Genomic DNA, 57,671 nt, shown 5'->3' with positions numbered 1-57,671 from the left:
ACACTTCATCAGTTTAATATTTACTCCATGAAAATGATTGTGACATTTTGCAATATCACTTTCAGTAATGCAACTTTCATCGGCTATAATGGATAAAACCGAATTTTTGAAAACTTCACGTTGTCCTTCCCAATCATTTGCTTTTAAAGGTTGTTCGATAAATTCAACATTCAAACTTTTTAAAATTTCAGCATTTGACAAAGTTTCATCGACTGTCCATGCGCAATTGGCATCAACCCTAAATATGGCATTACTGTGTTTTCGTAATTCGGTTACGATCGCAATATCATCAGGAGTGCCCAATTTTATTTTATAAATTGGCCACGGAAGTTCTTCCATTTTGGTAATCATATTTTCGATGCTTCCAATCCCAATTGTATAATTCGTTAACGGATTATGTGAAATATCATAATTCCATAATTCATATAATTTTTTGCCTTTTTTTCGGGCATATAAGTCATGATATGCATTATCTAAAGCGCATAAAGCAAAAGGATTATGGGCTAAATGGAGATTTATTTTATTCCAGAATTCATCAGGAGTTTCGTTTGATGTTGCTTCAATTAAAGTTCTGATCTGTTCAATATCATTTTGAAGAATTTCAATAGTAATATTATAGTACGGATTAGAAGTTGCTTCTCCAAAACCTGAAAAATTATCTTCTTGTAATTCAACAATAAGAGAAGGCTGGAAATCGATTGATTTTCTTGAAATCCTAAAAGTGTGTTTTAATTTAAGGTCGTAGGCTCTTATTATTAGTTTCATATATGACAGTAGATATATTTGAAGCGTACTATTTTTTGTGTTTTATGTTTAAAAACAATATTTTAGCTAAAAATAATAAATTTGATGAATACCGAAGAAGAAAAGAGAAGTTTACTTTTAGAAATGATTGCTTTTTCGACAGTCGATGGTGAGTTGCACAAACGCGAATTAGAATTCTTGTGGCTTGTTGCACAGGAATTAAATATTGACCAGAAGCTTTTCCAGGATTTATTTCATCAGGAAAATATTCCGCAAATTATAAAATCAGAATTTCAGCGTATTCAGCAGTTTTACAGATTGGCTTTGATCATGCATTGCGATGGAATTTTGCATGAAAAAGAAGCAAAAGCAATTCAGCAAATTGCCATTGAAATGGGACTAAACCCAACGGCTACAAAGCGTGTTTTAGATTTAATGAAAAATGCGCCAAACGCAATGATTGATCCTAAAAAGCTATTAAAAGTTTTTCAGGAACAACACAATTAAAGCAATTGTTCCTGTAGCTTTTTAATATCATCACGCAATTTTGCAGCCTGAAGAAAGTCTAATTCTTTTGCCGCTTTCTCCATTGATTTTCGTTTTTCGCGAATCATTTTTTCTAATTCTGCTTTAGACATATAAGCCGTTTCGGGTTCAGCAGCTGCAGAAAGTGTATGTCCTAATTCGTATTCTACTAATGGATTCTTGGTAAACGCACTTTCGATTTTTTTGTTTAAAGCCTGAGGCGTAACATTATTTTCGACGTTATAGTTTATTTGTTTCGTTCTTCGATAATTCGTTTCATCAATCGTTTTCTGCATACTTCCCGTAATTTTATCAGCATACATAATGGCTCTTCCATTTAAATTTCTTGCCGCACGACCAATTGTTTGGGTTAGCGATTTATGATTACGTAAAAAACCTTCTTTATCAGCATCAAGAATTGCCACCAGCGAAACTTCGGGTAAATCCAGACCTTCACGAAGTAAGTTTACTCCAATTAAAACATCAAAAATACCTTTACGTAAATCCTGCATGATTTCGATTCGTTCCAAAGTATCAACTTCTGAGTGAATATAACGACAGCGAATATTTACTTTGGTCAGATATTTGGCTAGTTCCTCGGCCATTCTTTTGGTTAAAGTAGTCACTAAAACTCTTTCGTCTAACTCGCAGCGTACCTGAATTTCTTCAATTAAATCATCAATCTGATTTAAACTAGGTCTAACTTCAATAATAGGATCTAATAATCCTGTCGGACGAATGATTTGCTCAACATAAATTCCGTCAGATTTTTGTAATTCATAATCCGCCGGAGTTGCCGATACATAAATAACCTGATTTTGCAAGGCTTCAAATTCTTCAAATTTCAAAGGTCTGTTGTCCATTGCGGCCGGTAAACGGAAACCATATTCAACCAGGTTTTCTTTACGGCTGCGGTCGCCTCCGTACATGGCATGAACTTGCGAAACGGTTACGTGACTTTCGTCAACCACCATCAAATAATCATTTGGAAAATAATCTAACAAACAAAAAGGCCTTGTTCCGGCTTGTCTCCCGTCAAGATAACGAGAGTAATTCTCAATTCCCGAGCAATAACCTAATTCCCGAATCATTTCTAAGTCGAAATTGGTTCGTTCTTCCAAACGTTTTGCTTCCAGGTGTTTTCCTATTTCCTTAAAATAATCAACCTGTTTTACCAAATCCTGCTGAATTTCCCAAATAGCACCTTGTAAAACTTCCGGAGAAGTCACAAACATATTGGCAGGGTAAATCGTCAGTCTTTTAAATTTTTCAATGACTTGTGAGGTCTTGGCATCAAAGGATTCTATTTCTTCAATTTCATCTCCAAAAAAATGAATTCTAAATGCATCATCAGCATAACTTGGATACACTTCAACAGTATCACCTTTAATTCTGAATGTTCCGGGATTAAAATCGGCTTCAGTTCTGGCATATAAACTTTGTACTAAACTGTGTAATAGTTTGGTTCTTGAAATAACCTGATCCCTGAAAATTTCGATTACGTTTTTCTTAAATTCAACAGGATTTCCAATACCGTACAAACAAGAAACCGAAGCTACAACCAAAATATCTCGACGCCCTGAAAGTAGGGAAGAAGTGGTGCTCAAACGCATTTTTTCAAGCTCTTCATTGATAGATAAATCTTTTTCGATGAAAACACCTGTTACAGGCATAAAAGCTTCCGGTTGATAATAATCGTAGTAAGAAACGAAATATTCAACCGCATTATTAGGGAAAAACTGTTTGAATTCTGAATACAGCTGTGCTGCCAAAGTCTTGTTATGTGCCAAAACTAAGGTAGGCCTTTGTACTTCCTGGATCACATTGGCAACGGTAAAAGTTTTACCGGAACCTGTAACTCCCAATAAAGTTTGATATTTATCACCATCGACAATACCTTGTGCCAATTTTTGTATGGCTTGTGGCTGATCGCCTTTCGGACTATATTCTGAGGAAACTTGAAACTTCATTTTTGGCGTATGAAAAATTTGGTTTTGTAAAGATACGAAGTTTGAAATCTATAAAAAAGATAAAAAAGGGTTGCCAGGAATTTCACGAATTTTCACGACTTACTATTATTATGTAATGAATTAGGGTTCTCTTACGAAATTATATAATTTGTAAAATGCGAAAATCAATTTTAAATTAATTCGCGGAAATTAGTGAAATTCGTGGCAAAAAATCGTTGCTATTTTAAAAAGTCAATCATGGCATCATTAACGATTTTCGACTGATCGATGCTTAAAAAATGCCCGGCATCTTTTATCGTTTTGGTTTTGCTGTGCGGTAAATATTCTTTTGCACGTTCTACACTATCATCACCATTTATAACATCACGATCGCCAATTAAAATTAAAACCGGATTTGATATTAATCTTAATTCTTCATTCGAAAAAGGTGTCATTTTAAGCATACTCGAATTTGATTTTGCATACTTATTTGCCAAATAAAATTGTCGTTTATATATCGGACTAATTTTTTCGGGATGTGTCGAGAATGTTTCTAATGTTTTGCCAAATTTCTTTTCACTCGGAAAAAGCTTTAACATTAAAGCTGAGGTAGTTTTGCCAACTTTATCGATAAATTTAAAAGTTTGCGCCGGGCTCAGTAAAACAATTTTATCTATTGAATTTGTTTTTTGAGTGGCTAATAATGTTGCAATCCAGCCTCCGCGAGAAGCGCCTACAATATCAAAATTCTTTAATTTATAATGATTGAAAATTTCGTTGTATAATGTAACTATATCTTCTGATGAAAGTGGTTTTGCGGTTAGTGTTGATTTCCCAGGTTCCATTATAAAATCAATGGCGTATATGCGATGATTTTTTGTTAAAGCTTTAATATTTGGATACCACATAGTTGAGCTGGCATCCATTCCGTGGAGTAAAACCAGCGGCTTATCGTTTTTAGAACCAGCCATAATAACGTGCACTGTTCCAAAACTCGTTTTTATATCTTCTTCGGTGTAAGGAACATCCCAAAGTTTGAGAGCCTTATTGTAAGATGTTGTATAAGTGGTTTTTTCTTTTTTTGTATGAAATATATAATCGTCAAATTTTACTTTTTTGGAAGAAGCACAACCAACGATTAGGAACAATAAGAGAAATTTAGGTAGTAATTTTGACATAATGGTGAAATTCAATTTACATTAAAGGTAACATTAATATAAATTTCACGAATATTATAATTTTGATTTAAAGTATCATAATTATAATGTTTTTGGATTTCGACTTGTATGTCTTATTCGTAAAATTTGAATTTTGTCTGTAGAAATTTTATAGGAAATTCGATAGCTGTAAACTTCGTAAGCACGATAATTTCCATTATTTGAAATTTTCATTTCATCTAGCTCGTAAATTTCCCAATTTGTTTTTAAGATGGTAACAGAACTAAAAATTTTGTCAATTATTTTATTAGTTGTGCTATTGTTCTTTGATTGTTTTACTAAATGGAAATAAATTTTTTCAAGCTGATTTTGAGCAGTATTCGACCAAATTATTTCTTTTTCCATTGCTCAATCTTATCTTTAACCTCATTATGAGAATAAAAATTTCCATTCTGAATTTCTTGTTCGGCTACTTTTAGTTCTTCATTATATTGTTCAGCATAATTTTTAGGAGTGGGTTTTCGGCTATCCAAAATTGTTTTCAAAGCTGATAAAAATGATTCATCATCAATTTTTGCTATTTCAGAAATCAAAATATTTTTAAGTTCAAGAGTATTCATAGCGTTATAATTTACACGAAGTTACAAAACAATAAATTAAAAGGTTATTTAATGAGTCTTAAATTTTCCACGCTTTTTGCTGCGCCTCGCTCAAAAAAGTCCACGCTACAATTCGGCTTGTTTTTTGGCCTTGAGCCATATCAATTGTTTTTATTGAAGCTGCGTTTACCTTGTTTAAGGTTCTATAAATGCTCGAAAGATTATCTCTTTTTGAAACCAAAGTTGTAAACCATAAGCATTGCATGGCATATTTGGCGCTTTCAAAAATCATTTGGGTTACAAAGCCAAGTTCTCCTCCGTCGCACCATAATTCGGCATTGTGACCGCCAAAGTTTAAAACCGGATTTGTATTTTTCTTTTCCTTCGGATTTAAATTCGAAACTTTTCTTACTGTACTCTGATTGGCATCTTCGGCAGAAGAATGAAAAGGAGGATTACAGATCGTAAAAGTAAATCGGTCTTCTGGAGTAATAATATTTTTAAAAATAAAACGGGATTCGGTTTGTTGCTGTAAACTTATTGCATCAATCAATTTTGGATTTGCTTCAATAATTTTGCTGCAATTTTGAATAGCGTTTAGATCTATATCTGTTCCTACAAAACTCCAGTCGTAAATGGCATTTCCTAAAATTGGATAAATGCAATTTGCTCCTGTACCTATATCTAAACCTAAAACAGAAGAACCTTGCGGAATAATTCCATTATTGGTTTCTGCTAGTAAATCGGCTAAATAATGAATATAATCGGCTCTTCCGGGAATGGGCGGACAAAGGTAATTTTTAGGAATACTCCAGTTTTGAATATCGTAATACGTTTGTAATAATGCTTTATTAAGTAATTTAACCGAAACAGGATTGCTGAAATCAATAGTCTCACTTCCGTGAATGTTGATCGCAACGTGACTTTTTAGTTCTGGACAATTGGAGATAAGAAGCTCAAAATCATAACGGGAACGATGAAGATTTCGAGGATGTAAAATATTTTTTTCAGAATTGTCTGTTGCTTTCATTTTGTGAATTTGGGTGCAAAGATAGTCATTCCTTTTGGAGGAAAGTGCTTCTGTAAATTCCAATTCTTTTAAATCACAAATTCCAATTTTAATTCTATGATTAATTTAGTTAATATTACACTTAGGATGGCAACTTAATCATTACATTCCATCAATAATAAATCGCCATTATTGTGTGTGATTGTTACAAGTCCGTCCTGAGCGACTGAATTGCTGCTGCCGGTTCTGTAACCCATTGTAAGGGTATCGTTTTCTAATTGATATTGTAAATTGGTTGAATTAATACCATTTACAACACCAATTGGAATTAAAGAAATTGGCGTTCTGGCAGTATACCATTTCTCGAATTTTCTGGGTAATAAAAATATTTTAGAATGATCGTCTAGAATTACAATTTTAAGTAAATCGCGATAACGAACGATATTGGTTAAGTTTGTAATGGTATGATCTGCGCGTTTTCCGGTTGCCCAAACAACATTTACAGCAGGAATTTTTCTTTCTATCAAATAATCAAAAGCTTTTTCAAGATCTGTTTTGTTTTGATCCGGTGCATATACAATTTCGATAGGATATTGCGAGGTTTTATAAATTTCGGGATCAAAACCACGATCGAAATCTCCTAAAAGTACATCGACTTTAATGTCTAGTTCGATAACTCTTTCAATAGCAGAATCAAGCACAACAACAAGCGGAGACCATTCCAGTAATTGTCCTAATAATTCGGGATTGCAAGCAGCTCCGTTGGCAATAATTAAAGCAGGTTCCTGATCGTCGCGAACTATATGGTGTGATGACATGCTGATTTTTTTTTGTGATGCAAAGGTACGGGTAGTATTTTAGATTTTAGAGTTCAGATTTTAGATTTTAGATTTTAGATTTTTTTGCCACAGATTAAAAGATTTAAAAGATTAATCTGTGGCAAATATTTTTTAGTATGTAATTTTCAATCTAAAATCTAAAATTAAACAAGACGCCTGTGATAATTTATCTGCCCTAAATGATACGCCAAATGTGTGGAAAGATGAACCAGAAAATATCCTGTAGTCATTTCTTTTTCGAAAACAATTTGTGGATAAATAGCTTCTAAATCGGCTTCGGTTACAGAATCAAAAACGTTATTGACTACCAGAATTGTAGCGTCAATTTTGCTGATTAATTCTGATTTAGGAATATCCTTTAATGAAAATTCCAAAGGTCTGTCGCGAATGTAGCCTGTTTTTCCAAGTTCGGCACCAATATAAGTATTGATATTGCCTATTAAATGCAAACAAAGATTTCCTGCCGAATTGGAAATGTTTTTATCGATTGCCCAAAGCTGATTTTCAGTTTGGTACGATTCAATTTCTATTTTCAGTTTGTTCAGGTCGCGGTTAAATAAAGATTTTAAAGTTTCGATGAGCATAATCTTATTATTTAGTTTTTATCGGAATCCAGATGTCTTCTTCAGAATTTGGATCTTCTTTTTTATATTTTTCACCCATAATTGCAAAATGAGGTCTTTCATCAACCGTATATGCTGAATTTGGAAGCCATTCAACAAAAATAGAATGATAGGTTTTGTGACCTTCACTTGCCGGGCCTTTGTGTGTAAAAACTGCATATAAACCAGACGGAATAATTAAGGTTTCCATTTCAGAAGGAATTTCTTCAAAGTCAGTAACTTCTATTGCAGCCCATTTTTGAAAGGAACTGCCAGGGTCAAAATTATCAAAATGCCCAACCGGAAATACTTCAAGAGAATATAAATTGGAGTCAATTGGGTTTTTGATTTCCTTTCGTCGTGGCATAAAACCATTCCATAACTGAAATGTTTTATTTTCGATAAAATTCATTTTGATGTAATTGCCGATTAATTTTTTTTCTGCTAAATTTTCAATTCTGGCTTCCATGTTTATTCTATAATAAATGTTTTTGAATCGGTTTCGCTAAGAGAAAAATAACCCAAAGGATAATTGCTTTTGTCTGTCGAGTTCATGATGTTTCCTTTTACAGTGGCAGGAGGAGACTGGAATGGTCCGCCCACATTACTGCCCGCAATACTAACCAGGATACTCATGTAATTATAATATTGTTTTGAAATACCATAATGTGTTATATTGATTTTGTCTCCGGGCTCTAATTCATCATCGTCTGAAAGGCTGAAAAATTCATTGCCCTGAAAGAATTTATCGTCATCAACATAGTAATTTGAGGTAATTTTATTTGAGTATTCGTAATTGTACAGATAAAAGTTGTCTACACCTGCAGGATCATTGTAAAAAGCTCTTACTTCAATGTCTTTTCCTGTAAATCCTCCTTCGTTATTTTGTTCCATTCGGGTTATTGGAGCAACAGATTTCATGATTTCGCTTGCGGTATAAGTATTTCCGTTGCTGATAACGGTTAAAGTATATTGCTCGTCGATTACAGGTTTGAAATTATTACAAACATATCGCCCTGAGTTAGGAACTTCAACAAAATCAAATTGTTCTCCTGCACTGTTTTTTACAAATACAGTTGCTCCCGAAACAGTTGGGATTACATTTTCAAAATAACCCGTAGTAGTGGTTAATTTTATTGTTTGTTGTGCGCCTGTGGTTCCTTTTTGCCAGTTTATGGCACCTTCGATTACTAATTTTGATGGAGCAGTATCTAAGTCAACATCAACAACTTCTTCACAGCTTGTGAAGAAAATCGATATGAAAAATACGATTAACAAGATTGCTTTTTTCATGATTTGTATTTTTAATTCTTTTGACAGAAATTGATTTTTAAAACTTGAAATTATAACTAACAGCAGGAACAATTCCGAAAATAGATGTTTTTACAGCCTCATTATAACCTGTATCGACATTTTGACGGAAGTTTATAGACGCTGCGTTTTGTCTATTGTATAAGTTGTAAATACTAAAAACCCATTCGCCTTTCCAGTTTCTGTCTTTATTGCTTCTTGGTGTTAAAGTAGCAGAAACATCAAGGTGATGATAAGCCGGTAAGCGATGTTCGTTTCGTAAACCATAGCTCGGAACAGTAATGCCGAGATACTGATATTGCCCGTTCGGATACGTAACCGGCTGCCCTGATTGTAAGGCAAAATTAGCCCCAAAAGACCATTTTTCGTTTAAATTATATGCAGAAGTAATGGCTAAATTATGCGTTTTGTCATAAGCAGAATTGTACCATTGTCCGTTATTTATTCCCGTTTCTTCAGGTGTTCTTCCTGGGGTTTGCTGTTCAGATTTTGACAATGTATAGGATATCCATCCATTAAATTTGCCTTCATTTTTCTTGAACATAATTTCTAAACCATAAGCGCGCATTTGCCCGTTTAAAATGACCTGCTCGATGGCATTATTAGCAATCAAATCAGCGCCATCAATATAATCCAGACGATTTTGAATTTCTTTATAATAAGTTTCGACTTCGAGAGAATATGCTCCATTATTTATATTTCTGAAATAACCTAAAGCTACCTGATCTGCAATTTGTGGTTTGATATAGGTGTCACTTGGCATCCAGACATCGAGCGGAGTAGGTGATGAGGTATTCGAAATTAACTGAAGATATTGTGCCATTCGGTTGTAACTCGCTTTTACCGCCTGATCGTCATTTAGCTGGTAAGAAATTGAAAATCTCGGTTCCAGATTATTATAGTTTTTTATGGATTTATTTTTTCCATAATATTCAGTTCCAATAGGCGTTCCTTTTTCGTAAATCTCCAAATCTGAATTGAAAACAACAGGATTGTTGTTTTCGTATAAATTGATTGTTGAAGTACCTAAACGATAAAATAAGCTATAACGCAATCCGTAAGCGACTGTGATTTTTTTTGAAAGCTGATTTTCGGCATCAATATAAATGGCGGGTTCAAAAGCGTATTTTTTATCTAACTGATCCGGATTAATTCCAGATTCGGCATTACTTGGTTTGATAGTTCCGGGATTGAATTCGTAATAGATTCCGTTTAAACCGTAGTTCAATTTGAATTTATCTGAAATATAGTTTTTGAAATCGTATTTGATATTGTAATTTTTGATTCCGGAATCCCATTTGAAACCAACGAAATCAAGATCCAAACCGTAATAATAATCGCTGTAAATCAAGGATAAATTCGAGAATAATTTATCAGAATACAAATGATTCCAACGAAGATTTAAAGTTGAATTTCCATAAATATTCGTAAAACTTTTGTTTAAACTAAACACATCGCGACCAAAATATCCCGATAAATACAAACTGTTATTGTCGTTTAATTTATAACTCAATTTGGTATTTAAATCATAAAAATACGCAGAGTTATCTTTATTTTCTTCGGATAGTTTTAAGAATAAGTGTGCGTAAGAAGCTCTTCCTCCAATTAAAAACGAACCTCTATCTTTTACTATCGGACCTTCTGCAAGAATTCTGCTCGAAATTAATCCTATTCCTCCATTTACATGGAAATCTTTACTGCTTCCGTCTTTTTGATAAATATCTAAAACAGAGGAAGCTCTTCCGCCATAGCGTGCGGGAATTCCACCTTTGTATAACTTTAAATCTTTTATGGCGTCAGGATTAAAAACGGAGAAAAACCCAAAGACGTGAGATGAATTAAATATCGTTGCTTCGTCTAATAAAATTAAATTTTGATCTGCACCTCCGCCACGAACGTTGAATCCGGATGCGCCTTCGCCTGCATTTGTAACGCCCGGAAGTAATAAAATAGATTTTAAAACATCGACTTCACCTAAAACTACCGGCATTTTTTTGATAGTGGCAATCGAAAGTTTATTGGCACTCATTTCCGGCGATTTGATGTTGATTTTTCCTTTATTGTCGGTAATAACAACTTCCTGAAGTTCTTCGCCACCGCCTTCGTTTAAAGCAAAATTATTTTTGGTATTTTGATTTAAAACAACTGTTTTTTGAATGGTTTGATAACCAACATAACTTATCTCGATTTGATGTTCACCTGATGGAATCGTAAGCGAATAAAAACCGTATTCATTAGTTGTGGTTCCAATTTTTAGTGCGGGAATGTAAATGTTGACGCCAATTAAGGTTTCATTATTTTTAAAGTCGGTTATGGTACCGCTTAAAGTAAATTTTTCCTGAGCAAATGAAGTAAAGATTGTAAAAATAATAATTAGAAACGTAGTAAACTTTTTTGTAATCATTGTTTTGATTTTGATTTACATAGATAATAATTCTTACTAAATATTATAGTGTATGGTTTGTTAAACATTAGTTAAGAAAAAAAAGACAACCGTTTCGGGTTGTCTTTTTTAATATTTAATGGGTAAGCATTTTATTTATTTAATTTCGGCAAGAATTGCATTGAATGTCGCACTTGGGCGCATTGCTTTGCTTACTAACTCCGGAGTTGGCTGGTAGTAACCGCCAAGAGTTTGAGGTTTTCCTTGAGCACCAATTAATTCAGCGTCGATTTTAGCTTCGTTAGCTTCAAACTGTGCTGCAATTGGAGTGAAAATAGCTTTTAATTCAGCATCTTTATTTTGTGCTGCCAAAGCCTGAGCCCAATAGAAAGCAAGGTAGAAATGAGAACCACGGTTATCAATCTGACCTACTTTACGAGCTGGAGATTTATCGTTTGCAAGGAATTTATCATTTGCTTCGTCAAGAGTTTCAGCTAAAACAATTGCTTTAGAATTATCTAAAGTTTGTCCTAAATGCTCTAATGAAGCACCAAGAGCTAAAAATTCTCCTAATGAATCCCAACGTAAATATCCTTCTTCTGTAAATTGCTCAACGTGTTTAGGAGCAGAACCACCTGCACCGGTTTCGAACAATCCACCACCATTCATTAACGGAACGATAGATAACATTTTTGCAGAAGTTCCTAATTCTAAAATTGGGAATAAATCTGTTAGGTAATCACGTAAAACGTTTCCTGTTACAGAGATAGTATCTAAACCTTTGATAATTCTGTCTAAAGTAAATTCAGTTGCAGCAACAGGATTTAAGATGCGAATATCTAAGTTTGTAGTGTTGTGATCTTTTAAATATTTTTGAACTTTCGCAATCAATTCTCTGTCATGCGCTCTGTTTTCGTCTAACCAGAAAACAGCAGGAGTATCAGATAAACGAGCTCTGTTTACAGCTAGTTTAACCCAGTCCTGAATAGGAGCGTCTTTTGCCTGACACATTCTGAAAATGTCATTTGTTTCAACGTTTTGCTCCATTAAAACAGTTCCTTTATTATCAACTACACGAACAACTCCGTCAGCTTGCAATTGGAAAGTTTTATCGTGAGATCCGTATTCTTCTGCTTTTTGAGCCATCAAACCTACGTTAGGAACACTTCCCATTGTTTTAGGATCAAAAGCACCGTGTTTTTTACAGAAATCTATGGTTGCAGTATAAATTCCAGCGTAAGAACGGTCTGGAATAACAGCGATTGTATCTTGTTGTTTTCCTTCTTTATTGTACATCTGTCCAGAAGTACGAATCATTGCCGGCATAGAAGCATCAACAATAACATCAGATGGAACGTGTAAGTTTGTAATTCCTTTGTCAGAATTAACCATTGCCAAAGCTGGTCCGTTTTCGATCGCTTTAGTAATGTCAGCTTCCACTGCAGCTTGTTCAGGTCTTCCTGCAATTTTTGCGTAGATATCACCTAAACCATTTCTGGTATCAATATTTAATTCAGCAAATAAAGTTTCATATTTTTTGAAAAGATCAGCAAAATAAACTTCAACGATAGCGCCAAAGATAATTGGATCTGAAACTTTCATCATTGTAGCTTTTAAATGCACAGAAAGTAAAACACCTTCTTTTTTTGCTTCAGCGATTGCTTCAGCAGCAAAAGATTTTAATTTTTTTACACTTAAAACAGAACTGTCGATTATTTCGCCAGCTTTTAATGGCGTACTTGCTTTAAGAACAGTAGTTGTACCGTCTTTTGCAACGAATTCAATTTTTACATCATTAGCGTCTGCAACAGTAAGTGATTTTTCACTTCCGTAAAAATCACCATTTGGCATTGAAGCTACTTTAGTTTTTGAGTCAGCAGACCACGCACCCATAGAGTGTGGATTTGCTTTTGCAAAATTCTTAACTGCTCTTGGTGCTCTACGATCAGAATTTCCTTCACGCAAAACAGGGTTTACAGCAGAACCTAATACTTTAGCGTATTTAGCTTTGATTTCTTTTTCAGCATCGTTTTGAGGCTCTTCAGGAAAATCAGGAATTTTGTAACCATGAGATTGTAATTCTGCAATAGCCGCTTTTAATTGCGGTACAGATGCAGATACGTTTGGTAATTTAATAATATTAGCTTCTGGTTGTGTAGCTAATTGACCTAATTCAGCTAAAGCATCTCCGGTTTTTTGAGCATCTGTTAAAACCTCAGGAAAATTTGATAAAATTCTACCTGCCAACGAGATGTCTCTGGTTTCGATTGCGATACCAGCCGTAGCTGTAAATGCCTGAACAATTGGTAAAAAAGAATAAGTCGCTAATAAAGGCGCCTCATCAGTTAAGGTGTAATAAATTTTAGAATTCTGTGTCATTTTTTTTTTTTTTTTTATAATCGTATCGCCAAGGGTAAGCGATGTAAAAGGTATAGTTGGCTCGAAATGAGCGGAGCAAATATAATAAAAACAGTCCGAAAACGGTGTAGTTTTCTGGATAAATACCGGAATTATCAAATTGTTATTTCGGCAACGTTAAATTGCTAATTCGATGATTTTGATATTAAAATATTGCTGTTTTGTTATTTTAAAAAAGTAAGCATAAAAAAAACTCGTTTCAAATAATATGAAACGAGTTTTTTATAACAAAGAGATAAATGATTATCTTCTTTTATCTTTAATCTTAGCTTTTTTACCAGTAAGTTCTCTGAAGTAGAAAATTCTAGCTCTACGTACAGCTCCTTTTTTGTTGATTTCAATTTTTTGTAAAGCTGGTAAGTTTACCGGGAAGATACGCTCAACACCAATAGCACCAGACATTTTACGAATAGTAAAAGTTTCTGTGTTACCAGAACCTCTTCTTTGAATAACAACTCCTTTAAAAAACTGAGTTCTTGTTTTTTCACCCTCTTTAATTTCGTAGAAAACTGTGATAGTATCTCCAGCTCCGAAAACAGGGAAATCTTTTTTAGCAACTAATTCGGTTTGAACGAATTTCATTAAATCTGCCATGATATCTTAAATTATGGTTTTTTATAATAGAGCAACATTCACGGATCTCGCCAGAGGTTAGTCTAATTCGGGTGCAAATGTAGAAAATAATTATAAATTATGAATTATAAATTGTAAATTATTTTAAGTGTCTGATAAAAAGTTATTTATAGTGTTTTTTTTTGTTTCAGGTTTCAAGTTTCAGGTTGGATTGCAAAGTTGGAACTTGAAACAAAAACAACCTGAAACCTGAAACAATTTAATGACCTTCAAGTAAATCCGGGCGTCTGTTCTTTGTATGTTCATACGCCATATCTTCACGCCATTTGTCGATTTTGGCAAAATGACCGCTGGTTAAAACTTCCGGAACTTTCCATCCTTTATAATCTGCAGGTCTTGTATATATAGGTCCTGAAAGTAAATTATCCTGAAAACTATCTGTTAATGCCGAAGTTTCATCACTTAATACCCCTGGAATTAATCGAATTAAAGCATCAGATAAAACCAAAGCGCCTAATTCTCCTCCTGATAAAACATAATCACCAATCGAAATTTCTTTGGTAATAAAATGATCACGAACACGTTGGTCTACACCTTTATAATGTCCGCATAAAATGATAATATTTTCATACATCGACATTGTATTCGCCATTTTTTGATTTAAAGTTTCTCCATCTGGCGACATATAAATGATTTCATCATACTCACGCTCACTTTTTAAATGAGTAATACAAGCATCAATAGGCTGAACGGTCATCACCATTCCGGCGCCACCCCCAAACGGATAATCGTCGACACTTTTTTGTTTGTTAGTTGTATAGTCTCGTAAATTATGAAAATGAACTTCAACCAAACCTTTGTCGATGGCACGTTTCATAATCGAAGCCTCAAACGGACTTTTTAATAATTCCGGCAAAATCGTAATAATATCAATTCGCATTTTCTTCAATATTTTCTAAGCGGCAAAGATACAAAGTAATATCTGAGAACTTTAAAAATAAAAATAAGAACGTTTAAGTTCTTTTTGGCTGTAATTTTTCATGCTTTTAAAGTTGTTAACTATTTAGCTTATAGATAAATAAGTGGTAATTCTGTAATGATGTATTTTTTATGTGTAATTTTTTTAAGACTGAATGTTACTACTATTAGATCACCAAATTTAAATCACTAAAAATAATTCGTCTTATGAAAAAAATTGTCCTAGTACTCGTCATCTTGATTTTGTACGCATGTTCAGGTTCTAAAAATACAGCAGATAATTGGCTTGGAAAATCTAAAAACAGCCTTATTAATACTTGGGGACCACCGGTTCGTATAATTCAGGATTCTGCAAATGGTAATGAAATACTCCTCTATGCAAACCAAATTTATGAAGACCAAAATACCACAAAACCTAGAATGGCTGGTGCTGCTTATTGGGATTATGTTTATGTCTATTTAAATAAGGAAGGAAAAATTTATTCCCTAAAAAATGAAAAGAAGCAATTACGACCTCAGGAAATTGCTGTGAAATAAAGTCTGCTTTAATTTTAAAGTTTAATTTCGACCATTTTGATTATATTTAGATTCTTAAAAATCAGAATCTAAAACCACTTTATGAGAAAAATTATACTCCTTTTTTATGCCTCTTTTTTAGCTATTTCCTGTAACAATCAAAACCAGTCGAAAATGATAAATATCTCTAATAATGAAAAGTTGATCAAACAATATTTTGAACTTTTTAATCAACATGACTGGAAGAAGATGTCGGAAATGTATACCGAAACGGCTGATTTTAAAGATCCGTCTTTAGGGAAAGGAATTGTAAAACAAAGCCGTAAACAAACCGAAGAGAAATACGCAGAATTGCATAAAATTTTTCCGGATTTGCATGATGAAGTCATTCAGATTTATCCTTCCGGAGAAAATCATATTATTGTAGAATTTGTTTCTACCGGAAATGCACCAGATAATTCAAAGTTTGAATTGCCAATTTGTACGATTTTCACGATTGACAACGGATTGATTACCAAAGATTTTACTTATTTTGATAATTTTGAGGAAGAGGGTGAGGAATAAAAATTGAGTTTGTTAGTTAATACAATCGTAATTGCAATATTTTCTTCTAAATTGAAATTTAAAAAAAAAGTTGAGAAGAAATCCAAATAGAAAAATAAGAATAGCTAATTTTTGAATATATTTAACGAAAAGTATATGAGAAAATTAGCTATTCTTATTTTTATAATATTTTGTTTCTGCGATAAAGAAAAAACAAATAAAACTCCGCAGCAAGCAACAAAAGAAGTTCCGAAAGAAGCCTCTTATTTTAAGCAAATTAAAAATAATGATCTTAAATTGCCTCAACCGGCTTATGGAGATTGGTTATTTTCTCATAAAGAAAAAGGACAAACTTTTGAGCAATACTTTATATCTAAACATATTGTGCCAACAAATGAGGCAAATATTATTTACATCTTACCAATTGGAAATTTTAATTCTTTACAAAACAAACAAATTAAGCTCGCTAATGAATATTTAGAAATTTTCTTTCAATTAAAAACAAAAACTTTAGCACCTATTTCTAATGATGTGGTTCCAAATTCTTCCAGAAGAATGATGTATGGTCATGAACAGTTATTGGCTGGTTATCTTTTAAATGATGTTTTGAAAGAAGAAAAACCTTTAAATAGAATTGCTTTAATGGGACTTTCAGAATTGGATTTATATCCTAAGCCTGAATGGAATTATGTTTTTGGTTTGGCTTCTTATCATGATAAAGTGGCTGTGAGCTCAATTTATAGATTGCAGGATGGAGAATTAACATCTGAAAACTTCAATTTATGTTTATCACGATTGCTTAAAATAAGTTCTCATGAAATTGGACATATGTTTGGTTTGCATCATTGTATCGCAGCTGATTGTGTAATGAATGGCACTAACAGTATGGAAGAAACCGACAGGCATTCAATAAGATTATGTTCTGTCTGCCAAAGAAAACTAAATTCGTGTATACAATATGATAATAAAAAGAGATTGAGTGATCTGGAAAAATATTTTAAAAAGAATGACTTAAACAACGAATTTGATTTGATGAAAAAAGATATTGGAATTATTCAATAAATGGAAATGAGAAAAATAAAAATATTTGCCATAACCGGCAGCACCAGAAAAAACTCTAGCAACTTCAAAATTTTAAAATATATTTCGGATAATATTAAATCTGGATTCGAAGTTGAAATATTTGAAGATCTGGCTGAAATACCACATTTCAATCCTGATTTGGATAATGAGAACCCACCAAATAAGGTTACCTTTTTTAGGAATAAAATAAATGAAGCAAATGGCGTGTTAATTTGTACTCCCGAATATGTTTTTAGTTTACCCGGAAGTTTGAAAAATGCTTTAGAATGGTGTGTTTCGACTACTATTTTTTCAAATAAAAATATTGGGTTAATAACCGCTTCTGCTTCTGGGGAGAAAGGTCACGAGCAATTATTACTTATAATGAAAACGCTGGAAGCTAAATTTCAGAACAATACACAACTTTTAATTCAGGGTATTCGTGGAAAAATTAATGAAGAAGGAAAAATTATAAACGAAGAAACAGAAGTTGCGCTTCAGGATTTTATAGGTAATTTTGAAAGTCAATTTAGTTAAAGAGTTGATTTAAAAGATTATTTTTACTTTTAAAAAAGATAAAATGATTTCCAGACGAACTTTTGTTATTAATTCCGGTTTAGCTACTGCAGCAGTTTTAGCGATGCCATCTTTTGCTTTTACTATGAACAAAAAAGAAATTGGTTTACAGTTATATACATTGCGAGATGAAATTTCGAAAGATGTAAAATCTACCTTGCAAAAAGTGGCCGCTGCGGGTTATACAAATGTGGAGACATATGGATTTTCTACAAAAGATCAGTTTTGGGGAATTTCGCCAATAGAATTGAAGAAAATTTTGGATGAAAACCAGCTTAAAGCAGTTAGCGGACATTATAATTTAGGAAGTTTTTTATATGATGGAAATACCACAGAGCTTATTGCGGCAATTGAAGCGGCAAAAGTTTTAAAAAGTGAGTATTTGACAATTCCCTGGGTTGATGAGCCATTTAGAAAAGATTTTAAAACAATAGCATCACGTTTAAATGAAGCTGCAAAAATGTGCAAAGCTTCAGGCTTAAAATTAGCGTATCATAATCATGATTTTGAATTTCAAAAACAAGATGGAATTACGGGATATGAAATTTTATTGAAAGAAACAGACAAAGATTTAGTTTATTTCGAGCTGGATTTATATTGGGTGGTTCGCTCAGGAAATGATCCGTTGAAATTGTTTAAGGAAAATCCCGGACGTTTTAAAATGTGGCATGTTAAAGATATGGACAAATTAAATCCAGCTTTAAATACTGAAGTTGGGTCAGGTTCAATTGAGTTTAAAACCATTTTTGCAGCAGCAAAACAATCAGAAATGAAGTATTTTTTTGTTGAACAGGAAAATAATTACAATCCAAATTCTTTTGAGTCTATTAAAACCAGCAGTGATTTTATTTCAAAAGAATTGCTTTAGAATAATTCATTTAGAAACCTTATTTTTGTAGGAATAAAATCAGAATAAATATGCAAAATTTCGGAACAAGTAAAGAATTTATAAAAGGTGATGATATTGAATGGGAAGTAGTTGGCGAAGGAATAAAACGCAAAATACTGGCTTATGATGATAAAGTAATGCTGGTAAATGTTCATTTTGAAAAAGGTGGAATAGGTGTTTTGCACGAACATTATCATTCTCAGGTGACTTATGTTTCGAGCGGTAAATTCGATGTTACAATTTCTGGTGTTACCCAAACATTAAAAGAAGGCGATAGCTTTTATATTCCGCCACACGCAATTCATGGTGTGGTTTGTTTAGAAAGCGGACTTTTAACAGATGTATTTAGTCCGATGCGAGAAGATTTTATGAAATCATAAAGCTTTAAAAATCAATATAATCTTTAAAATAACCGACCGATTTGATTTTAAGTTTGGAAAATTTATACATTTTTTAAAGTTTTGGTTAAAATTAGATTGGTATTTTTGCATTATGAATTTATCCAAAACGAATGTCTTATTTATGGCAGTTTGCACTGGACTTATAGTTGCAAATCTTTATTACTGCCAGCCTTTAATTGTTTTAATTGCCAACGAATTTAAAATTCCGGAAGCCAATGCAGGAACCATAACATATCTTACACAAGCAGGATATGCAATTGGTTTATTTTTCATGGTTCCGTTAGGTGATAAAATCGAGCGTAAAAAGCAAATTTTGATGACCACTTTTGCGTCGGTAATTGCATTGCTTATTGCGGCAACTGCAAAAAGTTTTTTTATTTTACAAATTGCTTCCTTGCTTATCGGAATCACTTCAATAGTTCCGCAGCTTATTTTGCCATTGGCGGCTTCATTAAGTGCGCAGGAACAACGAGGAAAAGTTGTTGGAACCATTATGAGCGGTTTATTGGTCGGAATTTTACTTTCCAGAACTTTAAGCGGATTCATAGGTCAGGTTTTAGGTTGGAGATCGATGTTTTATATTGCGGCCGGAATTTGTCTTTTGATCTTTTTTGTTATTCAGAATAAATTCCCCATAAATAAACCTCAGTTTCAGGGAACTTACGGTCAATTGATTCAGTCACTTTTTACCCTTATAAAAACACAGCCTGTTTTGCGCGAAGCGACAATGATCAATGTATTTAGTTTTGCACAATTTGGTGCATTCTGGACCACGATGGTACTATTGCTTTCCGGAGAACCTTTCCATTTTAATAGTGCAACAATTGGTTTATTCGGAATTGTGGGCGCTTCCGGGGCTTTGGCAGCACCATTAGTTGGAAAAATGGGTGATAAGGGCGGATCGAGAGTAGCGGTTGGTTACGGTTGTTTATTGATATTAATAAGTTTCTTGATTTTTTACTTTTCAGCAGAAAGTGTAATCGGAATTGCGATTGGAATTGTATTTATTGATATCGGAATTCAAGGCGTTCATATTTCTAACCAAACCCGTGTTTATTCTCTGCTTCCGGAAGCCAGAAACAGACTAAATACCGTATTTATGTCGTTTAGCTTTTTAGGAACAGCTGCAGGATCTGCCTACGGATTGTTATTATGGAAATTAGGCGGCTGGCATGCTGTAACTATTGGCTGTGTTGGTCTTTCAATATTGGCATTAACAGTTTACGGACTTACTTATAAATCAAAATCTAAAAAATAGAAAGCACAAATTGATAGAGAATTAATTTGTAAATTTGCAATCAAAATTAAAAATTACAACATGGAAAACGGAATATACGCTAAATTCAACACTAGCAAAGGTTCGATTTTAGTAAAACTTACACACGACTTAACACCAGGAACCGTAGGGAATTTTGTAGCTCTTGCAGAAGGAAATATGGAAAATAAAGTAAAACCTCAAGGACAAAAATTCTATGATGGATTGACATTTCATAGAGTAATTCCTGATTTTATGATTCAGGGTGGATGTCCTAAAGGAACAGGAACTGGAGATCCTGGTTATAAATTTGATGATGAATTTCACCCAAGTTTAAAACACGATCGTCCTGGAGTTTTAGCTATGGCAAACTCAGGTCCTGCAAGTAATGGTTCACAATTTTACATCACTCACGTTCCAACTTCTTGGTTAGACGAAAAACATACTGTTTTTGGTCACGTAATTGAAGGTCAGGACGTTGTTGATGCTGTTGCTCAAGGTGATAATCTTGATGCTGTAGAAATCATCAGAGTAGGTGAAGAAGCTCAAAATTGGAATGCAATTGAAGCTTTTATCGCTTTAAAAGGTGCTCGTTTGAAAAGAGATGCTGCATTAAAAGCAGAATCTGAAGCAAAAATGGAGCAATTAGCTGCAGGTTTTGACAGAACAGAAAGCGGATTACGTTACAAAATGATTCAAAAAGGTGACGGAAAAAGAGCTGAAGCCGGTAAAACAGTTTCTGTACACTATGAAGGTTCATTAGAAAACGGAAAAGTTTTTGATTCATCTTACCCAAGAAAAAAACCAATCGAATTTAGATTAGGTCAGGGACAAGTAATTGAAGGATGGGACGAAGGTATTGCTTTATTACAAGTTGGAGATAAAGCTCGTTTTGTAATTCCGTCTGATTTAGCTTATGGAGCTGCAGGTGCAGGAGGGGTAATTCCACCAAACGCAACTTTGATTTTTGACGTTGAATTAATGGACGTAAAATAAGAAGCTTACAAACAATTTAGTTTTGTTTTAAATAATAATCCCATTCGCCAGCCGAGTGGGATTTTTTTATATTTACTCAAAATTAAAATAAAATAATGAAAGCAAAAATTCTAATCCTAACTGCTGTAACTTTACTTTTAGTTTCATGCGGAACTAAAAAACGGCTTCTGCTGTAGCAGCTACACCTACAGTTACCGAAACTGCTAAAGCCACAGAATTAACACCTGAATTGGCAGAAGGAAAAAATCTTTATGATAACAGTTGTGCAAGATGCCACAAACTTTACGAACCAAAGAAATTTAGTCAGGAGGAATGGAAACCAATTTTAACAAGGATGCAGAAGAAAGCGCATTTAGATGATGTTCAAATGGCTTCGATATCAAACTACATTACATCCCAATTATAAATATATTTAGAAAGGCATTCTTTAGCGGGATGCTTTTTTATTTAAGTTGAAAGCAAAAAAAACACCTTCACAAATGAGGTGTTTTAAAAATTTAAGAATGATGTACAGCTGTATTGTCTACAGCAATTATTTTTAAAGTTTTTATTCCGGCAGGCAATTCCCAATCGACTTCGTCATTTTCTTTAAAACCAATAATAGCAACACTTAAAGGTGCCAATATTGAAATTTTCCCCGATTTTACATCAGATAAAGAAGGTAAAACAATTTGAATTTTCATTTGTTTTTTTGCCTTGACATCTTCAATTGTAACATGCGAATTTATTCTGATAACGGAATGATCTAATTCGCTTTCTTTACTTATAACAGCGCGATCTAATTCTTGCGAAAGCTGATTGGCTTCTTTTGTATTTGTCGAATTTTTACTTTTTAATATCAATTCTCTCAGGAACTGATAATCTGTTTTACAGAAAGTTGGTGTTGGTTTCATAAATCTATATTTTATTTTTATTACTATTATTTTTTTTGAATGTCAGATTTTAGATGAGTTTTTCAGGGAGATAAATCTTAAATATAAAAACCGAAAAATTATTTGATAGAGCATTTACTCTTTCAAATAAAATAAATAATTAAAATTTGGTAAAAATCCTCCGCCTGAAAGAAGAAATTGAAATAGACGGAGGCCTAATTAATAAAGGCCTTGCTATGTGAAATAAATGCAGCAGCAAGCGATTTCCTTTTTAAGGAAAGCAACGAGGCAAAAGCTGTATATGTATTTATGGCGTTCACAATGAGAATTGTTTATGAAATACAAATATAGGAAAATTACGTTAAAAAACTACTATTATTTCCATTTGATGCTGCAGCCTATACTTGGCTTTTGTTCCTCTTTCAAACTTCGGTTGTAAATCAGGGCATCAATTGCGCTGCGTAAATCGCTTCCGCTTAACGGAATTCCGTTATTAGGTCTTGAATCGTCGAGCTGGCCACGGTAAAATAAGCGATCCAAATTGTCAAATAAATAAAAATCGGGTGTGCATGCGGCATCATAAGCTCTGGCTACCTCCTGACTTTCGTCAAATAAATAAGGAAAATCGATTTTATTCTGAAAAGCAAATTCTGTCATCATTTCCGGTGAATCCTGCGGGTATTTTTCGACATCGTTGCTGGAAATTGTAATTATTCCAATTCCTTGTACACGGTAATCATTAGCTATCATAATTATTTCCGGTAAGACATGATGCACAAACGGACAATGATTGCAGATAAAAATAACAAGCGTTCCTTTTGATCCTTTTAAATCTTCAAACAAATAAACATTATTAGAATTAGTATCTTTTAATTTAAAATTTGGAGCAAGCGTTCCAAGCGGAAGCATATTTGAAGGAGTTCGTGCCATTTCGTAAAGGTTCTTTATTCAAATTTAGATTTAAAATCTCAATGTTGTGGACAAACAATGATTTTTTTCTATTGATGGTTGTTTTTAACCGCAAAGGGCGCAAAGTTTTTTATTTGGCGGTATCTATCTGTATTTTCACAAACTTGGCATATTCAAAAAAACTTTGCGCCCTTTGCGGTTAAATTTTTTTACCATTTGAATAAAAAAAAATACCCAAAGAGACATATTATTAAAATAGCTCTTTGGATAAATATTTAGGAAAGAATATATATAGAAGATTTTATGAATTTAGGAAATTCAATAAATCTGAGTTTAATTTGTCTTTGTGCGTGTAAAATAGTCCGTGTGGCGCACCTTCATAAACGATATATGTGTTTTCGCGAATGGCTTCAGCTGTTTTCTTAGATGTTAAGTCAATCGGAACAATTTTATCGTCATCACCATGAATGATCAAAGTTGGAACCTTTACAAAATCCAATTCATCTCTAAAATCAGTATAAGAAAAAGATTCAGCGCATTTTAAAGTCGCTCTTGGAGAAGCAAAAGAACATAGCATTCTGTAATATTCCATCAATGGCGTACTTAACGGTTTATTGATAATATTTATACCAAAAAAGGTTTTTCCAAAATTATCTACAAAACCTATTCGGTCTTCTTTAATAGCATTGGCAGTATTGTCGCTTTTTTCCTTTGGATGTCCGTCCGGATTATCATTTGTTTTTAATAAAAATGGAACAACAGAAGAAATCAAGGCAGCTTTTGTAACTCCTTTTCCGCCATATTTGCTGAAATAACGAACTACTTCGCCACCACCCATAGAAAAACCTACAAGAGTAGCATCTTCTAAATGTAGCTGTTCGATAATTTCTTTTAAATCATCAGTCAAAGTATCATAATCATAACCTTCCCACGGTTGCGAAGATTTACCAAATCCGCGGCGATCGTAAGCAATGACGCGAAAGCCATTTTGCACTAAAAAGTCGATTTGGTATTCCCACATTTCATTAGAAAGCGGCCAGCCATGAATTAAAATAACAGGTTTTCCTTTACCATAATCTCTTACATATAATTTTACATTTGGATCTGTTTCTATATACTTATCAGTACATTGTAAGGAAATATCACAATTTAAATCTCTAAGAGACGGGCTGCTATTTGTTAAAACATTTTCCATTTTATATTTTTTTAATGTTAGCTTTATTCATTTACATTTGTAAAATTAAAAGCTTCATCGACAAAAAAAGTTATAGAATTTGAGTCAATACTTACAATATTAATATCTTAAAATAATGGATTTAACCTGGAATGAGTTTGAGAGAACCGATATGCGCGTAGGAACTATTATTGAAGTAAATGATTTTCCCGAGGCAAGAAAACCTGCTTATCAGCTCACGATTGATTTTGGTGCCGAGATTGGAATCAGAAAATCATCGGCACAAATAACGGTACATTATAAAAAGGAAGATTTGATAAACCGACAAATTATAGCGGTAGTCAATTTTCCAAAAAAACAAATAGGAAAATTTATGAGCGAATGTCTCGTTCTTGGCGCAATAGGCAAGGAGGGAGACGTAATTTTATTAGCTCCCGATTTTAAAATAGAAAATGGATTGCGTATTGGGTAAATTAGTTTTCAGTCTCAGTTGCAGTTTTCAGTTTGCCACAGATTAAAATATTTAACCGCAGAGTTCGCAAAGATTTTACGCAAGGTTCGCAAAGTTAATAGCATAAAGCTTGTGGTTAATTTCCGCCATGAATTTCACGAATCTACACAAATTATTAAGTCCAACTTTGCGAACTTTGCGGTTAATTTTTCAGTTATTTAAATCTATTTTTTTAATTAATTGAGAAAGTATTTCCTGCCCTTCTTCCCAGTATTTTAAATCAGAATCAGAGTTAATGTGCCCTTGTTGACCAACGTTTACAAAATCACTTCCCCACATTTCCGCAAAATATTGTTTTCTTTCGAAAGAAGCATAAGGATCGTTTTCACTCGCCACTACTATAGACGGAAAAGGTAATTTTGAAATGGGCATTGGAGCAAAATTTCTAATAATTTCCGGAGTATGCTGAGGTGAATCTACATCGGCGGGAGCTACTAAAAGTGCACCAACAATATTTGGATTATTGTTTGATGCAGCCCAATGGTTTACTAATGAAACCGCAAGACTGTGCGCTACTAAAATAGTGGGTTTATCCAATTTTGCAACCTCTTCATTCAATCTTTCAAGCCATTCTTCGCGAAGAGGTTCGTCCCAATTATCCTGAACAAGGCGTGTTGAATTTTTAAATTTTTCATGCCAAAAGGTTTGCCAGTGTTTCTCGCCTGAATTTCCCAGTCCGGGTAATATTAATAAGTTTATTTCCATTGCCGTGGATTTTTTTAATTATTATTTTTTAGATTGTTTCTCTTTTAAAATGCGATTTATCTCGTTTACAAGCAACGGAAATGCAGGTTCTGTCATTCCGTGACCATATCCGTCTAACTCGTAAAGCTTCGTTTCTTTATTTCCTACTAATTTCATCATGCGTGCCATGTATGCGTTTTCTTCGTAGCGGCCTAACATTTCTAATTCACGATCTCCGGTAATTAACAAAAGAGGTGGAGCATCGGCACGAACATGAAAAAGTGGTGCAAATTCGTCAATTGTGGGTTGCTTTTCAGGAATTCCGTTTTCTCTTCTAATTTCAAAATGTGTAATGCATTGTCCGCTAAACGGAATCAACCCTGCAATTTTATTAGCGTCAATCCCTTCTTTTTGAAGATATTTTTTATCAAGACCAATCATCGAAGCTAAATAACCTCCTGCAGAATGCCCTGAAACAAAAATCGCGGCATTATCACCGTCATAATTAGTAATGTTATTAAATGCCCATGCTACAGCGGCAGCGGCATCATCAATGGCTCTTGCGGCTTTTGCTTTTGGAGATAATCTGTAATTAACACCAATAATGGCAAATCCTTTGTTTTTTAAGGCTTCGGGGATTTCTTTGTTTCCGCCAGTTAAACCTCCGCCGTGAAACCAGACAATTGTAGCGAATCTTTTAGTGTTTTTTGGGTAATATATATCCAAAACACATCTTTCGTTTATGTAGCTGTCAGATTTATTGGTTGCTGCATTATAATATTGAATATTGGTTTTAGTTTCATATTCTGCTTTTTGGGCAAAAGAAGAAACTCCAATAAAAAAACAAACTAATACTATTATTTTCATAATATAAAATTTAACCTGTTGGGTGTAATTATTTTTAACACATACAAACATAGCATTATTGAACTCAAAAAAGGCGTTTCACTTGATTAGCCTATCCTAATACTAGCCTACCGTCTGGATATAAGTATAAAAATAAACACAAATTTCACTAATTGACACTAATTAGTTTGTGAAATTAATTTCACAAACTAAGCTGACCATTGATTTGTGCAAATTTGTGAAATTCGTGTTTAAAATTATAAAATCTATGTTTCTATCTGTATAATTAATTTTTTATGCATTTTTATTCTATTTTAAAATCCCCTTCCAGACCATTTTCAGCATGTGAAGCAATCCAGACTTTAAAGTCGCCAGGTTCTGTTTTAAGTTCCATTTTGTCATTATAAAAAGCAAGCTCAGAAACAGGAATCGAAAATTGAACCGTTTTAGATTCCTTAGGTTTTAATTCGATTTGTACAAAGTCCTTAAGTTCTCGAATAGGTCTCACAATACTTCCTGTAATATCTCGTACATATAATTGAACGGTTTCTGTTCCTGTAGTATTTCCTGTATTCGTAATTACAGCAGAAACGGTTAGTTTTTCGGTGTTATTATTTTTAAGAATTGCTTTTTCGACTTTTAAATTTTCATACGAAAAAGTAGTGTAGCTTAATCCAAATCCAAAAGGATATTGTGGTTCATATCCCGCATCAAGATAATGCGAATTATTCCCTAAAGAACTTTGCCAGGCTTCGACAGGAATATTCTGAATCGCCACAAAAGTTTTAGGATCTGCCGGTCGTCCGGTATTGGGATGATTGTAATAAATAGGAATCTGACCCACTTCTTTTGGCCAGGTTACAGGTAATTTTCCTGACGGATTTACAACTCCCAAAAGGATATCAGAAATTGCTGGACCAGCCATTGTTCCCGGATGCCACGCCATAACTAAAGCGTTTACTTTTGGCAAAACAGCTCCTAAGGTGATGGGTCTTCCGGCCATTATTACCAATACAATTGGCTTTCCTGTTTTTTGTAATTCAGCAATTAATTTTTCCTGTAAACCCGGTAAATTAATATTGGCTCTCGAATGTGCTTCTCCCGAAAGAATAGCTTCTTCTCCGGCAAAAAACAAAATCACATCTGATTTTTTAGCTTCTGCAATTGCGGCTGCAAAACCTTCTTCAGACAAAGATCGACTATGCGAAAGTCCGGCGGAATAAAATACATTATTTGCGCCAAAACTATTTTGTAACGCTTTTAGTGGCGTTTGAGAATCTTCTTTATTTCCGTCGAAAATCCAGGTTCCTAATTGCTCTCTTGAGGCATCGGCCAAAGGACCAATAACCGCTATTTTTTGATTGGATTTTAAAGGTAAAATCTGATTTTCATTTTTTAATAAAACGCAGCTTTTACTTGCGGCTGTTTTTGCAGTTTGTAAAGCATCGGCACTTAATAATGAAAATTTTTCACGGTCTTTAAAATACGGATTTTCAAAAATTCCGGCTCTAAATTTTATTCGTAGAATATTACGAACCATTTCGTCCAGCTGCTTTTCAGAGACTTTCTTTTCTGCAATCAGCGTTTTTAAATGATGTGCATACGATAAACTGGTCATTTCCATATCAAGTCCTGCTGACGCAGATTTTAATGCTGCATCTTTTTCATCGGCTGCAAAACCATGCGGAATCATTTCAGTAACCGAATTCCAGTCGCTTACAACAAAACCATCGTATTTCCATTCTTCGCGTAATATTTTTTTAAGTAAAAAGCTGTTTCCAGAAGCCGGAACTCCGTTAACATCATTAAAAGAACTCATGAAAGTGGCGGCTCCGGCTTTTGCTGCGGCTTCAAAAGGTTTTAAATATACATTTCGAAGCAATGATTCAGACATGCTCACGGTATTGTAATCTCGTCCACCTTCAGCAGCTCCATAAGCGGCAAAATGTTTGGCACAGGCTAAAATTTGCCCCGGAACAGCAGGATCATTTCCCTGAAAACCTTTTACATAAGCAACTCCCAATCGTGATGCCAATAAGGGATCTTCACCCGGTGATTCTGCAATTCTTCCCCATCGCGCGTCTCTGGCAATATCAACCATTGGTGCATACGTCCAATTGATGCATCTTGAATACGATTCATTAGCGGCAATTTTAGATGTTTTTTCAACCAAATCCATGTCCCATGAAGCAGCTAAGCCTAAGGGAATCGGGAAAATAGTTTTATAACCGTGAATAACATCTCTTCCAAATAATAACGGAATATGATTGGGACTTTCTTCGACTGCAATTTTTTGAATTTCAGCAACAAGACTTGGCTCTGTCAAGTTTAAAATGGCGCCAACTAAACCTTTTCGAACATCATTTTTAAGTTCTTCAGATAAACCTTTACTGCGGCTTGAAGTTCCTTTAAGGCATGTCTGACCAATTTTTTGTTCCAGGGTCATGTTTTTTATAATGTTGCCGATTTTCTTTTCAACATTTAAATCGGTTTTTTGACTGTAAGATATTGATATTATGGAGAGAAACAATAATAAGCAATAATGTGGTTTTGGGGTTAGTGTTTTCAAGGTTAGCTTTTTTTTAATTTAAATATATAAAAAAAGTCCAAAATGTTGGACATATTGGACTCATACTTTTTAAAAAGTTATATTGGACTAAATATCGTCAAAATCGATATCTGTAAAGCTAGATCTTTGGCCTTCAGGTTTATCAGAACCATATTCTTTTTTAAAATCTTTTTGATGTCTTTCAGAGATTACTTCTTCGCCTTTGTGGTTCAAGACATATGAAGTCATTTCTTCCAGTATTTCGGCAAAAGCTCCAAAATCTTCCTTGTATAAGTAAATTTTGTGTTTTTTAAAATGAAAAGAACCATCTTCTTCGGTAAATTTTTTACTTTCTGTAATTGTGATGTAATAATCGTCTGCTTTAGTAGCTCTCACATCAAAGAAATAAGTTCTTCTTCCTGCTCGTAATACCTTAGAAAAAATCTCTTCTTTTTCTAACATGTCATTTTCTCTCATAATACGTTCTATCATTTTTGGAATTAATAGTACTCAAAAATCATAAAAAATTATCTATTACGCAACAATTAAAGTAATTCTTTTTCCGAAAGTTGTTTTAAATATAACGATGCATAATATCCTTCCTGATTTATTAATTGATTATGAGAGCCTTGTTGGATGATTTTACCATCTTCCAGAATGATTATTTTGTCGGCATTTTTTGCTGAAGATACCCGATGACTTACAATAATCGTAGTTTTATCCTTGCAAATTTCAAATAAATTATTCAAGATCGTCTCCTCAGTTTCAGTATCAACGGCAGACAGACAATCATCAAAAAGCAGAATTGCAGGATTCTTAATAATTGCTCTTGCGATAGACACACGCTGCTTTTGTCCGCCCGAAAGCGTGATTCCTCTTTCGCCTAAAATAGTGTCATATTGTTTGTTAAAAGCAATGATATTATCATGAACGACAGCGCTTTTTGCGGCTTCCATGACTTCTTCGTCGCTCGCATTCTGATTGCCAAATTTGATATTATTTTTAATAGTATCCGAAAATAAAAAAGCATCCTGAGGTACAATTCCGATATTATTTCGAAGATCATTCAGGTTTAAAGTGCTTATTTCATTTCCATCAATTATAATTCTTCCTTGGGTAACATCATATAAACGAGAAATTAAAGATAATATTGTTGACTTTCCGGAACCGGTTTTTCCTAAAATAGCAAGCGTTTCTCCTTTTTTTACAGTAAAAGTCACATTTTTTAAAGCTTCAATATTGGTATCTTCATAAGTATAACTCACGTTTTCGAAAGAAATCGAGCCCTGAACGTCTGATGGATTTTCGTTATTGTTTTTAATTTCCGGTTCAATTTTCAAAAATTCATTCAAACGTTTTTGAGAAGCTTCTGCTTCCTGAACCATCGACGAAACCCATCCTAATGAAGCAACAGGCCATGTTAACATGTTTACATAAAGAATAAATTCGGCAATTGTACCGATGTTTTTAATCGTTCCGTTGATGTACATAACACCTCCAAAATAAATCACAACCAAATTACTAATTCCGATTAAGGCAATCATCAAAGGCCCAAAAAGCGATTGAACTTTAGCAAGATCCAAACTTTTCTTTTTGCTTTCATCGGCGAGAGCCACCATATTATTTTGATGCTGATTTTCTAATGAATATGCTTTTATAACCCGAATTCCTGAAAATATTTCCTGCGAAAAACTCGAAACTTTTGAAAGATATTGTTGAAAAGTAGTGCTTCGTTTATTGATTTCTGAACTCAGTTTAAAAATACAATACGAAAGAATTGGCAATGGTAAAATAGTGTAAAGAGTCAGCAAAGGCGAAACATTATACATATATAAGATCACAATCGCAAAACGAATAAACGTGTTGATCGTGTACATTACAGCTGGACCAACGTACATACGAACTTTAGAAACGTCTTCGCTAATACGGTTCATTAAATCTCCCGTACGGTTTTGTTTATAGAAATTTTGCGAAAGATTTTCATATTGTTTAAAAACTTCATTTTTTAAATCAAACTCAATATGTCGGGACATTACAATTAAAGTCTGGCGCATTAGAAAAGTCAGGAAACCTGCAACAATTGCACTTCCTATGATTAACAGCACGTTATGAATTAAATCCTGCTTGTAATAATTAATTATTATAGAAGATTTTTGATCGGCATCAGACAATTTTAAAAACTTCTCAATAACATTAAAAGAGTGACTGACAAGCTTAGGCGTGAATAAGAAAAAAATTTGTGCGATTATGGTTATTAAAATTCCAAAGGAAAAACTGTATTTATATTTAATAAAATATTTGTTTAAATAGCTTAATTCTTTCATTTTTTTAAGAGATTCAATATTAAGTTTATTCGATTTTGTGAATTATTCTTAATTAAAAGTATAATAAATTGTAATTAAATCAAAATAAAAATATTGTATAATTGTTATTTTAAGGATAAAAAATTAGCGCAAGTGTATTTTTTGATTAAGTTTGAGAAGTCTTTTTGACAAATTCATAATTTTAACAAATAAATAGTAACGCTATGGATGCAACTTTCGCAACTGGAAAGGAACTTCAAAAAATGGATCCTGTTTTTGGTCAGTTATCTTTTGACGATCACGAACAAATTGTATTTTGCAATGACAAAGATACAGGTTTAAAAGCAATTATTGGTATTCATAATTCGGTTATGGGTCCAGCTTTAGGAGGTACTAGAATGTGGAATTATAATACCGAATGGGAAGCTTTAAACGATGTTTTGCGTCTTTCAAGAGGTATGACTTATAAATCTGCTATTACAGGACTTAATATTGGTGGTGGAAAAGCTGTCATTATTGGAGATGCTAAAACGCAGAAAACACCAGAATTGATGCGTAAGTTTGGTGAATTTGTTCACTCTTTAAGCGGAAGATATATTACTGCAGAAGATGTTGGAATGGAAACAAAAGACATGGATACAGTAAGAGATGTAACGCCTTATGTTACAGGAATTTCTGAAGAAAGAGGCGGATCTGGAAATCCTTCTCCTATAACAGCTTACGGTGTTTATTTAGGAATGAAAGCGGCTGCGAAAAGTCAGTTTGGTTCTGATGTTTTAGATGGAAAGAAAGTTCTGGTTCAGGGAATTGGTCACGTTGGTGAAGCTTTGGTTGAATATTTAACTAAAGAAGGAGCGATCGTAACAATTGCTGATATCAACGAAGAAAAATTATACGAAGTAGCTCAAAAATACAACGCAACAATTTTTACAGGCGAAGATTTGTATAGTGCAGATGTTGATATTTACGCGCCATGTGCAATGGGAGCTACCATTAATGATGATACAGTAAACAAAATAAAAGCGAAAGTAATTGCTGGTGCTGCCAACAACCAACTAGCTGATGAAAATGTTCACGGGCCAAGATTACAGGAAAGAGGTATTTTATATGCTCCTGATTTCTTGATCAACGCTGGTGGAATTATCAATGTTTATGCTGAATTAGAGCATTACGGGAAAGCCGAAATCATGACAAAAACCGAAAATATCTACAATACAACGTTGGAAATTATCGATTATGCCGTGAAAAACGGAATGACAACACATAAAGCTGCCCTTACAATTGCTCAAAATCGTATTGATTTAAGAAAAATTGAAAACGCGGCTAAAAAGTAATTTTTAGTTTACAGTTTACAGTCTCAGTTTACAGTCTCAGTTTGCAATATAACTGAGATTGTAAACTGGGACTTTTTTATGCAGTTTTTAAATTACTGAAAACTGCGACTGAAAACCGTGACTTTTAAGCGGTTTATACAAGACTGCAAACTGCGACCGAAAACTGCGACTGAAAACCACGACTTTTTTACGAATTAATTTTATTATAAGGATTGAAATTCCTAATTTTGCAGACTAATTTTTAAATGTTCTTACAAGGTGGTAAATAGAAGACACATACGCGTTAAAGTAATGCAATCCATTTATGCAATGCATCAAAGCGGTTCTGACAATATGGAAAAAGAAGAAAAATTTCTTTTTTACAGCATTGATAATATTCAGGATTTATATCTTATAATGCTTTCTTCATTGATTGAAATTTGCAAAAAAGAATCTGTTTTTTTACATCTTTCAAGCAAAAAACATCTTGCAACTGCTGCAGAACGTAATCCGAATGAAAAATTTATCAAAAACAAAATTTTTCAGCTTCTTGCCGAAAGCAATTCCCTTAGTATTGCTTTAGAAAACCGTAAAATCAACAACTGGTCTTTAAATGATGATTATATTATTTTACTTTTAAATGATATTAAAGCGAGCGATTTGTATGCAAAATACATGAGCACGACAAAAAATACTTTTGAAGAAGACAGACAATTTATAATTGATTTGTTTGCAGAAGTTATTGTTCCGAATGAGAAATTATATGAGTATTTAGAAGACGATAAATTAACCTGGGTTGATGACATTCCGGTTGTAAATACACATATTATCAAGCAATTGAAAGCTATAAAAACGGAAGATCCAGACGATTTTAGAGTGCCAAAATTGTATAAAGATGTTGAAGATAAAGATTTTGCAAAAGATTTATTTAGAAGAACAGTTTTAAACGAATCTATTTTTGCAAAAGAATACGACGATAAAACCCCAAACTGGGACAGCGAAAGGATTGCTGAAATTGACACGATTATCTTGAAAATGGCAATTTGCGAATTTTTAAAATTCCCGTCGATTCCCGTAAAAGTAACACTTAACGAATATTTAGAAATCGCAAAAGAATATTCTACACCAAAAAGTAGTATTTTTATCAACGGAATTTTAGATAACCTTGTTAAAGAACTTGAAGCCAACAAAAAAATGGTAAAAGTAGGGAGAGGGTTGATGTAAAATCTGGGAAAATCTCAAGTTTTAAAATCCAAATTTCAAAATGCCACTCTGAGCGAAGTCGAAGAGCCAATTTAGAATGTTACTCTGAGAGAAGTCGAAGAGAAAAAATATTAATAATAAATCAAATCAAAAACAGAAATTAAATTATGGGACAATTAACTCAATTTGCGCCATTTCTATTAATGTTTGTAGTGATCTATTTCTTCATGATTAGACCACAACAAAAAAGAGCGAAGAACGAAAAAGAATTTGAAAGCAGCCTAAAAGTAGGTGATAAAATAATTACTAAAAGTGGTTTTCACGGTAAAGTGGTTGAACTTGCAGAAACTACAGTTGTAATCGAAACAATGTCTGGAAAATTAAAATTAGAGCGTTCAGCTATTTCTATGGAAATGAGCGCTGCTTTGAATAAAAAAGCGTAACGCTTTTTAAAATTCCAAATAAAATTTTAAATCCTAAATTCCATCCCGATAGCTATCGGAAGGAATTTGGGATTTTTTTTGTTTGTGGTTTTCGTCCTGGTATGTCTTTGCGAGGAACGAAGCAATCTCATTGCAATGATTTAATGTTTTTGAGTCGTGGTAATGCGGTGTAGTACATACGGTACAAATTTACAATGTCCATTAATTTTTCTACCAACATTTAACCTCTACGAGGTAAGTTCATTAGGATTTAATAATTCAGTAAGAGTAAACCTGATATCTTTTTTAAACATTTAAACATCTGCAAACTATACTCCGTTAGGAGTTAAATGTTGGTAGAAAAACAATTTACACCCAACATGAATGTCCTGTAGGGACTACACAGAAGTATAAAAATTTAATGAGATTGCTTCGTTCCTCGCAAAGACGCGGCTTGCGTAATAAAAAAACCTTTGTCAAAGTTTTAAAACTTTGACAAAGGTTTATGTCCAGAATTGGAATTTGGAATTTTCTAAACTTTACCTGTATTTATCATTCAACCCAATATTCCCTAAAATCATCGGAATCACTTTTTCAATCCTCGTAATTTTAGTTTTTTCTTGTTTTGCAGTTTCAATATATTCTAAAAACTCATATTGCTTATACGGACTGAATTTCTGAAAAGCTGCTGCTAAAGCCGGATTCAAATCCATTTCTTTTTGAAGCAATTCAGAAACAATTGCTTCTTTTTTAGTTGGTTTAAGGATTTTACCTTGCTTTTCGTTTTCAATTGCTTCTAATATATATTCTAAAACTTCTTTTTCGTTTACTTCATCTTTTGAGGTAAAACGCCATTGACGCATCGATTTTGTTTTGTCTTCCTGAGCGTTAATAAGTCTCTTTTTTTCATCTTTCAGAAAAACTCCGTTCAGGAACCAAATCGCAAAATAATCTTTAAAACCTCCAATTCCTATAACGTTTCTTTTGTTGTAAACATAAATAGGAGCGCCCCATTTTATGGTTTCAACAAGCTCGGTTTTATCAATAATTGATTTTAGGAAAAGAAGTTCTTCTTCCCATTTATTGACTTTATCCCAAACGTGTTTTTTATCAGAATTAGGTTCCAATTTATCTTTTTCTTTTAGGTTTTTCAGTTACATCAAAAGCACCCTGAATGGCTGTTAATTCAGCAATTTTTACAATTACTTCTGTTGCTTTCTGGATACTTTCTGCCGGAACATATTCGTATTTTCCATGAAAATTATGTCCGCCCGCAAAAATATTCGGACAAGGTAGTCCCATGTATGATAATTGAGAACCATCAGTTCCGCCTCGAATAGGCTTAATGATTGGTTTGATGTTTAATTCTCTCATTGCTTTTTCAGCAATGTCAACAATATGTTTTACCGGAAGCACTTTTTCTTTCATATTATAATACTGATCTCTTACTTCAGCCGTTACAATATCTTCACCAAATTGTTTCGCGAATTTTTTGTTGATTTTCTTGGCAATTTTTCCAATTAAATCTTTTCTTTTTTCAAATTTTACTTTGTTGTGATCACGAATAATCAATTCTAAAACAGTTTCTTCGATGCTTCCTGTTAAATGATGTACGTGAAAAAATCCTTCGTAACCTTTAGTTTCCTGTGGTGTTTCTCCTTTCGGAAGTTCGTTGATGAAATCATTTGCAATCAACATTGAGTTGATCATTTTTCCTTTGGCATAACCAGGGTGAACGCTTTTTCCTTTAAAAGTAATTTTGGCTCCAGCGGCATTAAAATTTTCGTATTCTAATTCGCCAATCTGGCTTCCATCCATGGTATAAGCCCATTGAGCGCCAAATTTTTCTACATCAAAATGATGAGCGCCACGACCAATTTCTTCATCTGGAGTAAAACCAATTCTGATTTTTCCGTGTTTGATTTCCGGATGCTGAATTAGGTATTCCATTGCCGAAACAATTTCTGTAATTCCAGCTTTATCATCTGCGCCAAGCAAGGTTGTTCCGTCTGTTGTGATGATGGTTTGACCTTTATATTGCAATAAATCTTTAAAATAGTTGGGAGATAAAACAATGTTTTTCTCTATATTTAAAATAATGTCTTTACCATCATAATTCTCAATAATTTGAGGCTTTACATTGGCTCCGCTAAAATCCGGCGAAGTATCAAAATGTGAAACGAAACCAATTACGGGAACTTCGTGATCTACATTACTTGGCAAAGTTGCCATGATATAGGCTTTATCGTCTATAGTGACCTCTTGTAAACCAATTGTTTTTAGTTCTTCGACTAGTTTATTGGCAAGATTCCATTGTTTTTCTGTACTTGGAGTAGTTTGTGAGTTTGGGTCTGATTCTGTATCAATTGTTACATAACTGATAAAACGATCTATAATATGCTGCATTTCTTTAATTTTTAGCAAATATAAGCAATTATTAAGGCGTTTAAAACATAAAAGAGTTTGCCACGAATTTCACGAATGTCCACTAATTTATGGTTGAGGGATGAGATAAAAGAGTTCGCCACGAATTTCACGAATTAGCACGAATCATTTATAATTTAAAAATCCAGTTTCACGAATTATATTTCATGATACTGGATTTAAGTTTTATTTGTACACACTTCTGATTAGTGAAAATTAGTGAAATTGCTTCGCCTGTTCGCTATCGCTCGGGTTGTGGCAAAAAAACTTTACTGCACACATCTAAAACCAATATGATTTGCCGGAGATTGATAATCCCCTTTTCCTCGTGTGCCTACCATATAGCGGGAACAATATTGATCTGTGCATAAAAAGGATCCGCCACGCTGTACTTTTTTCAGTAGGCCGGGATCTGCGGGATCGTATGATTTTTCGGCACCTTTTGGGTTTTTGGTTACTTGTCCGTTTTCGCTTAAAGTAGCATAGTAATCAGGAGTGTACCAATCGTTTGTCCATTCCCAAACATTTCCTCCAATATCGTAAAGTCCGTAAGAATTAGGTTCAAATTGTGCTGTTGGCGCTATACCAATATAACCATCTTCGCCGGTATCGCCTTTTTCAATAGGAAAGTGTCCCTGATAAATATTTCCCTGAAACTTTCCTTTAGGTTTTAATGTATTTCCCCAAGCGTATAATTGTCCTGATTTTCCACCGCGAGCTGCAAACTCCCATTCGGCCTCAGTAGGTAATCTTTTACCGGCCCATTTTGCGTAAGCAGCGGCATCAGCATAAGAAACCTGTACAACAGGATATTTCTCTCTGCCAATAATAGAACTCATTGGGCCTTCAGGATGTCTCCAGTCTGCACCGCCAACGTAACTCCACCATTGCATATAATTATTTAAGTCTACAGTTGCCGGAGTAGGGGTAAAAACTGCCGATCCGGCTATTAAATTTTCTAACGGAGCATCAGGATATTCTTCGTGTGTTGGTTTTTTTTCAGCCAGTGTTACGTAACCTGTGGCTTTTACAAAAGCTGCAAATTGCTCGTTTGTAACTTCGGTTTGATCCATATAATAGCCGTCAACATAAACCCTGTGAATTGGTGCGGCATCTTTTGTAACACCTTTTATGCTGCATAAGCTTTCGTCTTCGACATTACTTCCCATAGAAAATTCTCCTCCAGGAATCCAGACCATGCCTTTTGGTGCTTTGCCGGCAGGTTTGTTTTTATTTTCTATAGTGGGTTTAAAAACAGATTCGCCACTGGCATGTGGAGTTTCGGCACAATCTTTTGCTGCAGCTATTTTATTTTTTTCTTTCGGAATAATTTTAGTGTAACCAAATGCAATAGAGATAATTGAAAGGACTAATATTGCAAATATCCAATAAGTTTTATTTTTCATGGTAGTCAGGTTTTAATTTGAAAGTAATTGCCGGGAAAACAATCCGGTCAAAGTTAAAAAAATATTCTATCTATTCTATAGGGTTAATAAAATAAAAAGATTTGTTATTTATCTTCTTCAACCTTAACAACTTCATATTTGTCTTTGCCATCAACCTGAACAGGTTGATAATATGTTTCTCCAAATTTTACATATTTTACATCTCCTATGGTTACTTCTTCACCGCCTTCGGGTAAGTTATCTACTAAGGTTCCGGCTGTTGGTGCAACGACTTTATAGGTGCTGCCGTCTTTTTCATAATACGTTCCTCCGTAATAATAATTATTGACGGTTCCTGTATTGACGGTTTCGGCACCACTCGGAATATTATTTACAGTTCCACCAACAGGAGCGGGTACAGCTGTATAACCACCACTTGTCGAAGTATACCAAACTCCCTGATCATAATGATATTGTGTGCTTTCAACGCTTACTACAATCGCTGTAACAGCTAAAGTTGCTACAAAAAATCCCCACGGATGCCAAACCGGACCCCAATAAAATGGTCTGTATGGATGAAAGAAATAAGGATTGTAAGCATGATATCTATAGCCGCCATAAACGTAAGGAGGACGTACGTAAGGTCGTGGCCCGGGTCTTACAACAGTATTACGGTTGTTGCGAACATGTACACTATTGTTTACATTGATATTTACATTGTTTCTGTTTACCGTATTGCCACTAATATTGGTATTTCTGTTACCGCTATTATTGATATTGTTTCTGGTTGCTGAGTTTCTGTTTGTTGTTGCATTTCTATTTCTGGCATTTGTGTTTGAAGTATTGGCAGGTCTCGTAACTTTATTAGTAGATTTTCTAACACCTGAATTATTAGCTCCCGGTCTTGTTTGCGTTGCAGGTCTTTGTGTTGCAGGTCTTGTTTTTATAGCTCCGCCACCAGTTCGGTGTGTGCCGCCGTTTCCGCCCACTCGTCGTTGTGCTAAACCATCAATAGAAATTAAGAAAAATGATCCAGCCAGACACAGTAGTGCTGCCTTTTTTAGTGTTTTATTTATACTTTTCATTTTCAGTGTTTTATGGTGTATTAAAATTATTAAAAAAAATAAGAATAATTGTAAAAAACAAAAATCATTTTAGTTTTTGCGTGTGCTATGTCTTTGGTAATAAGTTGAATATGAAATTTTTGTAATAAGTTATAACGAAATATCCCATTGTATTCTAAAACGCCAGCCTGCTTCTAACGGCAAGGTTTTATCCTGAAAACTAAAATAACTAAACTCTGATGTAAGCTTGTTTTTATGGCCTTTAAAAAACCAGTTAAAAGCAATGGTGGTTTCATCCTGCAAATTTTGTCTAATTGAGTTGTCTGGTCTGTAAGCTGCGTGTCTTGCTGCCATTTCTAAATGTTTTGGCCACCATGCAAAAGCATTGTTAAAAAAATAACCAAGCTGCGCATAATAACCTTTCATTGTAGTGGTTTTGTTATTATCTAGTTTGTCTATAATATCTTTAGTATGCCATTCGCTTTGCCAGGAAAATCCGCGATACATAAATGCAGTTTCAAAATTCCATTGGTTAACACGATATTGTCCCGGCGCTCCGTCTTCAAATCCATCTAAATAACCGCCTCCGGATTGCGAAAACCTTGTATACGGACTTCGGTTTGTAATGGCAGAAAAAGCAATAATTGGCGTTAGTTTTTCGTGAAATTCTAAATCACTTCCTTCAAAATCAAGAAATCTTCCCAGAAAATTCCATTGAGCACGACCAAAATACATCAGGTTATTATCATCGTTTGAAGTATTTCCTCTTCCTGTTCCTGTTAAAGCTGCTGCCCAATAATTAAAATCAGCAATTCCTTTTCCTTTCAGATGTCCATACACTTCAACTCCCATTTGTCTGTCTACCGTAAACGGGCGATTGATTAAAGACCGGTCAACAGTTTGCTGTTCTCCGCTGCTAATAAAACGTTCCCTCGTAAACTCAACTTTCCATTGCCCTACTTTTAAACTAAGCCATTTGTATTTTTCCACCATGATTCTAAAATCAAGCAAATTCGACTGGCTCAATTCATATTCCCAATAATAATTGAGCCAGGGTTCAAAAGCATGACCGCCCACTTTTAACCTCGCGCGATTGATTTTAAAAGTCGTTTGTTTATCCTGACTATAATCGTCATATGTCAACGGATCCTGATCATTTGGCGTCGAAAACCGAAATTGTAAACGACTCTGAAGCTGAAAGAGAAATTTATTATCGTTGGTTCGTAATTCAATTCCTTTTTCGCCATATCTAAAATGAATGAGCTTGGTTGTATCTTTTATTTGTTGCGATAAGCCTGAAATACTCAATAATAACAGAATAACCGGCAGATATCTTTTATAATGGCGTGTGATTCTGTTAATAATGTACATAGACTTGATTTGGTTTTATAATCCTTTGATGTATGCTTTCAATTTATTTTCCTCCAAAATTTTTGGCAATTCCCAATCCAATTCCCCAACTATCGTATGCGTTCCATTTAAAGTCATAGCTAAAAGTTCCAAAAACTTCCCAGCCTTTTGGCAATTCATAACCGTATTCTGCTCCGGCGCGGGTTAGTAAAAAGTCTTCTTCTTTTGCAAATTCACCTCCCATTCCTAATAAAAAACTCCAATGTTCATTTACTTTGTAAATTCCCATCAAAGCAGGTGCGATAGGATAACTTCTTTCAACAGTTTCATTTTCTTCTCCGCCTGCCAGGTTTTTTTCGACTTTAAATTTTTCGATAACAAAATCAGTATGTAAACCAATTGCCCATTTTTGGCTAATATGATAGGTATAATCAACGCCCCAGGCAGGTAAGGATAATACTTCGCGATTTCCATCTGCATCAATTCCTTCAAAAACATGAACATGGTTTATGGATATTCCGATTTGATGATGCGGTTTAAAAACTTCCTTTTCTTCATTTTGCTGAGCTATACATTTGCTGTTAAAAATAGTAATCAGGCTAAAAAGCGTTATGTAGACAAAAGATTTTTTGAAATAACTATTTCTGTGCAGCATTTGTTATTTGTTTTAAAATCAAACAATTCCGTATATTATGAAACAAGAATTTTCTTAGTGTTTCAAAATTAAGTATTAAAACTTCCAAAACGGAAGCAGAAAGTCTCTACATTGTTTCATTTTATAACTTGCAACGTTAAAAATTTGATTTTGCGTTTCTTAAAACAATTACGATATTTTAGAAGCAAAAAGTTATTAGCGTTGGTTTTTTTGTAATTAATTGGTTATGATGTTGTTGGGGGTTTGTAAATTGATTTGAATCTCATTATCTATTTGTTTTTATAAAAAAGAGCCATTTTCAAGTATTATAATTAAATTTGCAACCGAAAAATAACACAACAACTCTTATGTATAAATTGATAATTCGCCCAATACTTTTTTGGTTTGATCCGGAAGAAGTACATTATTTTACTTTTTCATTCGTTAAATTCATTTCAAGAATTCCAGGAGTTTCATCAATTATAAAATCAATTTACGAAGTAAAAGACAGTCGTTTAGAGCGTGAAGTTTTTGGAATTAAATTCAAAAATCCGGTTGGGCTTGCTGCAGGATTTGATAAAGATGCAAAGTTGTATAAAGAACTTTCAGACTTTGGTTTTGGTTTTATCGAAATAGGAACCGTAACGCCGGTTGGTCAGGAAGGAAATCCTAAAAAACGTTTGTTTCGATTAAAAGAAGATCAGGCAATTATTAACCGAATGGGATTTAATAATGGCGGAGTTCTTGAAGCTGTTGAACGTTTAAAAAAGAATTCAAATGTTTTAATTGGTGGAAATATTGGAAAAAATAAAGTAACGCCAAACGAAAATGCCGTTGACGATTATATCATTTGCTTTGATGCATTATTTGATCATGTCGATTATTTTGTAGTAAATGTGAGTTCGCCAAATACACCAAATTTAAGAGCTTTACAAGATAAAGAGCCTTTGACAGCTTTGCTTCAAACTTTGCAAAACAGAAATGTAGAAAAGCAAAAAACAAGCACTCAAAAAATAAAACCAATACTTTTAAAAATTGCACCAGACTTAACAGACGAGCAATTATTAGATATTATTGATATTGTAAAAACGACTCAAATTGCGGGGGTAATTGCAACCAATACTACTATTTCGAGAGATGGATTGCAATCTCAAAATCAATCTGAAATGGGCGGATTATCAGGAAAACCATTAACAAAGCGTTCTACGGAAGTAATTCGTTTTCTTTCTGAAAAAAGCAATAAAGCATTCCCGATTATTGGAGTAGGAGGAATACATTCTGCAGATGATGCTATCGAAAAACTGAATGCCGGAGCGAGTTTAGTGCAATTATATACCGGATTTATTTATGAAGGTCCTGCGTTGATAAAAGCAATAAATAAAAAGATTTTAAAGCAATTGTAAAAGCAGCGCTTGTACAAGAAGCCCGATAACGATAGCGACTCCAAAACTGATCAATGTGCCAATTAAAACATATTCGGTCAGTTTTCTGTCTTTGGCTTCTTTTAAATCTCCAAACCTAAAAATAGATTTAGCGGCCAACAAAAAGCCAATTGCTTCAAAATGTCCGGTTAAGATAAAACCGAATACGAACAAACGTTCCAGAATACCGATATAATTTCCCGCATTGGCAAGTGAATTGTCCTGATGACTATTTTGATTTTCGGGGCTCCAGATAGAAATAATGGTTTTAATAAAAATAGAAGTTGGTTTTGTAATAAATAAAAATCCTGTTATTAAAATCCAGAATTTATTATCAAACCAGATAAAATTTATGGCTTTGTTTTGATACAATAATACGATCGCAATTAAAACTAAAATATGTGCAATTTGATCTGCAATAAACCAGGTTCGTTTTGTTGTGTTTTTTTGAAAATTGAGTTTGATTAAGTCAATGATTCCGTGCGAAATTGCGATTAAAATGGCATAAGGAATAAAAGCAATATCCCATACTAAAGCTGCTGCAAGGACACCGTGTAAAAGAATATGAAAATATAAATAAATACTCTTATGTTTTTTAGCTTCTTTATCTTCAACCCAAGAATTGGGCTGCCATATAAAATCGCCTAATAAATGTGCTAAAAGTAGTTTTATAAATAAAATCATGGCTTAAGTTCTTTTATTTGTGTTCTAAAATATCGATCTAAATTCATAATTAAATCAAACTGGGCGCGTTTTTGTCTTCGGCTTACAGCGGCTTGATTGATGCCTAATTTTTGTCCAAGTTCTTCTTGCGACAAGTTTGGGTTTTCTATTGCAACGGCAACAAATTGAGCCGGTTGTGCAAGCCAATTGTCCATAAAAGTTAATGCCAGACGAAGCATTAAATTCATTTTTTCATCAAAAATAATATCTCCGGTTCTAAGAGCTAAAGTCACCTTTTGTTTTTTTAAAGTTTCAAAAAGCTCTCCCGAATTTATAAAGGCAGTTCCATTACTTTCGGATATTTTTTCGGCATTATGTGTTTTATCTCCAAAACCAATACTCATTCTCGCATCAGATTTTAGGGCCCTTAGATGTGCTTTTATTAAAATAGCAGTCAATAAAGCTTCTTCTGGATTTTTGATTTCTACCTGAAATTCATCTCCTCTGTAAATCTCCCATTGAGCAGGCATTTCTCCAAACGGCGACAGGATTTTTTTTAAATCCTCTACCCAATGTTTAGACTTTTGCTGTCTTGAACCAATTATGTCTCCTGTAATTACGCTTGTCATATTCAAATATAATTAAAAATTAATTAATTTATATATTACAAATATACGTAATATGTTTAATTATTACATATTTATGTAATTATTTAATTTATTGCATTTATAGGTAATGTTATTGAATATTACAATTTTAATGAATATTAAGTGATATCACTTTTATGACAAAAAGACGACCAGTATATTATGAACTTATATCACTTATATGGTTAAAAAAAACATACGACTTTTATTTCTTTAAAAAAGAAACTAACTTAGCCTTCACAAAAGAATAAACTTTGAATAAAGAAATCAAAATTATCGAATGTCCACGCGATGCCATGCAGGGTATCAAAACTTTTATTCCTACCAAGAATAAGGTTTCATACATACAAGCTTTGCTTAGAGTGGGTTTTGATACCATTGATTTTGGAAGTTTTGTTTCCCCAAAAGCGATTCCGCAAATGCAGGATACAGCCGAAGTTTTGGCACAGCTTGACTTATCACAAACAACAAGTAAACTGTTGGCGATTATCGCCAATACCCAAGGCGCTGCAATGGCATCAGAGCATGAACCTATTCAATATTTAGGTTTTCCTTTTTCTATATCCGAGAATTTCCAAATGCGAAATACCCATAAAACCATCGCAGAATCTTTGGTTACATTGGAAGAAATTCTGGAAATTGCTGATAAAAAAAATAAAGAAGTGGTAACGTACCTTTCAATGGGTTTCGGAAATCCGTACGGAGATCCGTGGAATGTTGAAATCGTGGGAGAGTGGACAGAGAAACTATCGACAATGGGTGTGAAAATCCTGTCACTTTCTGATACCGTTGGAAGTTCAACGCCGGAAGTTATCACCTATCTTTTTTCGAATTTAATTCCGAAATATCCTCAAATTGAATTTGGCGCGCATTTGCATACCACTCCAAATAGCTGGTTCGAAAAAATAGAAGCAGCTTCAAAAGCGGGATGTACTCGTTTTGACGGTGCTATTCAGGGCTTTGGAGGCTGCCCGATGGCTACAGATAAATTAACCGGAAATATGCCTACCGAAAAGTTAATTTCCTATTTTACTTCAAATAAAAAAACAACAGGACTAAATTCTTTAAGTTTTGAAAGTGCTTATAATGAGGCTTCAAAACTGTTTGGACAATTTTATTAGAATAAAAAGTAGTATATTTATTACTCAATTTATAATAAGTTACATCAAATTAACGTTGTTTCTTATTATTTAATCTACTTTTTATGGAAATACCACACTCAATCAGAAGAATTCATACATTCTTAGGCTTGGCATTTTTATTCTCTTCATGCGCAAGCGATCTGGATATTGATCAAATCAATAATATCAAACTCGAACCTGTTTTTGTAGCTAACCTGGCTTTTTTTGATGTGCCTGCAAATAAATTCATAGACGATGGAAATGCCCATGAAATTGCAGTCGATGTCCAGCCTTTTAAAATCTTTAAAGAAAATCATTTCAAAGATAATTTGGTTAAGGCAGAACTTGATTTCGAAATAGAAAACACTATAAACAGAGCCTTTAGTATTGATTTTGTGCTTTATGATAAAAATGACGCAATCATTGAAACCATAACTTTTGAAGTTCCGGCATACACAGGAAGCCCGAATGTTATAAAATTTCCCACAGAAGTTTTCGAACAGGCAAGACTAGAGCTTTTGAAAAAAACAGTTGAAATTGGTTTTACTGTTAAAATAGCTGCAGGCCCAGCCTTAAATGAAAATAGTGTAGGTAATTTGAAATTACGATCGAGTGCAACCGCATATATGGAAATCGAATGAGAAAAGTATATCTGATAATACTGGTTGTTTTCCAGTTTGGTTTTGCGCAAAACAAAGCGTTATTATACAATTTTACTTCAATTCCACAAGCTTCACTAGTCAATCCGGGTGCTGATGTTTCGTACAAATATTATTTTGGAATTCCGTTATTATCCGGAGTTTCAGCTAATTTAGGGTCGAATAGCTTCACTGCGTATGATTTATTTGCTAATGACGGAGTTGATTTTACCGAAAAAGTCCGAAATATTATAAACAAATCATCAGCCAATGATAAAACCCATGTTAGTGAGCAAGTCGAAGTTTTTTCAGGAGGTTTTAGAGTTGGAGGAGAAGATAGTCAGTCGTATGTATCCTTTGGAGTTTATCAGGAATTTGATTTTTTGATGTATGTGCCCAAAGATTTAGGAATATTAGCATTAGATGGAAATCGGGATCATATGGGCAAATCATTTAATCTTGCTGATCTAAATGTTAGGGCAGAAGCGTTATCGGTGCTGCATGTTGGTTTTCATAAAAAAGTAAGTGAAAAATTAGTACTGGGTGGCCGCGTCAAACTTTATTCGAGTGGTGCCAATGCAACATCAACAAATAATTCGGGTTTTGTTTATACAGACGAAATAGAAGGTACCCGAAATATTTACAGCCAGGTAATTTCTTCAAATGTAGAAATTAAAACTTCAGGTATTGCTACTTTTAGAGAAGATGAATACAGAGGAAGCGAGACCGAAGACATTATACATAACAGTTTTTTTAACGGAAGTTTAGGTTTAGGAGTAGATGCCGGAGTTACTTATTATTTTAAGGATGATCTTCAATTTACAGCAAGTGTTATAGATTTGGGTTTTGTAAGACAGTCTAAGGATATCGAAACGCGAACCTATAAAGGAAGTTACACATACAACGGTGTAAATCCTAACTTTGATGATATAGATGGACCAAGAAATGTTTTAGGAGACTTTGAAAAAGCTATTCCGAGAGAGACACTTTATGACAAATACACCACTTGGAGACCAACAAAATTCTATTCTTCTCTTCAGTATTCATTTGGAGAATCAAGATATGGTGAAGAATGTGATTGCAGAGCTAAAAGTAAGCGAGGATATGCAAATTCTATTGGTGGTCAGTTGTATATAATGAGTATGCCAAAAAAACCTTTTACAGCTTTTACTGCTTTTTATAAACGCAGTATTTTCGAAAAATTAGATTTTAAAGCTACTTATACTTTTGATACTTTTTCGAATACAAATTTAGGATTAGGGCTTTCCGGAACAATTGGAAAATTCAATATTTATGCTCTGGTCGATAATGTTTTTGAATATAAGGACGTTACCAAAGCCAATAGTATAGCGTTTCAATTTGGTTTAAATTTTATTTTTCCAGATTCAGAGTAATTTTATAAAATTCCAATAACTAAATTCCAAATTCCAAATCTTTATTGCAGCATATTTTTAAATGGAGCAACAAAACTGGAATTTGGAATTTTTTAATTGGATTTTGAAGATTACGAATGTAGTACCTTTCTTATAGTAATAAAATTAAGAAAAACTTAGTATTCAAGTTTCCAATTTATTCACTATATTTGCACGCAATTCAACTACAAATTGCACCATGATAGCACACAACTCCAAGATTATCGGCGAAGGTTTAACTTACGACGATGTATTATTAGTACCTAACTACTCGAATGTGCTTCCTCGCGAAGTGAGTATCAAATCAAAATTTTCCCGTAATATAACATTAAACGTTCCTATAGTATCAGCTGCTATGGATACCGTTACCGAAAGTGCAATGGCAATTGCTATGGCGCAAGAAGGCGGAATTGGCGTTTTGCATAAAAATATGACCATCGAGCAACAAGCAGCGAAGGTTAGAAAAGTAAAACGTGCTGAGGCAGGAATGATTATCGATCCGGTAACATTACCAATGACTTCAACAATTGCAGATGCAAAAAACGCCATGAAAGAATTCGGAATTGGCGGAATTCCAATTGTTGACGAAAATAGAATCTTAAAAGGAATCGTTACGAATCGTGATTTACGTTTTGAAAAAAACGGAGCGAGACCAATTATAGAAGTAATGACCAGTAAAAACTTAGTTACTGTTGCAGAAGGAACTTCATTAGAACAAGCCGAAGTAGTTTTACAAGGACATAAAATAGAAAAATTACCAGTTGTAAATGCTCAAAATGAATTAGTTGGACTAATTACTTTTAGAGATATTACAAAATTAACTCAAAAACCAATTGCTAATAAAGATACTTTTGGTCGTTTGAGAGTTGCTGCCGCAATTGGTGTTACCGGCGATGCAGTTCAAAGAGCTGAAGCGTTAGTTGCTGCAGGCGTAGACGCAATTATTATTGATACAGCACACGGACATACAGAAGGTGTTGTAAACACATTGAAACAAATAAAAGCAAAATTCCCAAACATTGATGTAATTGTAGGAAACATTGCTACTCCGGAAGCTGCTAAATATTTAGTAGAAAATGGAGCCGATGGTGTAAAAGTAGGAATAGGGCCTGGTTCTATTTGTACAACACGTATCGTAGCAGGTGTTGGTTTTCCTCAGTTTTCAGCAGTTTTAGAAGTGGCTGCAGCTATAAAAGGAACAGGCGTTCCGGTTATTGCAGATGGTGGAATTCGTTATACAGGAGATATTCCGAAAGCAATTGCTGCAGGTGCTGATTGTGTAATGTTAGGTTCATTATTAGCAGGAACAAAAGAATCTCCGGGAGAAACTATTATTTTTGAAGGAAGAAAATTCAAATCTTACCGCGGAATGGGGTCTGTTGAAGCAATGCAAACGGGTTCTAAAGATCGTTATTTTCAGGATGTTGAAGACGATGTTAAAAAATTAGTTCCGGAAGGAATTGTTGGCCGCGTTCCTTACAAAGGAGAATTAAACGAAAGTATGCTTCAATTTATCGGAGGTCTTCGTGCCGGAATGGGATACTGTGGTTCAAAAGATATTCCAACTTTACAGGAATCCGGTCGTTTTGTCAGAATCACGTCAAGCGGAATTACTGAAAGTCACCCACACAACGTTACGATTACAAAAGAAGCTCCAAATTATTCAAGATAATTTTCAGCTTTCACTATAAAACAAAAGGCATAAGATTTAATTCTTATGCCTTTTTTGATTTTTATTGAATAATCAAAATCCCATTATTCAATTCATCAATTATGCCTTGATTTGGTTCAATCGCTTCGGCCTGAGCGCCGTACTGCATTTGTATAGAACCGCCTTTTCCGTTGTAAATAAAACCTTGATATTTGTACAAAATATCATTGTAATCTAACTCACACTCAAAGTAATTAACGGTAATATCGTTGATTTTCTTTTTATAAATTTTCAGGTTTTTGATCTTTCCAAATTCTTTGTATTCATCCTGAATAGTACTTTTAAGATTTTTATCAGTAATAAAATAATCATATTCAATAAAGTATGCGTTTACTAAATTATACTTGTCATGAAATTGTGCATCCCAGTCTATAGAATCGGTATTTTTAATCCAGTGATCAGGATTGTATTTAATTTGATAAATCTCTTTACGACTTGTATAAGTTTCTAGTTTTGAATTTTTTTTAGTTTGTCCTGTTGAAATAAGGCTGGATAGTAAAAATAGGAAAAGTAGATTTTTTGACATTTTATATTTTATTTTTTGGCTAATAATAGAACGAAAGTAGCAAATAAAAATTACTTGAAGCAAAATAATTTTACGAGATTAATATTTGCACCTTGTTTGTCATTTCGACGAAGGAGAAATCTCCGCAAGTAGCTCTACAAAGATTGGCGACTTTCTATGCGGAGTTACTTGGGGAGATTTCTCCTGCGTCGAAATGACATAAAATGAGAAAAAATTTCCCAATCAGCTTCTTGCTTCAAAACAAAAAAGCTAACACAATTTTAAAAATTACGTTAGCTTTTTCTGCGTAGAAATATATTATTTTTAAGGCGAAACAGCTTCCTGACCAGCTCTTACTTTTTGATTATCTAATATTTTTTGAATAAAAGGCTGTGTTTCTTTTTCAACATCAGATTCAGAAATATCCAATGCTTTCGGATCGTTAACTAACTCATACCAAGGTTTTGGACCATCAAAATTATAGCTTCCAAAAACAATAACGGGAGTTCCTTTTACTTTTACATTTTCTTTATCTTTCAAAATCCATTCATCTGCCCACTTATATAGGTATTTTGCATCTTTTTCCAGCAATCGCAAACAAGAATGCGAGGCAGGATATCCAGGTAATTCATACTGGTGAAAACCAACTCCGAGTTTATTCTCGATATTAAAATTCCATTTTAAGTCCCATTCGTCATTAAAAGTACTTGTTGTTTGTTCCGCTTTCCAATTGGTAAAAAACAATCCGGTTGGTGTTGGATCTTTTTTTCTTCCCATATTTGTTGGACCGGTATAAACTAATTCTCCATTTTCGTAAGCTGCAAATGTTTGCGTTGGATAAGAAAAAATCAACACTTTTTCAACCTCTTCTAAACTTGAAACATGAATAGGAAACGGAAGATAATAAGGCAAATCTCCACTAAAATCTGATGGAATAACAACAGAATCCTTTTTAGCTAAATTGGCTTTATCAGTTCTGTTTATGGCATATAAAATATCTAATTTAGTCGAATCACTTTTATTTGCCTCAAGCCATTCTTTTGTTTTTTCAAAATGAAAACTAACGGAGGATGCTGGTTTTTTATATTCAACAGTTTTTTTCGGCTTTTCTTCTTCGTTACCTGTTGTTCTCGTAGTTTTACTTTCCTTACAAGAAATTAACAAGGTTAAAATCAATAAAAGGAGAATATTTGATGTGTAATATAACTTTCTCATAATTGGGATTTTTTAGTAGAGTAAAGTTATTTTTTTTACAGCTTAGACGAATTACAGAATTTTTGGAATTGTTTATTTTATTAACATTTAGAAATTGCATTCATTTGATGTAATTCGTCTAAAATCAATTTTAACAGTTCTAACAATGATTTTAGAGTTTCCATGCTTTGAATTTGACTATCTGTAAAATAGGATAATTCATATTCACCTTTAGGTAATTTCTCGCCCCAAATCCCTTTTTGGTCAGATATTTGCAAATTCATTTCTTTTTGAGATTCAATGAGTTTTTTAATCTCTTTGTTTCGCAATAAAGTCTTTATTTTAAACTCATTATTACTTTTGATGATAAAAGCTTTATCAAATTCAGGATGATCAATTTTTATATCTTGCGCGCCAAATAATTTTTCAATTTTTCTAATAAATCCTTCACGATATATTTCAAATCTAAAACCATCTGTTAAAATAATCGGCACAATAACCCTGGTTGTTTCGGTGCTGTATTTGCCTGACCACGCAGTAAAATTATCAAAAAGGATTTTCCAGTTTTTGTGTTCAATTTCTGTTGAATCAGAAATCCAGGAATAACCTTCTTTAAAAGTTCCGCCAGTTTCTTGTGCAAATTCCTGCCAGATATTTTTGGTTTTTGAAGCTTCGGGCATTGATGTTTATTTTTAAGAATTCTATTTTCTATTTTTGATTAGATATAAACTCAGAAATGTTTTTATTCCATTCAATTTTATTTTTTATTAGGTAATTTTCATGCCCGGTGTTTTTATAAATGTTTAGAGTTTTTGGACCTCTTAAATTGGTATAAATTTCATCAATTTCTTTTCGACTAACACTTTTATCTTTTTCCCCGTAAAACAATAGAGTTGGGCAACTTATAGTTTTTGCATATTCTTTTGGGTTATGGCTAAATCCCCAAAATCCATTTTGTATTCCGCCCCAAAACAATAAAATTCCAGCCATTGGAAAAGTTGGTGCATTCATTTTTTTGAATCTGGCACAAACTGTTTCATACATCGAACCAAATGGACATTCGATTATAATTCCTTTTGGCTTTATTTTGTAATCCTTAATACATTTCATAATCGCTACAGCTCCCATCGAAGTACCAAATAAATATATGTTTTTTTCTCCGGTTTGTTTTAAATAATCAAAGGATGTTTTTACTTCTTCGGCTTCCATATAACCAATTGTAGTCTGATTTCCTTCTGAGTTTCCGCTTCCCATAAAATCTACCAGCATTGTACTAAAGCCTAATTTTATAAACTCATTTGATTTTTCAATCATTAAAGATTTTTCAGCGCCGTACCCATGAAATAATATAACAGTTCCTTTTGAATTTTCAGTTTTAATTAACCAGCTCTCAATTTCTTTATTGCTTTGTAATTTTAAAGTTTGATATTTTTGAGAAGGAAATTTTATGTTTTTTGGTTTAGGATTAGTAACCCCAAAAAGCAAAGTTTTTACCTTTTCAAATGAAGTTAGTTTTTCAGGGCTTTTAGTTTTTTCAGATATACTTTCTGGGAAATGAGTAAATTTATAAGCATGAAAAAAAGCAATACTATTCATTATTATAAAAATAACAAATAGTATTTTAAGAATTTTTATCCCGTATTTATGTAATTTCATTTAGAATTTTGTCTGAATTTTGGTTGTTTAAAAATAACATATTCTAAATCAAAAAAGCTTAAATCAACCCTTTAATCTTAGCATGTTGTAATAACATAATAGTCTTAGCATCCGTAATTTCACCAGATTCAAACATCGCATAAGCTTCATCAAACGTATATTCCAGCACTTCGATATTTTCCTGTTCAGCATCTAATCCGCCGCCATCGTTTACTTTCATGGTTTCATCATATTCACCAACAAATAAGTATAAAATTTCTGTTACAGATCCTGGAGACATATAGGTTTCTATGACTTTTTCAACTTTGGTTAAACGATAACCCGTTTCTTCTTCCGTTTCACGAATGACTGCTTCCTCAGCATTATGCTGATCCAAAAGTCCCGCGCAAACTTCAATCATCATTCCGGTTTTATTTCCGTTTAAGTAAGTTGGCAAACGAAATTGTCTCGTTAGAATTACGGTTTTTTTCTCGGTATTGTATAATAAAATAGCGGCGCCATTTCCTCGATCATAAACTTCACGAATATGCGATTCTACATTGCCATCTTTCTTTTGGTAATCAAAAGTTACTTTGTTTAATACATACCAATTGTCTGATAATAACTTAGTTTCAGTAATTTTAATTTCTGGATTTTTCATGTGTGAAATGTTTTGTATAAAAAAACGCTCTGGTTATCAGAGCGTTTAGATGTATTATTTTGTTATTGTTTGCTTTCTGTCTGGTCCAACAGATACAATCTTAATTGGTACACCAACTTCTTCTTCAATGAACTCGATATATTCTTTTAGCTCGATTGGTAATTGATCATAAGTAGTCAATCCTGTTAAATCAGCTTGCCATCCTTTAAACTCTTTATAAATCGGCGTAACATTTTCAGGCTCGATGTTGTAAGGAAAGTGAGAAATGTTTTGTCCTTTATAGTTGTATTCAGTACAAACTTTTAAAGTTTCCAAACCAGAAAGTACATCACCTTTCATCATCATCAATTGCGTAACTCCATTTACCTGAACAGCATATTTTAAAGCCACTAAGTCTAACCATCCGCAACGTCTTTGTCTTCCTGTTACAGATCCAAATTCGTTACCAACTCTTGCCATTGTTGCGCCAACCTCGTCAAAAAGTTCCGTTGGGAAAGGCCCGCTACCAACACGTGTGACATACGCTTTAAAAATTCCGTAAACTTCTTTGATTTTGTTAGGAGCAATTCCTAAACCAGTACAAGCTCCGGCAGCAGTAGTATTTGATGAAGTTACAAAAGGATAAGTTCCAAAGTCAACATCTAATAAAGACCCCTGAGCTCCTTCGCATAAAATAGATTTACCTGCTTTTTGAGCCTGGTACATATATTCTTCACTGTCAATAAAATCTAATTTTTTTAATTCTTCAATAGCTTCAAAAAACTCTTTTTCAAGTTCAGCTAAGTTATATTGAATCGCTACATCGTAAAAAGCAATCATTGCTTCATGTTTGTCAGCTAATGCTCTGTAACGTTCCTTAAAATCTTCTAATTCGATATCTCCAACACGCAAACCATTTCTACCGGTTTTGTCCATATAAGTTGGGCCAATTCCTTTTAATGTAGAACCAATTTTTGCTTTTCCTTTTGATGCCTCAGATGCTGCATCTAATAAACGGTGCGTTGGTAAAATTAAATGTGCTTTTCTTGAAATGATCAGTTTGCTTTTGATGTCAAGGTTGAATTTCTCTAAACCTTCAATTTCTTTTTGAAAAACTACCGGATCAATTACAACCCCGTTTCCGATGATATTTACTGAATTTTTATGAAAAATTCCAGAAGGAATGGTTCTTAAAACGTGCTTAATTCCATCAAATTCTAATGTATGTCCTGCGTTTGGTCCTCCTTGAAAACGTGCAATAATATCATAATTTGAGGTAAGAACGTCAACAATTTTCCCTTTACCTTCATCTCCCCATTGTAATCCTAGTAATAAATCTACGGTCATTCTGTTTTAATTTGCGTTGAGGCAATCTAAGTCGCCCTACTGATTAATGTAGTTAATTTTCTTTTTTTTATTTTAAAAATAATTCCTTTCTGTGGATTATTGTTTTTGTTTTTTGTTTCCGTAGAAATAAAGTGAATGATTCGTGATTTCGATATCAAATATTTCTTCGATTGTTTTTTTGATGGTTTGAATTCTTGGATCACAAAATTCAATTACTTCGCCAGAATCAGTCATAATAATATGATCGTGCTGTTTATCAAAATATGATTTTTCGTAGTAAGCCTGATTTTGCCCAAATTGATGTTTTCTAACCAATGCGCAGTCTAACAATAACTCGATCGTGTTGTATAAAGTAGCTCTACTCACACGATAGTTTTTGTTTTTCATTTTGATATAAAGGTTTTCTATATCAAAATGCTCTTCGCTATCGTAAATTTCCTGAAGTATAGCATAGCGCTCAGGAGTTTTGCGATGCCCTTTTTGTTCAAGATACATTGTAAAAACGTTTTTTACAATTTCTTGATTTCTAGTGTTGTCAGTTGAAATGAGTGTCATATCCGGCAAAGATAATTTTTTATTTTTAATGAATAAAAGTTTCGGGTTTAAAGTTTAACGTTCAAATCTATATTCGATTATGAATATCACATTAAATACAAGGTTTTACAACGATAAATTTTAGAAAGTTCACAGGAACTTAATTAACATAATTATTTTTATTTATGATAAAACTAACAAATTTTTAGTTGGTTTTAGACATATACATATACCAGTTCCATTCCCAGGTTTTTCCTTTGTCATCAGACATTGCCTGACTCCAAACGGGATTGTTTTCATCTCGTGCATCCCATCGAAATACCTGGATTACATTTTTTCCTTCAAATACATCTTTCGAAAAAAAATGTCCTACCTTATTTTCGAAAGAACCCACAACCGGTTTGTCTAAAGTTCCCGAAGTCGAATCTGCCCAATAAATACTCCATAATTTTGTTTTTGGATTAAATAATCGAACTGTCATTCCTTCAAAAGGTTCTCCGTCAAAAGTGGCGAGGAAATTATCAATGTTTCCAATTCCGTTTAAAATCTTATACATTTCCTGAGTCGACGGAAATTCAATCCATTCGTTTGAATTCGCAAATCTCTTTTTTAATTTTTTGTTTCGAATAACAGATTTTCCCTGAAAAAAATCAAAATCATCTTTTGAAGAAGATTCAGAAGCGACAATTATAAGTTCGCCATTTTCATCAAAATATATTTCAGGAATTTCTAAGGAATCTGTTTTCATAAGTATTTAAAAGTTATAGTTAAGTTCTGTATTCGCGAGTGACTTTATCAACACCATCAACTTTTTTAATTGCGTTGATCATTTTTTTCAAAATGGTATTATTTTTCACAATAACCGCAATCTGACCGTGAAAAATTCCTGCATCGGTACTCAGCGAAATACTTTGAATATTTACGCTCATATTGTTCGAAATCACTTTTGTAAGCTGATTTGTAAGTCCTAAAACATCCATTCCGGTAATGTTGATAATGGCTTTAAATTCTTCCTGAGAAGAGTCAATCCATTTGGCACTCATAATGCGGTATGCATAATTAGACTGCATTCCAATGGCGTTCGGACAATCTTTTTTATGCACTTTGATTCCTTCATTAATGGTTACAAAACCAAAAACATCGTCACCCGGAATCGGGTTACAGCATTGCGAAAGTTTGTAATCAAGTTTATCATGCTCCGTTCCAAAAACCAGCATGTCATAATTACTGCTAATAACCGGTTTGTGAATGTCTTCGGCAGCGGTTGTATCTTTATTTCGTTTAATTTTATTTTTAAAGAAATTGATAATCGTATTACCTTTTTGCGCAGCATAATCTTTTAATTGCTGGTTTTCGATAGCGCCAATTCCAACTCTGTAAAATAAATCTAAACTTGTTTTTAGCTTGAAAAAGTTCACCAATTCATTGATAACCTGCTCACTAATTGTTATTTTTAGATGTTTAAGTTTTCGCGTAAGCAACTCTTTTCCTTCTTCGGCAATTTTTTTAGTATTTTCGTTAAGAACGTTTTTAATCTTATTTTTTGCTCTGGAAGTTGTCACATATTCCAACCAGTTTACGGTTGGCTTTTGGTTGGCAGACGTAATTACTTCAACCTGATCACCACTTTTAAGTTCATGATTTAAGGGAACCAAGCGTCCGTTTACACGCGTTCCTCTGGTTTTAATCCCAATTTCAGAGTGAATGCTAAAAGCAAAATCCAGCGAAGTTGCCCCTTTTGGCAGCGATTTGATTTCTCCTTTTGGGGTAAAAACGAAGATTTCTTTTGAATATAAATTCATTTTAAAATCTTCCACAAAATCAACTGCATTTGTTTCCTGATTTTCCAGCGCTTCACGAAGTAAATTCAGCCAGACATCCAAACCGCTTTCTTCCGTTGCGCCGTTTTTGTATTTGTAATGAGCAGCGTAACCTTTCTCTGCAATTTCATCCATACGCTCGCTTCGGACCTGAACTTCTACCCAGCGGCCTTTTGGTCCCATAACGGTAATGTGCAAAGCTTCGTAACCGGTTGATTTTGGAGATGAAATCCAGTCGCGTAAACGACTCGGACTCGGTCTGTAGTGATCTGTTACGATCGAATAAATTTTCCAGGCCACAAATTTTTCGTCATGCGGATCTGCTTTATAGACAATTCTAAGGGCAAATTTGTCATACACTTCATCAAAACTTACATTTTGAGCGCGCATTTTTCTACGAATAGAATAAATAGATTTCGGACGGCCTTTTATGATATAATCGATATCTTCCTTATCCAAAGATTTTTTCAAAACATCCGAAATATCCTTGATATAAGCATCCTGTTCTTCTTTTGTCTCTCTGATTTTGCTTACGATGTCCTCATAAACAGCAGGTTCAGTGTATTTTAAGCCAAGATCTTCTAGTTTGGTTTTAATATTGTAAAGTCCCAAACGATGGGCGAGAGGGGCGTAAATATATAAAGTTTCAGAAGCGATTTTGGTTTGTTTGTATTCCGCCATCGAATCCATGGTTTGCATATTGTGCAAACGGTCGGCCAATTTGATTAAGATAACGCGCACATCGTCGTTCAAAGTCAGAATCATTTTTCTGAAATTTTCGGCCTGCATCGACGCATTCAAATCCTTTTGAACCATCGAAATTTTTGTCAGACCTTCCACCAATTGTGCCACTTTTGGGTTGAATAATCGTTCGATATCTTCAACCGTCATAGGCGTATCTTCAACAACATCGTGCAGTAAAGCCGCAGCAATAGAGGTCGCTCCCAGACCAATTTCTGAGGCAACAATTTTTGCAACTGCAATAGGATGAAAGATATACGCTTCTCCAGATTTACGACGCTGCTCTTTATGCGCATCAACTGCTACATCAAAAGCTTTTCGAATAAGTTTTTTGTCAGTTGGGCTTAAAGTTTGGTAGCTAATCCGAAGTAATTCCTTGTATTCCTGCGCAATTGCTTTGTTTTCTTTTTCAATATCTATTTCTATCATAACGGCATAGTTCAAGTACTAAAAATAAGAATAAGTTCCAACATACACAAGGGAATTGAATTGTAGATTTATGATATTAGATATTAGATTTTTAGCACGTTAAAGGACTTCAATTCAACTCATTCTGACATATGAAATTAAATTCGAAGAATTTAATTTCATAAAATCTAAAATCTAAAATCTAAAATCTAAAATCTAAAATCTAAAATCTAAAATCTAAAATCTAAAATCTAAAATCTAAAATCT

At 33.7% G+C, this 57,671-nt stretch carries 58 protein-coding genes (1 of these 58 running past the window's edge); 19 read left to right on the top strand and 39 right to left on the bottom strand.

Going from position 1 to position 57,671, the window contains the following annotated elements; all coding sequences use genetic code 11:
• Positions 1-765, bottom strand: partial view of a dipeptide epimerase gene (locus tag SD960_RS18180; RefSeq protein WP_318805170.1) — the 5' portion only. The gene continues 246 nt to the left of window position 1, outside the view; only the first 765 of its 1,011 coding nucleotides appear in the window; its start codon is at positions 763-765; its stop codon lies beyond the left edge, outside the window.
• Positions 766-849: 84 nt separating this feature from the next.
• Between SD960_RS18180 and SD960_RS18175 the strand changes: the two genes are divergently transcribed.
• Positions 850-1,251 carry an excinuclease ABC subunit B gene (locus SD960_RS18175; RefSeq protein WP_073393058.1) on the top strand — a complete coding sequence of 134 codons (402 nt, stop codon included), beginning with the start codon at positions 850-852 and terminating at the stop codon, positions 1,249-1,251.
• On the opposite strand, the gene uvrB is transcribed toward SD960_RS18175, so the two are convergent.
• The 13 genes from uvrB to trmD form a co-directional block, all read right to left on the bottom strand.
• Complete coding sequence (gene uvrB, locus SD960_RS18170; RefSeq protein ID WP_318805169.1) at positions 1,248-3,239, bottom strand: excinuclease ABC subunit UvrB; 1,992 nt, start codon at positions 3,237-3,239, stop codon at positions 1,248-1,250. The two genes, SD960_RS18175 and uvrB, sit on opposite strands and share 4 nt — an antisense overlap.
• 218 nt (positions 3,240-3,457) lie before the next feature.
• Positions 3,458-4,396 (bottom strand): alpha/beta hydrolase, encoded by a 939-nt coding sequence (locus SD960_RS18165; protein ID WP_318805168.1) that lies wholly within the window; start codon positions 4,394-4,396, stop codon positions 3,458-3,460.
• Between the two features lie 81 nt (positions 4,397-4,477).
• Complete coding sequence (locus tag SD960_RS18160; protein WP_318805167.1) at positions 4,478-4,780, bottom strand: type II toxin-antitoxin system RelE/ParE family toxin; 303 nt, start codon at positions 4,778-4,780, stop codon at positions 4,478-4,480.
• Positions 4,765-4,995: a hypothetical protein gene (locus SD960_RS18155; protein ID WP_318805166.1), complete on the bottom strand. Its 231-nt coding sequence runs from the start codon at positions 4,993-4,995 to the stop codon at positions 4,765-4,767. The genes SD960_RS18160 and SD960_RS18155 overlap by 16 nt, the downstream gene beginning before the upstream one ends.
• Before the next feature lie 58 nt (positions 4,996-5,053).
• Positions 5,054-6,004, bottom strand: coding sequence for a 23S rRNA (adenine(1618)-N(6))-methyltransferase RlmF (gene rlmF / locus SD960_RS18150; RefSeq protein WP_318805165.1), 951 nt, complete (start codon positions 6,002-6,004; stop codon positions 5,054-5,056).
• A gap of 134 nt (positions 6,005-6,138) precedes the next feature.
• A complete protein-coding gene (locus SD960_RS18145; protein ID WP_318805164.1) occupies positions 6,139-6,801 on the bottom strand; it encodes a thiamine diphosphokinase in 663 nt (220 codons plus the stop codon).
• A 164-nt stretch (positions 6,802-6,965) separates the two neighbouring features.
• The gene (locus SD960_RS18140) at positions 6,966-7,406 is read right to left on the bottom strand and encodes a DinB family protein (RefSeq protein WP_318805163.1); all 441 of its coding nucleotides are present in this window, start codon (positions 7,404-7,406) and stop codon (positions 6,966-6,968) included.
• 7 nt (positions 7,407-7,413) lie between these two features.
• Positions 7,414-7,893 carry a GyrI-like domain-containing protein gene (locus tag SD960_RS18135; protein WP_318805162.1) on the bottom strand — a complete coding sequence of 160 codons (480 nt, stop codon included), beginning with the start codon at positions 7,891-7,893 and terminating at the stop codon, positions 7,414-7,416.
• Between the two features lie 2 nt (positions 7,894-7,895).
• Positions 7,896-8,717 (bottom strand): DUF4249 domain-containing protein, encoded by an 822-nt coding sequence (locus SD960_RS18130; protein ID WP_318805161.1) that lies wholly within the window; start codon positions 8,715-8,717, stop codon positions 7,896-7,898.
• A 37-nt stretch (positions 8,718-8,754) separates the two neighbouring features.
• Positions 8,755-11,139 (bottom strand): TonB-dependent receptor, encoded by a 2,385-nt coding sequence (locus tag SD960_RS18125; RefSeq protein WP_318805160.1) that lies wholly within the window; start codon positions 11,137-11,139, stop codon positions 8,755-8,757.
• 135 nt (positions 11,140-11,274) lie between these two features.
• Entirely contained in the window at positions 11,275-13,497 is a 2,223-nt protein-coding gene (locus tag SD960_RS18120) for an NADP-dependent isocitrate dehydrogenase (protein ID WP_318805159.1), read from the bottom strand.
• Positions 13,498-13,779: 282 nt separating this feature from the next.
• Positions 13,780-14,130 carry a 50S ribosomal protein L19 gene (gene rplS / locus SD960_RS18115; RefSeq protein WP_007804248.1) on the bottom strand — a complete coding sequence of 117 codons (351 nt, stop codon included), beginning with the start codon at positions 14,128-14,130 and terminating at the stop codon, positions 13,780-13,782.
• A 238-nt stretch (positions 14,131-14,368) separates the two neighbouring features.
• Positions 14,369-15,049 (bottom strand): tRNA (guanosine(37)-N1)-methyltransferase TrmD, encoded by a 681-nt coding sequence (gene trmD / locus SD960_RS18110; RefSeq protein ID WP_264536729.1) that lies wholly within the window; start codon positions 15,047-15,049, stop codon positions 14,369-14,371.
• A gap of 245 nt (positions 15,050-15,294) precedes the next feature.
• Here trmD and SD960_RS18105 point away from each other — a divergent pair, with 245 nt between their 5' ends.
• From SD960_RS18105 to SD960_RS18065, 9 genes are all read left to right on the top strand, one after another.
• Complete coding sequence (locus SD960_RS18105) at positions 15,295-15,624, top strand: hypothetical protein (protein ID WP_318805158.1); 330 nt, start codon at positions 15,295-15,297, stop codon at positions 15,622-15,624.
• A gap of 81 nt (positions 15,625-15,705) precedes the next feature.
• Complete coding sequence (locus SD960_RS18100) at positions 15,706-16,167, top strand: nuclear transport factor 2 family protein (RefSeq protein ID WP_318805157.1); 462 nt, start codon at positions 15,706-15,708, stop codon at positions 16,165-16,167.
• Positions 16,168-16,302: 135 nt separating this feature from the next.
• A complete protein-coding gene (locus SD960_RS18095) occupies positions 16,303-17,208 on the top strand; it encodes an archaemetzincin (protein ID WP_318805156.1) in 906 nt (301 codons plus the stop codon).
• Between the two features lie 6 nt (positions 17,209-17,214).
• Complete coding sequence (locus SD960_RS18090; protein ID WP_318805155.1) at positions 17,215-17,745, top strand: NAD(P)H-dependent oxidoreductase; 531 nt, start codon at positions 17,215-17,217, stop codon at positions 17,743-17,745.
• A gap of 43 nt (positions 17,746-17,788) precedes the next feature.
• Positions 17,789-18,652 (top strand): sugar phosphate isomerase/epimerase, encoded by an 864-nt coding sequence (locus SD960_RS18085; protein ID WP_318805154.1) that lies wholly within the window; start codon positions 17,789-17,791, stop codon positions 18,650-18,652.
• A 50-nt stretch (positions 18,653-18,702) separates the two neighbouring features.
• Positions 18,703-19,053 carry a cupin domain-containing protein gene (locus SD960_RS18080; protein ID WP_318805153.1) on the top strand — a complete coding sequence of 117 codons (351 nt, stop codon included), beginning with the start codon at positions 18,703-18,705 and terminating at the stop codon, positions 19,051-19,053.
• A gap of 142 nt (positions 19,054-19,195) precedes the next feature.
• Positions 19,196-20,332 (top strand): MFS transporter, encoded by a 1,137-nt coding sequence (locus SD960_RS18075; protein ID WP_318805152.1) that lies wholly within the window; start codon positions 19,196-19,198, stop codon positions 20,330-20,332.
• A 60-nt stretch (positions 20,333-20,392) separates the two neighbouring features.
• Positions 20,393-21,325 carry a peptidylprolyl isomerase gene (locus SD960_RS18070; protein WP_318805151.1) on the top strand — a complete coding sequence of 311 codons (933 nt, stop codon included), beginning with the start codon at positions 20,393-20,395 and terminating at the stop codon, positions 21,323-21,325.
• A 229-nt stretch (positions 21,326-21,554) separates the two neighbouring features.
• Positions 21,555-21,731 carry a cytochrome c gene (locus tag SD960_RS18065; RefSeq protein WP_318805150.1) on the top strand — a complete coding sequence of 59 codons (177 nt, stop codon included), beginning with the start codon at positions 21,555-21,557 and terminating at the stop codon, positions 21,729-21,731.
• Positions 21,732-21,822: 91 nt separating this feature from the next.
• On the opposite strand, the gene SD960_RS18060 is transcribed toward SD960_RS18065, so the two are convergent.
• The 3 genes from SD960_RS18060 to SD960_RS18050 form a co-directional block, all read right to left on the bottom strand.
• A complete protein-coding gene (locus SD960_RS18060; RefSeq protein WP_318805149.1) occupies positions 21,823-22,218 on the bottom strand; it encodes a GreA/GreB family elongation factor in 396 nt (131 codons plus the stop codon).
• 354 nt (positions 22,219-22,572) lie between these two features.
• The gene (locus tag SD960_RS18055) at positions 22,573-23,127 is read right to left on the bottom strand and encodes a thioredoxin family protein (protein ID WP_318805148.1); all 555 of its coding nucleotides are present in this window, start codon (positions 23,125-23,127) and stop codon (positions 22,573-22,575) included.
• A 280-nt stretch (positions 23,128-23,407) separates the two neighbouring features.
• A complete protein-coding gene (locus SD960_RS18050) occupies positions 23,408-24,301 on the bottom strand; it encodes an alpha/beta hydrolase (RefSeq protein WP_318805147.1) in 894 nt (297 codons plus the stop codon).
• A gap of 115 nt (positions 24,302-24,416) precedes the next feature.
• Between SD960_RS18050 and SD960_RS18045 the strand changes: the two genes are divergently transcribed.
• Positions 24,417-24,752, top strand: a complete 336-nt coding sequence (locus SD960_RS18045; protein ID WP_318805146.1) for a tRNA-binding protein — start codon at positions 24,417-24,419, stop codon at positions 24,750-24,752.
• A 189-nt stretch (positions 24,753-24,941) separates the two neighbouring features.
• On the opposite strand, the gene SD960_RS18040 is transcribed toward SD960_RS18045, so the two are convergent.
• From SD960_RS18040 to SD960_RS18020, 5 genes are all read right to left on the bottom strand, one after another.
• Entirely contained in the window at positions 24,942-25,496 is a 555-nt protein-coding gene (locus SD960_RS18040; protein ID WP_318805145.1) for an alpha/beta hydrolase, read from the bottom strand.
• A 21-nt stretch (positions 25,497-25,517) separates the two neighbouring features.
• Entirely contained in the window at positions 25,518-26,342 is an 825-nt protein-coding gene (locus SD960_RS18035; protein ID WP_318805144.1) for an alpha/beta hydrolase, read from the bottom strand.
• Positions 26,343-26,625: 283 nt separating this feature from the next.
• On the bottom strand, positions 26,626-28,890 hold the full coding sequence (bglX, locus tag SD960_RS18030; protein ID WP_318805143.1) for a beta-glucosidase BglX: 2,265 nt from the start codon (positions 28,888-28,890) through the stop codon (positions 26,626-26,628).
• A gap of 87 nt (positions 28,891-28,977) precedes the next feature.
• Entirely contained in the window at positions 28,978-29,346 is a 369-nt protein-coding gene (locus tag SD960_RS18025; protein WP_026981839.1) for a PUR family DNA/RNA-binding protein, read from the bottom strand.
• Positions 29,347-29,414: 68 nt separating this feature from the next.
• Positions 29,415-31,193 carry an ABC transporter ATP-binding protein gene (locus SD960_RS18020; RefSeq protein ID WP_318805142.1) on the bottom strand — a complete coding sequence of 593 codons (1,779 nt, stop codon included), beginning with the start codon at positions 31,191-31,193 and terminating at the stop codon, positions 29,415-29,417.
• Between the two features lie 203 nt (positions 31,194-31,396).
• Here SD960_RS18020 and SD960_RS18015 point away from each other — a divergent pair, with 203 nt between their 5' ends.
• From SD960_RS18015 to yajC, 3 genes are all read left to right on the top strand, one after another.
• On the top strand, positions 31,397-32,506 hold the full coding sequence (locus SD960_RS18015) for an amino acid dehydrogenase (protein ID WP_318805141.1): 1,110 nt from the start codon (positions 31,397-31,399) through the stop codon (positions 32,504-32,506).
• Between the two features lie 291 nt (positions 32,507-32,797).
• The gene (gene nusB / locus SD960_RS18010; RefSeq protein ID WP_318805140.1) at positions 32,798-33,709 is read left to right on the top strand and encodes a transcription antitermination factor NusB; all 912 of its coding nucleotides are present in this window, start codon (positions 32,798-32,800) and stop codon (positions 33,707-33,709) included.
• 146 nt (positions 33,710-33,855) lie between these two features.
• Positions 33,856-34,131: a preprotein translocase subunit YajC gene (gene yajC, locus SD960_RS18005; RefSeq protein ID WP_302095177.1), complete on the top strand. Its 276-nt coding sequence runs from the start codon at positions 33,856-33,858 to the stop codon at positions 34,129-34,131.
• Between the two features lie 518 nt (positions 34,132-34,649).
• Here the strand turns inward: yajC and SD960_RS18000 are convergent.
• From SD960_RS18000 to SD960_RS17975, 6 genes are all read right to left on the bottom strand, one after another.
• On the bottom strand, positions 34,650-35,237 hold the full coding sequence (locus tag SD960_RS18000) for a YdeI/OmpD-associated family protein (RefSeq protein ID WP_318805139.1): 588 nt from the start codon (positions 35,235-35,237) through the stop codon (positions 34,650-34,652).
• 1 nt (position 35,238) lies between these two features.
• A complete protein-coding gene (gene pepT / locus SD960_RS17995) occupies positions 35,239-36,516 on the bottom strand; it encodes a peptidase T (protein ID WP_318805138.1) in 1,278 nt (425 codons plus the stop codon).
• A gap of 287 nt (positions 36,517-36,803) precedes the next feature.
• Entirely contained in the window at positions 36,804-37,940 is a 1,137-nt protein-coding gene (locus SD960_RS17990; protein WP_318805137.1) for a formylglycine-generating enzyme family protein, read from the bottom strand.
• A 104-nt stretch (positions 37,941-38,044) separates the two neighbouring features.
• A complete protein-coding gene (locus tag SD960_RS17985; RefSeq protein ID WP_318805136.1) occupies positions 38,045-39,004 on the bottom strand; it encodes a DUF6515 family protein in 960 nt (319 codons plus the stop codon).
• Positions 39,005-39,133: 129 nt separating this feature from the next.
• A complete protein-coding gene (locus SD960_RS17980) occupies positions 39,134-40,354 on the bottom strand; it encodes an OprO/OprP family phosphate-selective porin (protein ID WP_318805135.1) in 1,221 nt (406 codons plus the stop codon).
• Between the two features lie 43 nt (positions 40,355-40,397).
• Positions 40,398-40,988: a hypothetical protein gene (locus SD960_RS17975; protein WP_318805134.1), complete on the bottom strand. Its 591-nt coding sequence runs from the start codon at positions 40,986-40,988 to the stop codon at positions 40,398-40,400.
• A gap of 347 nt (positions 40,989-41,335) precedes the next feature.
• On the opposite strand from SD960_RS17975, the gene SD960_RS17970 reads away from it, so the two are divergent.
• Positions 41,336-42,370, top strand: a complete 1,035-nt coding sequence (locus SD960_RS17970) for a quinone-dependent dihydroorotate dehydrogenase (protein ID WP_318805133.1) — start codon at positions 41,336-41,338, stop codon at positions 42,368-42,370.
• On the opposite strand, the gene SD960_RS17965 is transcribed toward SD960_RS17970, so the two are convergent.
• Together SD960_RS17965 and SD960_RS17960 are read right to left on the bottom strand one after the other, a co-directional pair.
• Entirely contained in the window at positions 42,356-43,072 is a 717-nt protein-coding gene (locus SD960_RS17965) for a DUF3307 domain-containing protein (protein ID WP_318805132.1), read from the bottom strand. The two genes, SD960_RS17970 and SD960_RS17965, sit on opposite strands and share 15 nt — an antisense overlap.
• Positions 43,069-43,680, bottom strand: a complete 612-nt coding sequence (locus SD960_RS17960; RefSeq protein ID WP_318805131.1) for a hypothetical protein — start codon at positions 43,678-43,680, stop codon at positions 43,069-43,071. The genes SD960_RS17965 and SD960_RS17960 overlap by 4 nt, the downstream gene beginning before the upstream one ends.
• A gap of 272 nt (positions 43,681-43,952) precedes the next feature.
• Between SD960_RS17960 and SD960_RS17955 the strand changes: the two genes are divergently transcribed.
• The 4 genes from SD960_RS17955 to guaB all read left to right on the top strand — a co-directional run bounded on the left by SD960_RS17955 (position 43,953) and on the right by guaB (position 48,541).
• The gene (locus tag SD960_RS17955) at positions 43,953-44,819 is read left to right on the top strand and encodes a hydroxymethylglutaryl-CoA lyase (RefSeq protein ID WP_318805130.1); all 867 of its coding nucleotides are present in this window, start codon (positions 43,953-43,955) and stop codon (positions 44,817-44,819) included.
• A gap of 83 nt (positions 44,820-44,902) precedes the next feature.
• Entirely contained in the window at positions 44,903-45,460 is a 558-nt protein-coding gene (locus SD960_RS17950) for a hypothetical protein (protein ID WP_318805129.1), read from the top strand.
• Positions 45,457-46,851 carry a DUF5723 family protein gene (locus tag SD960_RS17945; protein WP_318805128.1) on the top strand — a complete coding sequence of 465 codons (1,395 nt, stop codon included), beginning with the start codon at positions 45,457-45,459 and terminating at the stop codon, positions 46,849-46,851. The genes SD960_RS17950 and SD960_RS17945 overlap by 4 nt, the downstream gene beginning before the upstream one ends.
• 217 nt (positions 46,852-47,068) lie before the next feature.
• A complete protein-coding gene (guaB, locus tag SD960_RS17940; RefSeq protein WP_042566403.1) occupies positions 47,069-48,541 on the top strand; it encodes an IMP dehydrogenase in 1,473 nt (490 codons plus the stop codon).
• A 61-nt stretch (positions 48,542-48,602) separates the two neighbouring features.
• On the opposite strand, the gene SD960_RS17935 is transcribed toward guaB, so the two are convergent.
• The 9 genes from SD960_RS17935 to SD960_RS17895 form a co-directional block, all read right to left on the bottom strand.
• Positions 48,603-49,106 carry a hypothetical protein gene (locus SD960_RS17935; protein WP_318805127.1) on the bottom strand — a complete coding sequence of 168 codons (504 nt, stop codon included), beginning with the start codon at positions 49,104-49,106 and terminating at the stop codon, positions 48,603-48,605.
• Between the two features lie 303 nt (positions 49,107-49,409).
• Positions 49,410-50,300 (bottom strand): L,D-transpeptidase, encoded by an 891-nt coding sequence (locus tag SD960_RS17930; RefSeq protein ID WP_318805126.1) that lies wholly within the window; start codon positions 50,298-50,300, stop codon positions 49,410-49,412.
• Between the two features lie 80 nt (positions 50,301-50,380).
• Entirely contained in the window at positions 50,381-50,959 is a 579-nt protein-coding gene (locus SD960_RS17925) for a hypothetical protein (RefSeq protein ID WP_318805125.1), read from the bottom strand.
• Between the two features lie 28 nt (positions 50,960-50,987).
• The gene (locus SD960_RS17920; protein ID WP_318805124.1) at positions 50,988-51,935 is read right to left on the bottom strand and encodes an alpha/beta hydrolase; all 948 of its coding nucleotides are present in this window, start codon (positions 51,933-51,935) and stop codon (positions 50,988-50,990) included.
• Positions 51,936-51,993: 58 nt separating this feature from the next.
• Positions 51,994-52,575, bottom strand: coding sequence for an NUDIX domain-containing protein (locus SD960_RS17915; RefSeq protein ID WP_318805123.1), 582 nt, complete (start codon positions 52,573-52,575; stop codon positions 51,994-51,996).
• 54 nt (positions 52,576-52,629) lie between these two features.
• A complete protein-coding gene (locus tag SD960_RS17910) occupies positions 52,630-53,901 on the bottom strand; it encodes an adenylosuccinate synthase (RefSeq protein ID WP_318805122.1) in 1,272 nt (423 codons plus the stop codon).
• A gap of 96 nt (positions 53,902-53,997) precedes the next feature.
• Complete coding sequence (locus tag SD960_RS17905) at positions 53,998-54,456, bottom strand: Fur family transcriptional regulator (protein WP_029268726.1); 459 nt, start codon at positions 54,454-54,456, stop codon at positions 53,998-54,000.
• Between the two features lie 184 nt (positions 54,457-54,640).
• Positions 54,641-55,183: a hypothetical protein gene (locus SD960_RS17900; protein ID WP_318805121.1), complete on the bottom strand. Its 543-nt coding sequence runs from the start codon at positions 55,181-55,183 to the stop codon at positions 54,641-54,643.
• A gap of 19 nt (positions 55,184-55,202) precedes the next feature.
• The gene (locus SD960_RS17895) at positions 55,203-57,425 is read right to left on the bottom strand and encodes a RelA/SpoT family protein (RefSeq protein WP_318805120.1); all 2,223 of its coding nucleotides are present in this window, start codon (positions 57,423-57,425) and stop codon (positions 55,203-55,205) included.
• Positions 57,426-57,671: the final 246 nt, after the last annotated feature.

It is taken from the genome of Flavobacterium sp. MMLR14_040 (assembly GCF_033657265.1).
Taxonomy (GTDB): Bacteria; Bacteroidota; Bacteroidia; order Flavobacteriales; family Flavobacteriaceae; genus Flavobacterium.
The sequence above is the reverse complement of the archived record's forward strand: the minus strand, read 5'-3'. Positions and strand labels throughout refer to the sequence as shown.

Excerpts from the sequence above, each read along its gene's own strand:
- SD960_RS17925 (WP_318805125.1), bottom strand. The coding sequence starts at position 50,959 with ATGCCCGAAGCTTCAAAAACCAAAAATATCTGGCAGGAATTTGCACAA.
- SD960_RS17975 (WP_318805134.1), bottom strand. The coding sequence starts at position 40,988 with ATGCTGCACAGAAATAGTTATTTCAAAAAATCTTTTGTCTACATAACG.
- SD960_RS17930 (WP_318805126.1), bottom strand. The coding sequence starts at position 50,300 with ATGAGAAAGTTATATTACACATCAAATATTCTCCTTTTATTGATTTTA.
- SD960_RS18080 (WP_318805153.1), top strand. The coding sequence starts at position 18,703 with ATGCAAAATTTCGGAACAAGTAAAGAATTTATAAAAGGTGATGATATT.
- guaB (WP_042566403.1), top strand. The coding sequence starts at position 47,069 with ATGATAGCACACAACTCCAAGATTATCGGCGAAGGTTTAACTTACGAC.
- SD960_RS17910 (WP_318805122.1), bottom strand. The coding sequence starts at position 53,901 with ATGACCGTAGATTTATTACTAGGATTACAATGGGGAGATGAAGGTAAA.
- rplS (WP_007804248.1), bottom strand. The coding sequence starts at position 14,130 with ATGGCAGATTTAATGAAATTCGTTCAAACCGAATTAGTTGCTAAAAAA.
- SD960_RS17970 (WP_318805133.1), top strand. The coding sequence starts at position 41,336 with ATGTATAAATTGATAATTCGCCCAATACTTTTTTGGTTTGATCCGGAA.
- SD960_RS18075 (WP_318805152.1), top strand. The coding sequence starts at position 19,196 with ATGGCAGTTTGCACTGGACTTATAGTTGCAAATCTTTATTACTGCCAG.
- SD960_RS17980 (WP_318805135.1), bottom strand. The coding sequence starts at position 40,354 with ATGTACATTATTAACAGAATCACACGCCATTATAAAAGATATCTGCCG.
- SD960_RS18140 (WP_318805163.1), bottom strand. The coding sequence starts at position 7,406 with ATGCTCATCGAAACTTTAAAATCTTTATTTAACCGCGACCTGAACAAA.
- SD960_RS18070 (WP_318805151.1), top strand. The coding sequence starts at position 20,393 with ATGGAAAACGGAATATACGCTAAATTCAACACTAGCAAAGGTTCGATT.
- SD960_RS17920 (WP_318805124.1), bottom strand. The coding sequence starts at position 51,935 with ATGAAATTACATAAATACGGGATAAAAATTCTTAAAATACTATTTGTT.
- SD960_RS18090 (WP_318805155.1), top strand. The coding sequence starts at position 17,215 with ATGAGAAAAATAAAAATATTTGCCATAACCGGCAGCACCAGAAAAAAC.
- SD960_RS18035 (WP_318805144.1), bottom strand. The coding sequence starts at position 26,342 with ATGAAAATAATAGTATTAGTTTGTTTTTTTATTGGAGTTTCTTCTTTT.
- SD960_RS18165 (WP_318805168.1), bottom strand. The coding sequence starts at position 4,396 with ATGTCAAAATTACTACCTAAATTTCTCTTATTGTTCCTAATCGTTGGT.
- SD960_RS17985 (WP_318805136.1), bottom strand. The coding sequence starts at position 39,004 with ATGAAAAGTATAAATAAAACACTAAAAAAGGCAGCACTACTGTGTCTG.
- SD960_RS18145 (WP_318805164.1), bottom strand. The coding sequence starts at position 6,801 with ATGTCATCACACCATATAGTTCGCGACGATCAGGAACCTGCTTTAATT.
- SD960_RS18135 (WP_318805162.1), bottom strand. The coding sequence starts at position 7,893 with ATGGAAGCCAGAATTGAAAATTTAGCAGAAAAAAAATTAATCGGCAAT.
- SD960_RS18095 (WP_318805156.1), top strand. The coding sequence starts at position 16,303 with ATGAGAAAATTAGCTATTCTTATTTTTATAATATTTTGTTTCTGCGAT.
- SD960_RS17965 (WP_318805132.1), bottom strand. The coding sequence starts at position 43,072 with ATGATTTTATTTATAAAACTACTTTTAGCACATTTATTAGGCGATTTT.
- SD960_RS18025 (WP_026981839.1), bottom strand. The coding sequence starts at position 29,346 with ATGAGAGAAAATGACATGTTAGAAAAAGAAGAGATTTTTTCTAAGGTA.
- SD960_RS18040 (WP_318805145.1), bottom strand. The coding sequence starts at position 25,496 with ATGGAAATAAACTTATTAATATTACCCGGACTGGGAAATTCAGGCGAG.
- SD960_RS18055 (WP_318805148.1), bottom strand. The coding sequence starts at position 23,127 with ATGGCACGAACTCCTTCAAATATGCTTCCGCTTGGAACGCTTGCTCCA.
- SD960_RS17935 (WP_318805127.1), bottom strand. The coding sequence starts at position 49,106 with ATGTCAAAAAATCTACTTTTCCTATTTTTACTATCCAGCCTTATTTCA.
- trmD (WP_264536729.1), bottom strand. The coding sequence starts at position 15,049 with ATGCGAATTGATATTATTACGATTTTGCCGGAATTATTAAAAAGTCCG.
- SD960_RS18050 (WP_318805147.1), bottom strand. The coding sequence starts at position 24,301 with ATGGAAAATGTTTTAACAAATAGCAGCCCGTCTCTTAGAGATTTAAAT.
- SD960_RS18045 (WP_318805146.1), top strand. The coding sequence starts at position 24,417 with ATGGATTTAACCTGGAATGAGTTTGAGAGAACCGATATGCGCGTAGGA.
- SD960_RS17950 (WP_318805129.1), top strand. The coding sequence starts at position 44,903 with ATGGAAATACCACACTCAATCAGAAGAATTCATACATTCTTAGGCTTG.
- uvrB (WP_318805169.1), bottom strand. The coding sequence starts at position 3,239 with ATGAAGTTTCAAGTTTCCTCAGAATATAGTCCGAAAGGCGATCAGCCA.
- SD960_RS18060 (WP_318805149.1), bottom strand. The coding sequence starts at position 22,218 with ATGAAACCAACACCAACTTTCTGTAAAACAGATTATCAGTTCCTGAGA.
- SD960_RS17900 (WP_318805121.1), bottom strand. The coding sequence starts at position 55,183 with ATGAAAACAGATTCCTTAGAAATTCCTGAAATATATTTTGATGAAAAT.
- SD960_RS17915 (WP_318805123.1), bottom strand. The coding sequence starts at position 52,575 with ATGAAAAATCCAGAAATTAAAATTACTGAAACTAAGTTATTATCAGAC.
- SD960_RS17905 (WP_029268726.1), bottom strand. The coding sequence starts at position 54,456 with ATGACACTCATTTCAACTGACAACACTAGAAATCAAGAAATTGTAAAA.
- SD960_RS18100 (WP_318805157.1), top strand. The coding sequence starts at position 15,706 with ATGAGAAAAATTATACTCCTTTTTTATGCCTCTTTTTTAGCTATTTCC.
- SD960_RS18155 (WP_318805166.1), bottom strand. The coding sequence starts at position 4,995 with ATGAATACTCTTGAACTTAAAAATATTTTGATTTCTGAAATAGCAAAA.
- SD960_RS18130 (WP_318805161.1), bottom strand. The coding sequence starts at position 8,717 with ATGAAAAAAGCAATCTTGTTAATCGTATTTTTCATATCGATTTTCTTC.
- pepT (WP_318805138.1), bottom strand. The coding sequence starts at position 36,516 with ATGCAGCATATTATAGATCGTTTTATCAGTTATGTAACAATTGATACA.
- SD960_RS17990 (WP_318805137.1), bottom strand. The coding sequence starts at position 37,940 with ATGAAAAATAAAACTTATTGGATATTTGCAATATTAGTCCTTTCAATT.
- nusB (WP_318805140.1), top strand. The coding sequence starts at position 32,798 with ATGCAATCCATTTATGCAATGCATCAAAGCGGTTCTGACAATATGGAA.
- SD960_RS18120 (WP_318805159.1), bottom strand. The coding sequence starts at position 13,497 with ATGACACAGAATTCTAAAATTTATTACACCTTAACTGATGAGGCGCCT.
- rlmF (WP_318805165.1), bottom strand. The coding sequence starts at position 6,004 with ATGAAAGCAACAGACAATTCTGAAAAAAATATTTTACATCCTCGAAAT.
- SD960_RS18105 (WP_318805158.1), top strand. The coding sequence starts at position 15,295 with ATGAAAAAAATTGTCCTAGTACTCGTCATCTTGATTTTGTACGCATGT.
- SD960_RS18160 (WP_318805167.1), bottom strand. The coding sequence starts at position 4,780 with ATGGAAAAAGAAATAATTTGGTCGAATACTGCTCAAAATCAGCTTGAA.
- SD960_RS17945 (WP_318805128.1), top strand. The coding sequence starts at position 45,457 with ATGAGAAAAGTATATCTGATAATACTGGTTGTTTTCCAGTTTGGTTTT.
- SD960_RS18015 (WP_318805141.1), top strand. The coding sequence starts at position 31,397 with ATGGATGCAACTTTCGCAACTGGAAAGGAACTTCAAAAAATGGATCCT.
- SD960_RS18175 (WP_073393058.1), top strand. The coding sequence starts at position 850 with ATGAATACCGAAGAAGAAAAGAGAAGTTTACTTTTAGAAATGATTGCT.
- yajC (WP_302095177.1), top strand. The coding sequence starts at position 33,856 with ATGGGACAATTAACTCAATTTGCGCCATTTCTATTAATGTTTGTAGTG.
- SD960_RS17895 (WP_318805120.1), bottom strand. The coding sequence starts at position 57,425 with ATGATAGAAATAGATATTGAAAAAGAAAACAAAGCAATTGCGCAGGAA.
- SD960_RS18125 (WP_318805160.1), bottom strand. The coding sequence starts at position 11,139 with ATGATTACAAAAAAGTTTACTACGTTTCTAATTATTATTTTTACAATC.
- SD960_RS18085 (WP_318805154.1), top strand. The coding sequence starts at position 17,789 with ATGATTTCCAGACGAACTTTTGTTATTAATTCCGGTTTAGCTACTGCA.
- SD960_RS18020 (WP_318805142.1), bottom strand. The coding sequence starts at position 31,193 with ATGAAAGAATTAAGCTATTTAAACAAATATTTTATTAAATATAAATAC.
- SD960_RS17960 (WP_318805131.1), bottom strand. The coding sequence starts at position 43,680 with ATGACAAGCGTAATTACAGGAGACATAATTGGTTCAAGACAGCAAAAG.